Below are 57,671 nucleotides of genomic sequence, written 5' to 3'. Positions count from 1 at the left end.
CCCGACTAACTCTGTTCGCCGAATTGCATGGAGATCTTGACGGTGTGACGCATGCGAACGCTATTCGACCTCTTTCAGTAAATCTCTCAAGTCGATACCGTTCTTGGCCGCGGTCATCAAATCATCCGGTGTCGGGCCCTCGCGCGTGAGATCGACGAGTCCCTGATTGAGATTCACATAGGGCCGCATGCGGTGCTCGTAGGCGGCAAAAGCTTGCGCCTGATTGTCCCGGTTTCGCACCAGCTCGCGAACCAGTACAAAAGCACCGACTAACGCCAGGCTTGTGCCTTGACCCGAGAACGGCGATGCGCAGTGCGCGGCGTCACCGGCAAGTACGACCCGGCCTTTCGACCACAGTGGCATGCGGATCTGCGCGAGCTCGTTGAAGTAAAACTGATCGGCCGTGTTCATTGCATTGATGAACTGAGGAAATGCGCCCTTCAGGTGAGCGCATTTCGCTGCCACCATGCGCTTTTGTGCTTCCGTATTGCTTCGGGAGACCGCGGACGCGGGTGCCGCGAAACCGACTCCAATTCGTAGTTCGCTCTTGTCGTGGCTTGGGTAGATGATGTAGCCGATACCGTCCTGGCGATGCCCGAGTTGCCAATCCTTTAGATCGATCAGGTTGGGGGTTGAAAAAAGAGCGAGAACCGTGCCTAACGGAAAGACAGACGAGGACTCATCGGCGAAACACTTCGTGCGGACGTTGGAGTAGATTCCGTCAGCGCCAATCAACAGATCGAACTCCCTGTTCAGACCCGATCCGAATGTCACCGCCACGCCATCACCGCGATCCTCCATTGCAGCAATGCTGTCGCCGTAGATGAATTCGACCCGATCGCTCATTGCGCCCATCAGAAGCTCGCAAAGATCGTCGCGAAAGAGTTCAATGTCTTCGCTGTCGAGCCGGCCAGCACTGAAGGTGCGTTCTTCGGTGCGATGGACCTCGTTGCCGTCGGCGTCGAGCATAGACATGCCCTTAAGCTGCGTGCGCAATGCGCGGGCGTCGTCGAGCAATCCCATAGCGTTGATGACATCCAGCGCGACACCCCGAATGTCAATGGCTTGCCCGCCCCGGCGAAATGCCGGGGAGAGCTCGACCAGCGTGGTCGTAAATCCCGCGCGATCCAGCCAGTAAGCCGCTGCCAGACCGGCGACTCCCGCACCGGAGATCAATACGTTTCCGTTCATTGTGAGCCTCCTCGATGAGCTATGCTCATGCTTGAAACGCGCGTTCCGCCGCCGCGATACAGGCATTAAATTATATGAGAAATCAAACGCTTAACCGAAGACATCCCCCAAGTGCCGTCTCTACATAAGGTCGAACTGTCTGGCGCTATTTGCGGTTAATAACGCAATCATATGATGAGAATTTTTCCGCGCTGCACACCTCTAAGTTGTAGCAAGCGGAATATGGAAATGGACTACGCATCAATTCAACCTGCATTGACCACCCTGCTGCGCAATCGGCCACCCGGCACTACTGCCGACATTAACAACGAGACGGTTGCGTATTGGGACGGCCATCAGGTCAGGGGCATTCACTTGCGGCATGACAAGAGCGGCCGGCCAGAAGGAGTTTTCGACTTCGACGAGCGCACGTTCAATCGACTGCACGCGGACCTGGTTGCGTGGATGGCTGCGCCTCGTTATACGGAACGCCCTGAACTCGTGGAGTGGCTGAAGGACGCTCCCCCATTCAACGCGGACGCTTGACAGCAACCTGTCCCGGATCGTGCAGTGCGTGCTCGCTTGCCCGCTGATATGCTTGGTTTTGTGCGTCGAGTTTGTTGCGTTGCGAGAATCAGACCTCGTGAGGGCGCGGATGGAACAGCAGGTAGACACGCTGGTGATAGGCGCTGGGCCTGCAGGCCTCGCGGTTGCTGCATGTCTGAAGAAGCGGGGAGCATCGTGCATCATTGTGGACCGCGCAACCGAGGTTGGTTCGAGCTGGCGCCGTCACTATGACCGCCTGCACCTTCATTCCGACCGGGACCGTTCGACCCTGCCTTATCTTTCGTTTCCCGCTGGAACGCCGCGTTATCCGTCGCGCGAACAGGTGATTGAGTATCTCGAACACTATGCGCGGCATTTCGAGCTGGAACCGCGCTTCAACGAGGAGGTCAGAGCCGTTCGACCACACGATCCCGGATGGATTGCGACTACAACAGGCGGCGTCTATCATTCGCGGCAAGTGGTCGTAGCCACCGGCTACAACGCCGTTCCTTACGTGCCACGGTGGCGTGGCCAGGAGCGCTTCCGCGGCCGCATCTTGCATAGCAGCGAGTACCGCAGTGGCGAATCATTCCGCGGCCAGAGCGTTCTTGTCGTCGGCTTGGGCAACAGTGGCGGAGAGATTGCGATCGATCTCCACGAACACGGCGCGCGAGTGGCAATGGCGGTGCGCGGGCCGGTGAACATTGTTCCTCGCGAGATCCTCGGTGTCCCCATACTCGCTATCTCTATCGCGTTGAACCGGCTTCCTGCCCGATTCGCTGACGCGCTGGCTGCACCACTTGTGCGGCTCACTATTGGAGACATTACCAAGCTGGGTTTCCGCAAGCTCGCGATGGGCCCCTTTACGCAAATCAAGGCGACGACACGAATCCCGCTCATCGACATCGGTACAGTCAAACTGGTCCGCGAAGGCCACATTGAGGTGCTTGGGGATATCCGCGAGATGGACGGAACCAACGTGATATTTGATGACGAGCGTTCGCAGCGCTTCGATGCAATCGTTGCCGCGACGGGGTATCGCCCAGGAAGTGATTGTTTTATGAAGCAGCAGAGCGACATCCTCGACGTGGATCAAAGGCCGCCGCCGGGCGGTGGGGAGAAAATCTCCGGGCTGCATTACTGTGGGTTTGTCGTCTCGCCGATCGGTATGTTGCACGAAATCGGAATCGAGGCGCAACGAGTTGCAGACGAAATCACGCGCGTCGTGCACCACGCGGTGGTTTGAGGCTTCGCGTGGCGGGGTTAAGAGGCAAGTTCGCGTGGCTGCGCTTCCTTGTGTTCTCCCGGAAGGCATGCATCCGTCGCCCTTGTTTTAGCCCTTGTTTTAGCCATTTTCTTAGCTGTTGCATGCGCTGGTGGAGGCTTGCGCGCCACAGATATCAAGAGAGCGCTGTGCTGATGTCCGTCAATCGCGCGTAATATCGAGTGCGAAGGGTGGGGGGCGAACTTCGCCATTCGAACCGTCCTGCGAAAAATCGAAGGTCGAACGGGACAACGGAGATGCGATGAGCAACGACAAGTACGAAGAGGGATTGAACAAAACCGCTGCCAACTACGCAGCCCTGACACCGTTGACCTTCATCGAACGTGCGGCGTCGGTATATCCCACGATGCCCGCCATTTCGCACGGCGCGGTGCAGCGTGACTGGGCGCAGACCTATGCACGCACACGGCGTCTAGCCTCCGCGTTGAGCGCCAGAGGCATCGGCATTGGCGATACGGTCGCTGCAATGCTGCCCAATATTCCCGAGATGGTCGAGGCTCATTTCGGTGTCCCGATGATTGGCGCGGTACTCAATACGCTCAATACGCGACTCGATGCAAACACGCTCGCGTTCATGCTGAATCATGGCGAAGCAAAAGCGGTGCTGGTTGATCGGGAATTCTCCGCCGTGATGCGCGAGGCGATCGCGAATGTAGACCAGCCGATTCTCGTCATCGACGTTGACGATTCCGAATATACCGGACCGGGCGAGCGTATCGGTGAACTCGATTATGAAGCGCTGCTGGCGAGCGGCGATCCGGAATTCGAATGGGCGCCTCCATCCGATGAGTGGAATGCGATCTGCCTGAACTACACATCGGGGACAACGGGACGTCCGAAGGGCGTCGTGTATCACCATCGCGGGGCGTACGCCAACGCGGTCAGCAACATCCTTGAATGGGATATGCCAAAACACGCGGTGTACCTGTGGACACTGCCGATGTTCCACTGCAATGGCTGGTGCTTCCCCTGGACCGTGGCCGCGCGGGCGGGCGTCAATGTGTGCTTGCGCAAGGTCGATGCGAAAACGATCTTCGATCTGATTCGCCGCGAGCGAGTGACGCACTATTGCGGCGCGCCGATCGTACAGAACCTGCTGGTCAATGCTCCCGACGAAATGAAAACCGGGATAACGCACCGTGTCCACGCAATGGTGGCCGGCGCGGCGCCGCCTGCGGCAATGATCGAAGGCATGGAGCGGCTCGGGTTCGAGCTGACGCATGTGTACGGTTTGACTGAGGTGTATGGCCCGGCGACCGTGTGTGCGCAGCAAGCTCAATGGAGCACGCTCGAGATAGGTGAACGCGCGGCCCTGAATGCGCGGCAGGGCGTGCGCTATCACTTGCAGGATGCCGTGACGGTACGCGATCCTCTGACCATGCAGGAAGTGCCGGCGGATGGAGAGACAATCGGCGAAATCATGTTTCGCGGCAACATCATGATGAAGGGCTACCTGAAGAACCCGGCCGCAACACAGGAAGCGTTTCGCGGTGGCTGGTTTCACACCGGGGACCTGGCAGTCGCCAATCCGGATGGCTATGTCCGGATCAAGGACCGCAGCAAGGACATCATCATTTCGGGTGGCGAAAATATTTCAAGCATCGAAATTGAAGATGTGCTGTATCGCCATCCAGCGGTACTCGCGGTGGCCGTTGTAGCGAAGCCGGACCTTCGTTGGGGCGAGACGCCTTGCGCTTTCGTCGAATTGAAGGCGGGCGCAACCGTAAGCGCTGCGGAATTGGTCGCGCATTGCAAAGCGCATCTCGCCAGTTTCAAGGTGCCACGCGCGGTGGAGTTCTGCGAGTTGCCGAAGACATCGACCGGCAAGATCCAGAAGTTCGAACTGCGCAAGCGCGCCGGGTCGGTCTCGGCCATCGACGTATGACGGAGGCGAGCATGAACGAAAACGCAAGTTTGGAACCACTGTTGGTTATTGATCAGGATATCTACGGAATTCCTGGCGCAGTGCAAATAACGTTGAACCGACCCGACGCATTTAACGCATTGTCCGAGGCATTGATCGACGCGCTGCAAAGCAACTTGGACGAAGTGGCTGCATCGGATGCGCGCGTCGTTGTGCTTGCAGGCGCGGGCCGGGCGTTTTGCGCGGGCCACGATCTGAAAGAGATGCGCGCCAAACCGTCGCTTGAGTATTACCAGGCACTGTTTGCTCGCTGCTCGCAGATGATGTTGACCATCCAGCGCATGCCGCAGCCTGTGATCGCACGCGTGCACGGGATCGCCACTGCCGCGGGTTGCCAACTGGTCGCAATGTGTGATCTGGCGGTGGCCGCGAGCGATGCTCGCTTCGCCGTGTCCGGGGTTAATCTGGGATTGTTCTGCTCGACACCCAGTGTGCCGCTGTCGCGCAATCTGTCTCGCAAGGCTGCATTTGAAATGCTGGTGACCGGCGACTTTATCGATGCACAAACTGCGTGTGAGCGTGGCCTCGTGAATCGAGTCGCCGCGCCCGAACGGCTGGACGAAGCCATTCGTGCGCTCGTGGCGAGTATCGCCGAGAAGCCGCGTGTAGCGATTGCCGCTGGCAAGAGTCTCTTCTACCGGCAACTGGAGGCGGGCATCGATGCGGCGTACCAACTGGCCGGGGACGCGATGGCGCGCAACATGCTGGACGACGCAGCTCTCGAGGGAACCGAGGCGTTCATTCAGAAGCGCACGCCTCGCTGGCGTGAAACGTGAGGTGGCGGACGCAATTGTTCACGAGTTGGCAGTTACCCGCGGCTTGATATGCCCCACGCGGCGTGTGCAAATCACTCGTTTCACGACAATCTTTTAACAAGGAAATCACACCCGCCACGACGGGAGCAGATGCGCTCCATTGATTGAGAGCGGTACACGCTATCAGGAGTTATGTGCGGTTGCGCACTAACTTCATACAAGAGGTATGGAGCCCTTGCGATTTCTACATGGACTTCTGCGCATTTCCGCCTACGATTTAGAGCGAGATCAGCCCGGTTGTAGGAGGAAAGTCCCATGCGATTAATGCTGGCGATTGTTCTGGCGGTTGCAAGCGTCTCGACAAGCACCGTGGTGTTTGGGCACGGAACAAATAAATCGATGTCTTCCCAACCGCAAACTGATGTGCAAGGTGCCCCGGCCATTCCCGCACCTTTTCAGCAGGCGACGCCTGGCCCGCAGAATGGGTCATCACCGGATCAACAGTCGAGCGGACCATCTGCCGCTTCGGTATGCGCGATTCAGAATGTTGGCGCTTGCCAAGTACCCCCATCCACCATTCCCGTCGGCGTGAAATGCTTCTGTGATACTCCGACTGGCCGCTTTTTTGGGGTATCGCAATAGTATGAGAGCCCTTCAACCTCAAACCGTATCAAATCTTTGGCGACTTTCTCTGCCCATGGCGCTTATCACATGCCTGGTATCAGTGTTCGTTCTGCTAGTGGAACTGAGAGCTCCGGGTGGCGCAACCACGGCCGTCAGTCTTGATGAGTCGAAAAAAATGGAGGACTGCCGCGCATATACGATGCAGCTGCTAAAACCGGATAAGACCGATGTCGCACTCTTGTATCAGGTATCTGATCTTTGCTACACGGAGGTAAGGCGCGAATATCTCCTGGGCAACTTTAATATCCATCGATACGACGTTGTGAAGCAAAACTTCCAGACGCTCGTCGTGATGTGGATGGTCGTAACAATAACAATGTCGGGCGTGTTTCTGGCCGGTATGCAACTGCTCGCGGCCTACCGGTTGGCGTCAGCAGGTCAGGGTCAGCTAGCGGAAAATAGCGACCTTAGTCTTGAGAGGGGGAAGGTTTCGTTAAAGTCATCTGTCACCGGCCTGATGATCCTTACCGTATCGCTGGCTTTTTTCATCGTCTACGTTAAGTGGGTGTACACGCTGACGCCGGATCAATCATTTGGTGACGCTGGAAGCGCCGCTGCGCCGAATCCGCCTGCGTTTGCGCCCTCGACGCTCAAGATGCTACCCGGCATTGGGCATGCGGTAGATGCGGAGACAACGTTGTCTGCGCCGACGGTTCCCGCATCCGGTGCAGCAGGCGTGTCAGGGCCAGTCGTATTGCCATCAGTCGTGCACGGTGTTGCTCACTGACGGCAATTTCCCGACAGCTTCGACCCTCACTTAACCCAACTGCGGAAAGCACACTCGCAAACGAGCGCACCAGCCTGCGGCAAGTGGGCGGAGAATGGCCGTCCCCTCGTCCGTGTTGAGATTAGATTTAGCTGGCGCAACAGCGAACGCGTCTACTCGACTTTAATCCAGACCAATACAGCTGAGGTGTCCTTGCCGGACAACGGGTCCTTCGCAGGCAGCGTTCTTATGTACAAGGCGTTGCCGTCAATTTTGAACTGACGTACTTGAGTCGTCCCTGTCCACGCCTGATTCCACGATGCGTCGATATGGTGGCTAACCTTGTCGCCCTCAATACTGTAAGTGCCCGCGTATGCGATAAACCCACTGTAGAGTTCGACGCGCTCCGCGTCCGTTGGAACGAGTGTGTCGGGCACCTTTCGCCCCTCCTTAACGAGGAGGGCGCACATCCGGCCATCGGGCCCATAGCTGAGATAGCCGCTCGGGTGGGCGCCGAACATGTCAGTCTTCTGGCCGGTCTCCACATCTTCAGTCGTGAAGGACTGTAGCTTCCAGGTTCCGAGTTGCGGGCCGGTGCAGCTCTGCCGCTGTTGTCCGACAGCAGGGAGTTTCATCGAATTCCCCCTTTGACGAAATCTGCGCGTCACAAACGGGACGCCCTATGGCTTGAATACAGTCGAGCTTTTAGACGTCGCTGACTCCGGATTCCTGAATCCGATTCAGCGTTCTTTGATTCATCTGACACTACTGCCAATTATTTACCAGAGCAATCGACTGCGCATGACAGGAAGGTGTGCTCGCGGAAACTCCTGAGCTGGTTGCGCAGACTCCGAGATATTCTAGGCGGCACGATTGCTCGCTGCTAGAAGGCTGACTTGCTGCGTTGCCGGATCGAAAGTTTTCGGTTCAATTGCCACCGGTCTATCAGACTCCGCTATTAGCATGATCAGGAAGGCTGCACCCGTCGCGCAAAGATGCGCCGCGTCAAATCGAACGCCACCAGATTGCCGGCCACCACAAGCACGAGCCCAATCACCGACAATGCGGTCCACCGATAGCCTTCGAACACGGTCGACGCCGCCAGCGCCACGATCGGAAACAGCACGGTGCAGTAAGCGGCCCTCTCCGGCCCGATTCGCCCGACCAGCATCAGATACGCCGTAAAGCCGATCACCGAGCCGAACACGGCCAGATAGGCAAGCGCGCCCAGATAACGCGCGTCCGGCTCGATGGCGAAGGAAAAGCCAGCCAGCGCGCTTCCTATGGTCAATACGCTTGCGCCGATCAGCATGGCCCAGCTATTGGTGGCGAACGGGTGCAGACCCATCGATTGCATCCGGCTCGACAGCAGATTGCCGGCAGAGAAGCACAAGGTGCCAAGAAACGCGATCGCGAGGCCAAACCATACAGCGTGGTCGCCGAGATGTCCGGCCATCTGCTGAACGAACAGGCAGACAATGCCGACAAGTCCCAGCGCCGCGCCGGCAATCGCCGCGGGCTGCAAGGGGCGGCGCATGAACAGGCGTCCGTTGATCGAGTTCAAAAGCGGCGCGGTCGAAAATACCACCGCCACCAGTCCGCTCGGCACGACCTGTTCGGCGTAGTAAAAGCACAGAAAATTGACGCAGAACAGCGCCAGCCCCTGCGCGGCCAGATAGCGCCATGCGGCGCGCGGCGGCCAGATCGGACGGCGCATGAGGCGTAGCAGAGCGAACAGCACCAGCGCGGCGATCCAGAACCGCCACGCAATTGATACCGGCGGCGGCACCGATCCAAGCTGCCATTTGATCGCAATCCAGGTGGTGCCCCAGATCAGAACGGTGACGGCATAGAGCAACATATTCATGGCACGGCCTGCAGCATAAAAACGGGAATTCAACTATGCAGCAACCAGCCCGGGCGCACTTGTCCAGGATTGCGCACTTCTTGGCGGCGCCAAACCGTTGCTCATGGCTCCCCCTATACTGACGGTTAACCAGTCATCAGATGCATCCCGCTCGTCCATGAACGCCAAGCCGCCTGCCCCTGTGAGGGATTCCACCGAAACGCCGTTCGGCCTTCATTCGGTCTGTCACACGCTGCACAACGCCAACGCGAGTCTGGAACGATTTGCGTGGCTTGGCGATCAATTGGCCATCGCGGTGTGGACGCGCGACATCGAGGAAGCCGAGACCGTCTATGACCAGCCGGGCCACCACACACTCTCGTGTTATCTGGACGGCGGCTATCGTACCGAACGTCAGAAAATGCCCGGTCGCTACGGCGCACCGGCGCGTCTTTGCGCGCTGCCCGGCGACCACGAATCGCGCTGGTGGGTTCGCGGACACATGCATTTCATGCATCTGTACTTCCTGCCCGAACACTTCACGCAACGCGCGGTGCAGGAACTCGATCGCGAACCACGCGAATTGACGCTCGCTGATCGCACCTATTTCGAAGACGCCCGTATCGCGAGCCTCTGTCAAACACTCGCCAATGAAAACTGGCAGGACCCGGACGGCCTGCTGCGTACCAATGAAACCGCGCATCAGGTGTTGAGTCTGCTGCTGCGCGCACAAGGCGTGCGCCGGACCGATGCATCGCTGACGGGCGGGTTGTCGGTTGCGACGCGGCGGCGCCTGCGCGAGTACATCGAAAACCATCTCGGGCAGACACTCACACTCGGCGAACTGGCGGGGGTTGCTGCGCTATCGGAATTTCACCTCGCCCGCATGTTTCGTGTGTCGTTCGGATTGCCGCCCGCTGCGTGGATCGCGCAACAGCGGCTCGAACGCGCGCGCACGCTGCTGCGTACCACGGCGCTGCCGCTCGCGCAGGTCGCCGCACAATGCGGCTATGCGAACGCCAGCCATTTCAGCCACCGTTTTCGCGAAAGCGTCGGTGTCGCGCCGACCGCATTCCGACAGGCCGTCGGTGCCTGATAGCTGCTGCCGGTGGGTTGTCTCGCAGGACAGAGGATCCGTGAGGTTCGGAATTGAGAGGGCGCCGTACACAAAAAAGGGCCGCAGCGAACCCTTCGTCATCTACGCTATCCGTCAGAAAGCGCGAAGGAGAGTCCGAGACAATGCGCTAGCTTCTTCGGTGGACCTGACATTGGTGAATCCAGTCAACAGTCCTCGTTGCGATGTTGCTCCGGCATACCAGGTCGACAACGCCTGCACCGCTAATCCAAGGCTTCGCGCGCGCAACGCAATTGCATGATCGTCCGATCCGTTTTCGAGCATCGCAAGAAGATGCATGCCGCCGGCTTGCAGATGAATTTGCGCGCGCGTACCCAATGCGGCACCCAGCGCATCCGCAAGCGTCGCGCGGCGATCCGCGTAGACGCTGCGCATTTTAGTAATATGCCGCGCGAAATAACCCTCTTCGATAAACCCTGCCAGGGTCGCCTGAAGCAAACGCGGACACTGATTCTGCATTCGATCAGCGGTTTCAATGAAGCGGGCTACCTGCTCTTGCGGCACGACCAAATACGATAGACGCAACCCCGGCGCGAGCACCTTGCTGAAGGTTCCCGTGTACAGCACTCTCCCTGACCCGCCTGTATCAAGACTTTTCAACGCGGGAAGCGGCCGCCCTCGATACCGGTATTCACTGTCGTAATCGTCTTCAATGATCCAGTGGTCGCCCGCTCGGGCCCAATCCAGCAACGCGTATCTGCGCGACAGGGATAACGACACGCCCAGCGGACTTTGGTGACTGGGAGTAACCAGCGCAAAACGCGCATTCGCGTCCATTTTGATGCCGGCCTCGACATCCAGACCGTCGTGATCGACTGGAATCGCCAGCAATTTCATTCCCGCACTGCTCAGGAAGCGCCGCGCCATGAGATAGCCGGGATCTTCAAACCAGCATGCGTCGCCACTGCGTAATACCGCGCGACAGATCAGGTCCAGACTGGCGCGATATCCGGCAGAAATAAAAACCTGATCCGGCGAGCAGGCAACGCCGCGCGATATCCCCAAGTACCCGGCAATGGCGGCGCGCAGCGGCGCATGACCCTGGGGATCGGGATAAATCAGATCCTGAAGACCACTCTGGCGCATCTCACGCGCCGCCAGGCGGTTCCAGACCTTGCTTGGGAAAGCATCCAGTGCGGGAAGGCCCATCTGCAAAGGCAGCGGCATCGAGCCGGTATGTGCTGACCACGGCATGGTCTCCGACACGACGCTGGCCTGCCCGGCCGACTCAGGCAACTTGATCTGTGGTGAGACCACGGTACCGGCCGGCCCACGGGCGATCAGATAGCCTTCGCCAATCAAAATCTGATAAGCCGATTCAACGGTACCGCGTGCCAGATTCAGTTCCGACGCCAGTCCCCGCACCGATGGCACGCGGTCTCCCGGTCGCAACACCCCGTCCGCGATGGATTGGCGAATGCGCAGATATATCTGACGATAAATCGGGCCGTCTGTCGCGGCATCGATGGGGCCGAATGGCAAAGTCATGTCGCACTCGTCATGTTCTTATTCGTCATGTCCTACTCAAATTCACGATTCTTGGCTCTGTAGTGTATGACATCCATCGCTTAAAGTACGTCAACGATGACAAACAAAGAAAGAGGTACAGCGATGGCACCGACCATGAAACTTCGGGAGTTGGATAACCCCATGCTGCAGCGGGCAGGCTTCGCGCTGATGCGCGAACTGCGCCCTCATCTGACCGACGAGGCCGCGTTCGGCGAACAGATCGCGCGTCAGTACGCGCACGGATATCGGCTGCTTGGCGCTTACATGGATGAGCGGATCGCGGGCCTGATCGGTTATCGCCCAACGGAAAACCTGCTGTATGGGCGCTTCGTTTATGTCGACGATCTGGTCATAGACACAGGCGAGCGTCAGCAAGGTCTCGGCGCATTCCTGATCACGGCGGTGCGCAACGAAGCAACACGCCTGGGATGTCAGCATCTTGTCCTGGATACCGGCCTTCATATGGCACTGGCACAGCGCTTTTACTTCCGACAAGGCTTGTTGGCGCGCGGCATGCATTTTGTCCAGCCGTTGAACCAAGCGCAACAGGATGCGGCATGAACGACTTTTTATTCTTGAGCGCGAGCCCGAATCAACAAGCCTCGCATGCATACCGTTTCGCCGAAGCGCTGCTTGAAACGCTGCGCGAAAGACATCCGGCAATGAGCGTGAATCGACGCGACCTCGCGGCGAATCCACTGCCGCCGCTGAGTGCCGCATACGGGGCGGCGCTGACAAAACGCACTCCCCGCGATGACGCCGCCTTTCAGCAATCGGAGCAGTTAATCGATGAATTGGAGGGGAGCCGCCACCTGTTGATCGCCACGCCGATGCATAACTTCACCGTGCCGGCAACGCTGAAGTTGTGGATCGATCACGTGCTGCGGATTGGACGCTCTTTTTCGGCAGGTCCCGAAGGTAAGGTCGGCCTCCTGGCCGATCGTCCGACCTACATCATCGTGAGTTCCGGCGGAATTCACCAAGGGCCGCAAGCGCGACAACCTGATTTCCTGTCTGACTATTTGCGACATGCACTGCGGACAATCGGCATCAGTGACAGTCGCTTCATCTATCTGCAGGGGCTGGTCGGAGGTGAAGAGGCGGTGAGCGCCGCATTCTCCAGCGCGCGCCAGCAGTTATTGCAAACGCCACTCTTTGCCGGAAGTGAACCAGAGTCGATCGCGTCTGTGCCATTGGCGTGAATTTTTAGCTTCAAACTGTTTCGCCTTTTTTCCACTGCCTATTTCAGAGTCCTATCATGAGCCAACTTCGCCTTCCTTTTACGACACTATCTCCGGCTGCTTACCACGGTCTTCTGGCGACCAACAAGGCACTTTCCGAAAGCAGCCTTGGTCTGCCAATGATCGAATTGATCTATCTACGCATCTCGCAGATCAATGGTTGCGCGTTCTGTCTCGACAAACATTCATCGACGCTCCGTGATTCCGGTGTCGCGCAACGCAAGCTCGATCAACTCGCGGGTTGGCGTGTCAGCGAGCTGTTCGACGCACGGGAACGCGCTGCGCTCGCATGGGCAGAGACGTTGACGCACGTCGCCGAACAAGGTGCTCCCGACGAACGCTACGCCCCTCTGAAGGCACTCTTCTCCGATGCAGAAATCTCGGATTTGACATTGGCCATCGCGCTGATGAACGCTTTCAATCGTCTCGCTATCGGCATGCTGCTGTAGGGCGTTGCGAATACGAAGATTAGCGGTGTCGCAACCGCGCAGCTTGCTGTCGATTGCTAGGTTGTGTCGGGATAACGCCGGCAAGGAAGAAAGTTGCGTCATCAGTGGATCGGCTCATAAACTCAGCAGTACATACTTTTGGCAACAGGGCTGACGGCCATTCAGGGGAGTGACACGGTTTCGGCGCCGTCCCACGCCGCGGCCCTGCTGTTGACCACTGGAGCAACCGTCGTGTTCTGATCGATGGCTTGCCTTCAAGGCACGATCTCACAGACCGGATGATGCCCGTCGGATTGGCGACAAGCATCAATGCATGCGCGGCGGTTCAGGTTTCGAAGCGCTGTTCCTTGAACAGCATCAGCGCACAGAAGCTCACCGCACACGCCGGCGCCACATACCAGGCTGCGGACATGGGATCGCCGGTCCATTTGATCAATCCCGTCACAATGAATTGAGCGGTACCGCCGAACAAGGCGACGTGCAGCGCATGCGAAACGGCCATGCCGCTGGCGCGCACCCGCGCAGGAAGCGCTTCGAGCACAAGCAGGGCAACAGCGCCGGCGCCGAGCGCCACCATTGCGCTAATGAGGCCGACTCCACACAGGACAGGCAGCGCGCTGGTCGCACGGGTAATCATCAGAAAGACCGGATAGACCAGAAGCGCCGTGCATCCTGAAGCGAGGAGGGCCAGTGGCTTGCGGCGTGGCAGACGGTCCAAAAGACGGCCGGACAGCGGCGGAATGACGACCAGCAGCAGCGCAGACAACGCGGACGCCAGAAATCCAACGATGGCGGGCATGTGCATTACGCGAGTCGCATAGCTCGGCATGTAGTAGACGATAGCGTAGACCGGTATGGTTTGCCCCATCATCATCAGCATCGCCAGCAGGATCGTCGTCCCATGTTCGCGACGCAGTTCAGCGAGCGGTATGCCGGCATGTCTGGCGGTGTTGGCGGGAATCGGATTATCGCGAAGCCGTTGGCGAACATAGAGACCGACTGGCGCGATGAGCAGGCCGATCAGGAATGGGATCCGCCAGCCCCACGAGTTAAGAGAAGCCGGTGACATCGTGCTCGTGAGCAGCACGCCCAGGGTTGCACCCAGCAACGCGGCCGCGCCCTGGCTAGTGAGCTGCCAGCTCACCAGATAGCCGCGACGCGACACGGGGCCTGCCTCCATCACAAAGGTCGCGGCAACGCCGATGTCGCCGCCGACGGCAAAACCCTGCAACGATCGACCGGCGATGACAACGAGTGGCGCGATCACGCCTATGCTCGCAAAGGACGGGCACAGGCCGACCGCAACCGTCCCCAGGGCCATCATCCAGCTAGTCCTCGTCATTGCTGCGCGGCGTCCCACGCGGTCCGCGTAAGCGCCGATGATCATTGCGCCAAGAGGCCGCATGAAGAAGCCCACGCCGAATGTGCCGACGGCCCAGAGTAACGAGGTCATCGGATCTTTTGCCGGGAAGAACCGGTCTCCGATCACCACCGCGAAGAATCCGAACACGGTGAAATCGAACATTTCGAGGCCGGTCACGAGCGAAGCTGCAACAACGGTTTTGAGGAGCTCGCGGCGATTTTCTTGATTGCCGGACGGCTGGTCGCCTGTCGCGACGGGAAGCGTGAACATTCTTGTGTGAGGTCGTCGATCAATAACAGCGCATGAGTTTTACGTTGAAAACGCGTTCTCGCTGCGCGAAGCGTCGCACGATACCATGCTGATCGGCCGCGCGTGCATAGGTCTTGCTCAGGAGTCTGGCCTCTTGACACGCGACATTTGCAGCCTTGCCGGATGAGGATCTTTGCTAACGTTTGCGTCTGGACAAAGCGAATGACCAACGCGAGGGCAACGCCCCAATCCGTACTACATAGCGGTCGACGGGCAATGCCCGCCGCACTCCCGATGCTTGCTGCTAGTGCCCGTTGAAATCCTGTCGCCGAAGCGCGCACGCAGTTCGCGCACGCTCGCGTCGGGCCAGGTCATGATGTCGCCGCCGAACGAGAAGTTTTCGCCTTCGCTGCGCACGAGCACCGCACGCGCGTCGCTGCGCTCGATCGCCGTGACGGCCGCGGCCAGTTCGTCGACCATCTGGTCGTCGATGCGATTCTGCGGAGGGCGGTCAATGACGATTGTCGCGAGGCCGTCGTCGAAGCTGACAGTCAGACCAGTCAGGTGAGACATGGGGAAGTCCTTGGTCGTGAAAGTGATCGTTAGCCGAGGTGCTGCCTGAACCACTCGACTGCGGCTTCACTCGAAAGCCGGAATTGCGACAGATACGGATCGAAGTGGCCGCCTTCGATCGTCACGAGCCGCTTCGGCTGCAGCGCGCGTTCGTAGGCTGCGAGTTCGAGATCGGCCAGCGTGATCGTGTCGCGCATGGCGACCACCATCAGGAGCGGCGTCGGCGATACGCGCGTGATCCAGTGGCCGGGTTCATACATGCGCGCGGCGCGTGTCGAGCGGACCGTCACGTTGTTTTCCCACGCGTCGTCTGGCAGCGGTTGCAAATAGAAGTCGAGCGCGTCCTGCGCACGATACGACGCAGGGGTCGCGGGGTTGGCACTGACGACCGCCTGACGCCGGGGTGGCTCGCCGCGCAATTGTGCGCGATCGTCGTCGGCGAACGCTTCCTCGATCGCGGCAACGTTCTCCGGCGCAATGCGGCGCAGCCCCTGTTCGTAGCCGCTGATCGTTGGCACCTGCGCGACGACGCAGCGCAGGCGCCGGTCGGTTGCGCCTAGCACGATCGCATGGCCGCCAGCATAGCTCGTGCCCCAGAGGCCGATGCGAGCAGGATCGACGACGTCGAGACTTTCGAGAAAGCTGATGGCGCGTCGCCAGTCCGCGATCTGACGCCACGGATCGATGTCGTAGCGCGGCGTGCCTTCGCTCGCGCCGAAGCCCCGATGGTCGTGCAGCAGCACGACGAAGCCAGCTTCGGCGAACGCGCGCGCGAACGGTTCGAGCGCGTGCTCCTTCACGCCGGCGTAGCCGTGCGCCATGGTGATCGCGGGTCGCCGTCCTTCGCCGGGCGGAACGAAGAGCCAGCCGCGCAGCTTGACGCCGCCGTCCGCTTCGAATTCCACGTCGGTACGTTTTATCATTTCAATCTCCTGGATTTTGCATGGGCGCACTTGCATGGGCGCACGAGTCACGCGCCGCGATAGAAGAGGCGTGCGCCGAACTGCTCTTGCAGGACGCAGCGGCAAATGGTTTGGGTGTTCGGTGCTACGCGGGCCGGCGCGCGACGATCAGCTTTGCGCTCAGGTTCTGCACGACTTCGCCATGCTGATTGATCGTTCTGGAGCGCAACACCAGCATTCCGCGATCGGTGCGCGAGCGAGACGGGATCAGCTCCGCGACTTCGCTCTCGACTTGCAGTGCGTCGCCGGGGCGCGTCGGCATCTTCCATTCGATCTCGGCGCCGGCGCCGAGCACGCCATTGGCCAGCTTCGGGCCATCGGAGACGAGCAGACGCATTGTGATCGCCGCGGTATGCCAGCCGCTCGCGGCGAGGCCGCCGAACATTGTGTCGCGCGCGGCTTCATCGTTGAGGTGGAACGGCTGCGGATCGAACTCCGCGGCGAACCTTTTTATATCGGCAGCGCTGACTTCATACGAACCGGTGGTGAAAGTGTCGCCGACCTTGAGGTCGTCGAAATAGAGCGTTTCCTGACTCATGGCCTTGTCCTTTGAAGCTGGAAATGGCGGGCCGGCCGGCTGATTTTGTTCGCTGTCCCGCGGGCATTGCTACTACTTTAGGAAATATCTCTGAGAGGCGGAAGAGAGTGCGGATGGATCCATTATTTCAGGTGGACGAGCACCCCTTTGATCGAGCCATTCGTAACCTCCTTAAGGATTTAATTCTTCGCGCTATAGGGAACATCAATGCGGGGGCGGGCGGCCACGGCGCTTTCCATGGCGTCGATGCGTTCGCTATCGAGCTGCAATGTCCGTGCAGTGAACGCGGTGGTCCAGGTCTGCCCGTCGATACTCCAGGTACCGCTAGGGATCTCCTCGATAATACAAAATACTCGTGGGCCGCTCCCGTCGCCCTTCGTTCCGTCGACTTCAAGGATTGAGTCGGTCAGCTCGCGGGCGAGACCGTCGATCCGCGTTTGATCCATGAACCCAGCCATGACCCGCACATTGACGCGATAAATGTTCTGCCTGGGAGACTTTCCGGCGACGGTGATGTGATGTTGGGGGCGCTCGTCAAGGTAGACCCAGGCGACGGACGCAGATGTCTCGTTAACTTCGATGCCTTCCCAACGAAGCGCGATGGACCACAGCTTCGCCGAGAGCCTGCTTTGGGCCTCTGAGCTCAGTGAACCTTGCGCAAAGGTAACATCCATAAGTGGCATAACCAGTACTCCTGATATTAAAGGACGGATGCGTCAGAGATAGCCTCGCGCCTGGGCAGGTGCCACATCTCACTTCTCCCAGGGAGAGCTTCGGCCCTCCGGGTTGCTAGTAGGGAACCCGCGCGGACCAATGGATTTAAGGTAACAGTCGGGGCGGAGTGCAGTTTGCATTTCCGTGCACGGAGAATTGCCGTATAGCGCACTCGCTGTCTTCGCCAAAGAGCGGGAGAGGGCGGGGCTCGCTGTGGCTAGCACGCATCCCGAAGTTGCGAAATGCCAGTGCGCGTAAGGTCAACTCCTTTTGCGCTATGGAGCAAGGGTGGGATGGCAACGAGAACCATAATGGGGATAGCACAGTCGCTCAGGTATTGCAGTAGTACTGCTGATGCGCCCAGGTCTGGCAGGTGTGCGATGCAGCAAACCTGGGCGGATGGGGGGAGCATCCCTCGCAGGGCCGGGTCGTTGGGTGTACCTTCGAAAAATGGCGTGAGCGTCTCCAATGGAAGAGGCGCCGAGATTGGAGACGGACTTGCAAAACGCTTTCACTGAATGGTCGATCGACGAGATTCCCACGAACGATCGCACAGACGCCTGGCAGGATGTGCTGAGTCACAGCTACAGGGAGTGGCAGGTTCCGCAACGGTTGCCTGCGACGTTCTATGCGAGTGTGAAGCAACACGACTTCGCCGGCGCCGGGATTGTTGAGACGATATGTGACCCTTGCGTCGGACAACGGAAACGCGCTCAGGTACGGCATGACGATGAGCTGTATGTGGGTGTCCAACTGACCACGGGCGGCCGTGAGCGCTTCAGGATTGGCGATTCTGGGGTGGAGGTGACATCGGGCGACCTCGTTGTATGGACGACCGATCAGGAGGTGCAGTTCGAAGTGCTTGAGCGGCTGCACAAGGTGACGCTGATGATCCCCTGGTCCGTGATGCGGGAGCGTTTGCCGGAGCGAAAGCAGCCGCCATCGGGCGGCAAGATAGAAAGCCATACTGGCGTCGGGTCGCTGCTGGCGGTCCACCTGCTGGCATTGTCTAACCAGATCGAGAGCCTTGACCAGACCGTACAGGCTTCTGTGAGCCGGTCCACGCTTGAACTTCTTGGCATTGCCCTCTCGGGCCAGCAGCCTTCGGCGACGTTCGATGCGAGTGCAGCAATGCTGCGGCGCGTGAAGGACTTCATCCTGCGGCACCTTCATGAGGAAGATCTGAATCCGACACGCATCGCAGAGGCGAACAACATCTCGCTGCGTTACCTGCATATGCTGTTCCAGCGCAGCGATATGACCGTCTCAGGATTCATCCTGGACAGTCGTCTGCACGTATGCAAAGAGGCGCTGATTGATCCCGCCTTCCAGCGCCTGCAAATTTCCGAGATCGCATTCCGCTGGGGCTTCAATTCGATAAGCCATTTTTGCCGGACCTTCCGGCAGCGGTATGGCGCCTCGCCCGGCGACGTGCGCCGCGCCGCACCGAGTGGCACTTCGGGCTCGGACGCGGACATTGTCTGACTCTGACAAGCGGTGGTGGCGCGCGTTATTCCGCCACCACCGCATCACACGTAGTGCCCTGAGCGCTCCAGTACCTCGATCTTGTAGCCGTCGGGGTCCTGCATGAAGAAAAAGCGCGCGAGCATCTCGTCGCCACGTTTGAATTCCTTCACCGCGGTCGGATTGATGCCCAGTTCCGCCATCCGCTCGTGCTCAGATTCGAGGTCTGCTACGGCGACCGCGACGTGTCCGTAGCCATCGCCATGCGTGTAGGCGGGCTCGCGCCCTTTGTTCCAGGTGAGCTCGATCTCGAAGTCGTTCTCCTCGTTACGCAGATACACGAGCGAGAAGTCGGGGAAGTCCAGGCGGTGGCTGGTCGAGAGTCCGAGCGCATCCTTGTAGAACTGCAACGACCGGCCAAGGTCGTGAACACGGATCATGGAGTGAATGATCTTGGCCAATTTTTCTTCCGGAATATGCGGATGCCGACATGGACGGATCCACGTCGGCTGTTACCGTTTGCACGGAGAGCCGCTAAAGCGTTTCGCTACCGCCGAACCTGTCCAAACGGTTCCCGCTGGCTGGCGCGAGTGGCGCTTAGCCTGGGAAGGGCGTGAAGGTCTGGACTGCGATCTTTCCATCCTTGACGACCAGCGTATCGGTGGCAAGCGTCACCCAGGGCTTCGCTTCCCATGCCAGATAGGCGACTTCACCCATCGTGCAACTGCTCGTGATCTTGAATGCTGGCCAGAATCCGGGATCAGCCTTTTCGAGGAACGCCTTGAAGAAGGCGCGGATCTCCGTGCTGCCACTATAGGTCTTGTCCGGCGTGATGATCGTCGAGCGGTCGTCGTAGTCTTTCAGAAGCTCGTCCAGACCTTGAGCGAACGCGCCGAGATGATGGTCGAACACCTGCTGGGTGGTGCCATCGATCTGTGCTGAAGCATGGGTCATGTTCAATGTCTCCAAAAGCGGTTGCAGATCCCGCGAACAGGTTGAGGCGGCCATGCGGCTCAGAGCCGCTTAGTGCAGGCTTAGTGCGTGCTTAGGCCGCGTAGGCGCGCTGCGCTTCGTCCCACGTCACGACGACGATCGGCGTGCCGTCTTCCTTGATGAATGACAGCGGGCCGAGGAACGTCATGTAGAACTCGCTGTCGACGGGGAAATACGTCTTGTCGTGCCGCGCGTTCGCGGATTCGTAGCCGTATGCGGGAGCGACGACGGTGTCACCGCCGTGCTCGGCACCACCGCGGACATCCATGCGGCCTTTTGTCAGAAGATATTCGCCGGGGCCGACGTGGAAGTGAGCATTAAAGGAGGAGCCTGCCGGGCAGTCGAAAATCGCCGTCCAGGCGCCCATCTCGGGCGAGGCGTGCAGCATCTTCCAGCGGATGCCGCCATGGGAGAGCGCATCAGGGAACGCCTTCCAGGGGATATCGTTCAGTTGAACAGCTTCTTCACAGACCTTCGGCTTGATTTCCATCATCGTCTCCTTGATATTCCCGCTCCCCAAAGGGGTCGGCAGGTTTGGCGGGGTGAGACAACGATATCGCCGAGAGACCATGCAACGCTTGCCCGATAGCGCAGGTCCGCTTGCCTGCTAGTGCATGAACTCAGGAGCTACGCTGCGACGATTAGAGACTTGGGGATGAACGTTGAGCGCCGCCAGCATAAGGGATTGAACAACCGGGCGGAGAACTCGCATCAGCCAACGCGGGTGCGCGAGAAGGCGATGCGCCGCTTCAAATCACCGCGCCACCTGCAGCGATTCACGTCAGTCCACGATCAGGGAGGAAATCTGTTTTTGCACTGCCACAACGCGAGCACGCAAGAGAAGCGGCGGGCGCGCACGTATGCCTTTGGAGCGTGGGAGGTGGTGACCGGCAATGCAATGCTGGATCGCCTTGTGGCATAAATAAGGAATGCTAACGTTATACATATTCGCTTGTGCGACCTTTAACAACGTGACAGTACGCTCACAGTACTTCGCCATAAAAACACCCCAAAAGGTTGTATCGATATCCAACTTTTCGGGGTGCGGTGCGATCCGCAGCCGCTTTGCCTTGGCTGCGGATGACGTTCTTCGTGGCTCCGCAATCGCGCAGCGACATCCGCCTGCTTTCATCCACGCCTGCAGCTCGCATTGCAGCTTACATTGCTCGACGCCTTCAACGGTGTCCGTTCTGCTCTAAGCTAATCATGAATGTGTAACACGATAAATTAGAACTTGTGACGGATAGCAATGTGCAGCGCCAATTGGCGATCCGTACTCGACGCGGTAGTGCCAATGAGGTATGCGACGGCCTGTTTGCCCGTTGAATCAACCCCGCTTGCCTTTTCATAAACGGCGGTGGCATAGATATCGGTGCGTTTGGAGAGGTAGTAGTCAGCCCCGATCGTGAACATGTTGTACTTTGCCGCGGGTTGGCTGACGCCGCTGAATACATTCGAGCTACCCTGCGTGTAATCGTATGCGGTAGCCAGTTGCAGGGACGGGGTCACCATATACTTGACGCTGACTTCGCCACTGTCGAACTTCGGCGAGGTACTCGAGGTCGTGCTCGCGGTAACCGGGGCAGACGTCGCGTCGCCCACGTCCTTGAAACTCACGTGGCTGTACACCGCGCCGAGCGTAGCCGCGCCTAACGTATAGGCTGCGCCCGCAGCGAAAGTGTTCGTGGAGTGAGCAGATGCGTAACCACCATAGATCGGGTTGCTCGATATATTGTTCACCGTACCGGTCGTGTTGCCGCCGTTGTTGGCGTATAACGCCGTGTTCGGGTTATTGACGTGCGTGAACTCAGCGGCTCCTTGAATCGGGCCATTCGTGTAGCTTGTGTTGAGCGACCAGATCTGGTTGCGCGAGAAGTTGCCTGCAACGCCGCCTAAGCTGTAGATGCCGCCGAACTTGAAGCCACTGTAGGTCAGGCTGTCATACTTGATCGAATTGCTGTAGCCATAGTTGTTGTTCAGGTTGTCAACGTCGCCTGCACGGGAAAAATTGCCGCCGGCCCAATCGGTGTTGGCCGTCAGCGGGCTGACCGGTGTGAAGTTGAATTGGCGCCCGACCGTAACGGTACCGAAGTTGCCGGACAGGCCGACGATCGCCTTACGGCCAAATTCGAGGCCACCATTGCCCAACGCTCCCGTGTTCACGTTGTAGCCGTTTTCCAACGTGAAGATCGCTTTCAGGCCACCACCCAGATCTTCGGCGCCCGTCATGCCCCAGCGGCTAGCATTCAGAAGGCCCGACTGCAGCATCACCTGGCTATGGCCGCCGGCGTTGCTGACGTAGGTCGGACCTTCGTCGATAAGACCATACAAGGTGACACTGCTCTGAGCGTGGGCAGCGCCAGCCAACGTGCTCAGAGCGGCCATAGCGGTAAGCGATTTTTTCATTGAAAGACCTCCGTGTGGGTTATTTACTTTCTGCAACGTAGTGAAACTGTCCGTGCTTAATGCCCATTCGCGAGAAACCGTGCATGTTGTTTCCCGAACAACCCGCTTCCTGACCCAGCCACCCGCCCGCAACCGCCCAGCCGGTGCCGGTTCTAAATCCGCCGGCCAGGAATCCTCAGCCGAACCAGCTGTGCGGCATTTCATTTCGGCTATCGGATGACGTGCTGCCGCCTGCTCCCGCGCACGACGACCGATCCATTGCCTCGCTCCTTAGCCATCCGTTGAATACGGGCCAAAACTTTCATCGACATTCCAGTGCAGACCAGTCCGATTCGAAGCGTATCGAAGGTCTACTTACATAGGACTACAAATTGCCATCGTTGAAAAACGACAACCACGAAGCGTTCAATCACGCAGCTACGCCAGGAGCGACTCCGGTTCCCTTGCGTCGTATTGGGTGCCGCCAACAACAACTCCTATTCGATCGCTCAAGTTCGACTCGAAAGTTGAAGGTCTACCCGCTACCCACTTAAGGAATTCGCTCGCCAAATTTTTTCTGGTAAAAATGGAAATTATTTCCAATTATGGTGATCGAGGCGTAACGCCGTGTCAAGAGTTTCAAAAAGAGGCTGCGTGGAAACCGGGATCTTCTTGCTGCGTGTCTTGTGTGGCGTTCCCCGTCCGAAGCGCACCACGGGCTACGACCAGTTCGAGTTTGGCGGACCGCCGCCCCACGCAACCGTGGGGCGGCACCTCATCAGATGTCAGATAACGGAATTGCTGTGTCGTGGGAAACGCCTGCGCGCCGCGCGATCGAGCATGCAGGCAAGCTTTGGCTCTTGAGCGCATCAATCTGCCTGCGTTATTGCTCAGATGTGTCGTCGACCTTGGCGAAAAAAAAACCCGACCACACGGAAAGGCATCTGTCGTCGCTGACCATATGAACGCGGGGCCGCCCAGTACGCCTCACTCGTCCTCTGGTGTTCGAAGAGTGCCAAAAAAACTGTTGACGTAGCGTTACGCTTGGATGCAATATGTGTGGAAATAATTTCCACTTTAATCGGAGAAAGTGGTTGTCGGGTGGACTTTTAACTTTTTGAGGCGAAGATGAGCTATCGAATAGGAGTTGATGTTGGCGGCACTTTCACGGATTTCGCTTTGTTCAATGACCGGAATCATCAAATTGATTTTCTTAAGCTTCTGACGACACCGGCCGACCCCTCGCTGGCCGTTCTGGATGGCGTCGAGCAATTGGCCTCCACGGCAGGGATCACGGTTTCGGACGTCTCTGACATCCGTCACGCAACGACAATCGCGACTAACACGATCATCCAGCGTAACGGGCCAAAGACAGCACTCCTCACGACGGCTGGATTCCGCGATGTCCAAATCATCGGGCGTCAGCGGCGTGCCGAGATTTACGACACGAACGTCGACAGGCCGACTCCCGTGGTGCGGCGTAAGCACACCTGGGAAGTCGCCGAGCGCATGCTCTTCGACGGCAGCGTGCACAAGCCGCTGGATGAGGAGGCGGTGCGTCGCATTGGCGCCGAGATGCTGAGTGAGGGCATCGAGTCCGTGGGTATTTGCTTTCTTCATAGCTATGCCAACCCTGCCCACGAGCAGCGGACCGCGGAGATTCTGAGGGAGGTCGCACCTTCGCTTGCGCTTACGCTCTCGTCTGAGGTTTCACCGGTTTATCGCGAGTACGAGCGCGGAAGCACCACGTCGCTCAACGCCTATGTCGTCCCGACGGTTCGGCGTTATATCGAAAGGTTGTCCAACGGTCTCCGCGAGCGCGGTTACAAGGGCCAGCTACTCGTTATGCAGTCCAACGGTGGCATCGCAACCCCCGAGATTGTCAGGAAGTTCCCGATCCGCATTGTCGAGTCCGGCCCTGCCGCAGGTGTCCTGACAGCGGCTCGCTACACGAAGGCGGCAGGCAAGAACATCATCTCGTTCGATATGGGTGGAACCACCGCCAAAGTCTGCATGATCGAGGACGGCAAGCCTGCCCTCACTGGGCAGTTCGAAGTCGACATGGTTAACTTGAAGCGCAACAGCGGTCTTCCTATCGACATTCCGGCCATCGATCTCGTTGAGATCGGATCGGGCGGCGGCAGCATCGCGCGCGTTGAGATGGGTTCGATCAAGGTCGGCCCGGAAAGCGCAAGCAGCGTGCCGGGTCCCATTTGCTATGGGCGCGGTGGGAAGCGCCCCACCGTGACGGACGCGGACCTCATACTGGGCTACATCGATCCCGACTATTTTCTCGGCGGAAAGATGTCGCTTGATGTTGCCGCAACTCGCAAGGGCATTCAGGAGCAGATTGGGGACAAGCTCGGCATTGATGCGGACGCGGCGGCGTGGGGAATCTTCGAGGTCGTGACAGCGCAGATGGCTGAGGCGGCTCGCGTCGTCTCGGTTGGCTGCGGCAAGGATCCGCGCCAGTTCTCGTTTATCCCGTTCGGTGGGGCGGGCCCTATTCACGGAGCGCGGATTGCGCGCATGCTCGGTTGCCCGCGCATCGTGTTTCCGACCGGCGCTGGTGTGCAGTCCGCCGTCGGTCTTCTGATGGGTGACCTCCGATTCGATCTGGCCCGCACGCTGATCGTCGAGGCAACTAACAGCAATATGGCGCTGGTCGAGCAGGACTTCGCGTTGCTGGAAGAGGAGGGCCGACGCCAAGCCTTGGCAGGCTCACTCGATGGTGAGATCCACTTCACCCGCAGCGCCGATATGCGCTTCATCGGCCAAGGCTACGAGATTAATGTCGATCTTCCCGCAGGGTCCATGGATCCCGTGGCGATTTGCGAAGCCTTCTTCGCTGCCTACGGACGGACTTACGGTGAGCGCACCTTCTCCCGCACGGAGAGTGTTGAATTCGTCAAGCTGCAGTTGAGCGCGCGCATCGAGCTGCCCAAGCTGACGTTCCTCGATACAGCTTCGTCCGGACAGAACGCAGGGGATGCGCTGAAACCCAGCCGCCGCGTCTACTTTCCAGAGACCAACGGCTTCACCGACTGTCCAGTCTATGACCGTTACCGCTTAAGCGGTGGTGATCGTTTCGAGGGGCCTGCACTGATCGAGGAGCGGGAGTCGACGATCGTCATTCTGCCGAACAGCGTCGCGCAGGTCGACGGATCCGGCAACATCATCGTCGACCTTCAATGACATCGCCACAGAATTTGAGGAAATTCCAATGAGCACAACATCAGACAAAATTGATCCCGTCACCTTCTCCGTGATTTGGGGCGGACTGCTTACGATAGCGGCCGAGATGGGTGTCACGCTGAGCCGAACGGCTTACTCGGTCGCGGTCAGGGAAGGCACGGACTTCTCCACTGCGGTATTCGATCCAGATGGAGATCTCGTCTCGCAGGGTGATTACAGCCCGGGCCATCTCGGATCGATGGCGCTTGCGGTCCGGCGGATGGTCGCGAACTTTCCGGTTGAGTCTCTTCGCGAGGGCGACGCGATCGTCTGTAATGATCCTGCAATCGGGTCGGGACATCTTCCCGACCTCTACATGGTTTCCCCAGCCTTTCTGGATGGCGTCCTTCTTGGGTACGCGGTGAACATCGCGCATCAGATCGACATTGGCGGCGTGGCCAGCGGATCACAGAGTGTTGTCGGTCTTTTCGACAACTATCAGGAAGGCTTGCGCATCATGCCGACACGCCTTTACTCGGGCGGTGAGCCGAACGATGACATGTTCAGGGTGATTGAAGCAAACGTCCGCGTCTCCGACGTGCTTGGTGACATCCGTGCGCAATATGCATCGAATATGGGTGCGGCACGGCGGCTGTGCGAGATCGCGAAGCTCTACGGAGCGCCGACCTTGCGCGCCTGCATGGCCGAGATTCTCAAGCGTAGTAGGGAGGCTATGGTCGGCGCAGTAGGTGAGCTTCGCCCCGGGACCTACGTTCATGAGGATTGGATCGACGATGTCGGGCCGGACACCGAGCCTGTCCTCTTCAAGGTGGCCGTCACGATTTCCAGCACGGGCATCAAGGTCGATTGGGCCGGCAGCGGACCTCAGCGCGACGCTGGCATGAACTGCTATCTCAACTACACGACGGCCTATTCAGTTGCTGCAGTAAAAAGCGTCACGCTCCCGAATGTGCCGCAGAACCAGGGGATCATCAGCGCGATCACGGTAACGGCTCCAGAAGGGTCCTTCCTGAACGCCCGCCGGCCGGCCCCTTGCGGAGGACGGGCCGTGGTCTCGCCGCGCATTTACGAAGTGGTCATGGCGGCCCTTTCGCAGGCGGTGCCGGAGCGTGCTCTTGCAGCCGGAGCGCATATGTTCAACCCGATCCTGGGCGGCCTCGATCCCAAGACGCATCAGCCCTTTGTCTGCTGGGAGTTGACCATGGGTGGGGTCGGTGCACGCTCGAATAAGGACGGCCTTGAGGCCACGTCCTTCCCCGCGAACGCGAGCAACGTTCCGATCGAGGTGCAGGAGAGCCGCAGACCCGTGCTCTTCGAGCATTTCGGTTTGATCCCAGACTCGGCGGGGGCCGGTACGTTCCGCGGTGGATGTGGTGTGCGCCGCGAGTTGAAACTCCTGGTGGACAAGGTGAACCTGTTCAACCTGGGCGATCGCGTGAAATACGCTCCGTTCGGCCTTTTCGGCGGCCACAGTGGGACCAAGGGCGTCACGCTCGTTAATCCCGGAACGCCCGGCGAGCGGCAGCTCAATTCAAAGGGAACCTACCAGATGAAGCTCAACGATGTTCTCAGTTGGAGAACATCCGGGGCGGGCGGCTACGGAGATCCGCGTGCGCGCGATCCTCTGCGCGTCGTCTTCGACGTCGAAGAGGGGCTGGTAAGTCCGGAGGCGGCGCGTGATGTCTACGGCGTTGTCATTGACCCGATCACATTGGCGTACGACCCGACAGCGACGGCCGTTCTTCGTGGAACGGATAGGCACAACGTCGCGTAAGCGTCGCAGCGCGCAGGAATCTGCTTCCTGCGCGCTGCCTGTTTTAGATCCGATAAGCCAGGAACGCCAGTCGTTCCTGGCGCAGTGATGCGATTCAACGTACTAAGCGATGGTTACATTTTTTGGTTAATGAAATTTGTAGTCCTATATGAATGGCCAAGCTGAATGAACCGGCAATACGCTTCGAATAGAAATGCTCTGCAGCTGAGGGCATTGACGAAAGTTAAAGACCGCATTTGGTTTAGGAAAAGGAGCATGGCGGTGCGCGAGAATACTTTGAAATCCATCTTGAACCGTGGCGGCGTGGTCGCCAACGGGTGGCTAACGATTCCGTCGAGCTTTTCCGCGGAGGTGATGGCGCATCAGGGCTTCGATTCTCTCGTCATCGACATGCAGCATGGGGTAATTGATTACCAGATGGCAGTGACGATGCTTCAGGCGATCTCGACGACCAATGTGATCCCGCTAGCCCGCGTGCCCTGGAACGATCCAGCCTCAATCATGAAAATGCTGGATGCCGGCGCGTACGGAATCATCTGCCCGATGATCAATTCGCGCGATGAAGCGCAGCGGCTTGTACGTGCCTGCAGATATGCGCCGCAAGGCAACCGCAGCTTCGGTCCGATCCGGGCTTCTCTTTATGCTGGTTCGGATTACGCCCAGCATGCGAACGACACTGTTGTCGTGATGCCGATGATCGAAACAAAAGAGGCGGTGGAGAATATTGACGACATCCTGAGCACGCCTGGTATTGACGGCGTGTACGTCGGCCCCGCAGATTTGTCGCTCACCCTGGGGTGTACGCCCAAGGTCGACCAGACGGAGGAGCCAGTTCTAAAGGCACTTGAAACTATCCTCGCCGCGTGCAAGCGCCACAAAGTGTTCGCGGGTCTTCACAACGCGAGCAGCAGCTATGCCATGAAAATGGCCAGCCAGGGGTGGCAGTTCGTAACGCTCGGGACCGATAGCCGGTATCTTGCGACACGTGCGGCCGAGGAGGTGGCTGCGATGAAGAAGACTTTGTCCGATGTTCGGCTCCCCGCCTACTGAAACTCCTAAGATATCCTATCGATCGAAATCGAAATGAAAAGGAATTTTGTAATGAATGGAGCTGAAAGCCTGGTCCATACTCTGTTGGATGGCGGAGTAAATGTTTGCTTTACCAATCCGGGTACCTCCGAGATGCATTTCGTCTCTGCGCTCGACCGCGTCGAGGGAGTCCGCTGCGTTCTGGGGCTGTTCGAGGGTGTTGTGACCGGCGCGGCCGATGGTTACGCGCGCATGATGGGAAAGCCCGCTGCGACATTACTCCATCTCGGACCCGGGCTCGCGTATGGCAACCCGAATCTGCACAATGCGGGACGTGCCCGGTCGCCCATCGTGAATATCGTCGGAGATCACACTACCTATCATCGTCAGTATGACTCACCACTCAAGTCGGACGTTGAGGGAACCGCCAGGCCGTTCTCGAAATGGGTGCGCACCTCACCGGATGCGCGCTCGGTGGCGCAGGATGCCGCCGATGCGATCGTTGCGTCTCAAAGCGCGGTTGCCGGCGTGGCGACGCTGATCCTTCCTGCCGATACAGCCTGGGGCGAAGCTGTCGGGCCGGCCAAGGTCTTGCCGCCACCGAAGCGCGCACTCGTCGACGACCGGGCGATCGCGGCCGCGGCCAAAGCGTTGCGCGCGCCCGGGCCGAAGCTGTTGTTTCTCGGCGATGCGGCGCTGCTTGGCGATGGGCTGAAATATGCCGGCCGCATTGCCAAAGCAACCGGCGCACAGCTGCTCGCGGAGACCTTCAATCCACGATTCGAGCGTGGCGCGGGACGCCTCGCGATTGAGCGCCTGCCGTATTCAATCAATCAGGCTGTTGCGGCGCTGAAGGAAGTGAGCACCATGGTGCTGGCGGGGGCAAAGCCGCCCGTCGCGTTTTTCGCCCATCCCGGCAAGCCGAGTGTATTGACTCCGGAAACCTGCTCTGTCACGACGCTTGCGGCTCCAGGCGAAGACATCGTCCAGGCATTAGCGGCACTCGCGGATCTGATCGGGGCTCGCACCGATGCGCAAGTTGAAGCGGCTGCTCCGCCGTTGTTGCCACATGGTCCCATTACCTTGTCGGGTCTGGCTGCCGTGATCGGCGCGCTCATTCCGGAGCAGTGCATTGTTGTCGATGAGGCAGTGACGTCCGGTCGCGGCCTGTTTCCAGTAACGAAGAATTCTCCCCAACATGACTGGCTTCAGAATGTAGGTGGCTCAATCGGCTTCGGCTTGCCAGTTGCAACGGGCGCCGCCATTGCATGTCCCGATCGCAAGGTGCTGTGTCTCCAGGCCGATGGCTCTGCGATGTTTACGCTTCAGTCACTGTGGACGCAGGCACGCGAGGGTCTCGACGTCACCACGTTGATTTTCGCTAACCGTGAATACGCGATCTTAAAGCAGGAGCTAGTGAATGTCGGTGTACAAAATCCGGGACTGAAGACCATGGACTTACTGAACATCGGGCGGCCAAACCTCGATTGGGTTGGCCTCGCTCGCTCCATGGGCGTAGAGGCAAAACGCGCAACGACGCTGGAAGAGGTGGCCGCCGGGCTCAGCCGCGGATTGGCGACGCCAGGGCCGTATCTCATCGAAGTGATGATGTGAGTCCCGGGTGCCTCATACCTTCCGATACGCGAAGATCGGAGGCCTCGGCACATTGCAGGCGATTTCCGCCCGCCGGTTCATAGAAAAAACTACGGATACCATATTTGTTTAGAAGAGATCGCTGGGACAAGCCCTGGCGAATGACAGAAATCGTGAGAGAGGGAGTATCGAATGCACATTCTCATCATCGGCGCGGCCGGAATGATCGGGCGTAAGCTTACCGAGCGGCTCGTGAAGGACGGCGGGTTGAACGGCAAGCCGATCGACAAGCTGACACTCATCGATGTTGTCGTCCCCGCAGAGCCCGCCGGTTTCAGCGGCAAGTTCGAAATCGCCGCTGCGGACATCGCGGCGCTGGGGGAGAGCGACAAGGCGATTCGCGAGCGGCCGGACGTGATCTTCCATCTCGCTGGCATCGTCTCCGGCGAGGCCGAGCGCGATTTTGAGAAGGGCTATCGGATCAATCTCGACGGAACGCGCTATCTGTTTGAATCGATTCGCAAGGTGGGCAGCGACTATCGTCCGAAGGTGATCTTCAGCTCGTCCGGCGCGGTCTTCGGTGCACCGTTCCCGCCATCGATCACGGATGATTTCCATCTCACCCCGCTGACTTCCTACGGGACGCAGAAGGCGATTTGCGAGCTGCTGCTCGCCGACTATACGCGTAGGGGTTTTCTCGACGGCGTTGGCATTCGGTTACCTACGATCTCCGTTCGACCGGGTAAGCCAAATGCTGCGGCTTCCGGTTTCTTTTCCAGCATTATTCGCGAGCCTTTGACAGGGCAAGAGGCGGTCCTTCCGGTGCCGGACACTGTCACGCACACACATGCCTCGCCGCGCTCGGCCGTCGGCTTCCTGGTCCTCGCCGCGAGCCTGACGCGCGAGCAGCTCGGATCGCGCATCAATCTCACCATGCCGGGCATCAACTGCACGGTCGGCGAACAGATTGCAGCACTCAAGCGTATTGCCGGAGAGAAGGTCGCTGCCCGCATCCGCCGCCAGCCCGACGAGCTTATCCAGCGCATGGTCGGCGTTAAACCGCGGGTCGAGGCCACGCGGGCGCGTGAACTGGGTTTCAAGGTCGAGAGCAATTTCGACGAGATCGTGCGCGCGCATATCGAGGACGAGCTCGGCGGCAAATTTGCGGATTGATTTTTTTTCATATCTCGCTTCGCAGCTGCGGGGCGAGGCAAAGATACATGGCTGACTTAGGAGCACAGGATATGAGTAACAAGGACAAGTCTGACGCCGGTGATATTGCCGCGCCTGCCGCCAAGCCGAATAGACTCACCGCAGCGAACCTGCGTTCCAAGCTCTGGTTCGACAATCCCGACAACCCTGCCATGACGGCGCTTTATCTGGAGCGCTATCTGAACTTCGGTCTCACGCGGGAAGAGCTGCAGTCCGGCAAGCCCGTCATCGGCATCGCGCAGACGGGATCGGACCTGTCGCCCTGCAACCGTCACCATCTCGAGCTGGCCAAACGCGTTCGCGATGGCATCACGGCCGCGGGCGGACACTGCTTCGAGTTCCCGGTGCACCCGATCCAGGAGACGGGCAAGCGGCCGACGGCGGCGCTGGACCGAAACCTCGCCTATCTCGGTCTCGTCGAGGTGCTCTATGGCTATCCGCTGGACGGTGTGGTGCTGACCACGGGCTGCGACAAGACGACTCCTGCTTGCATCATGGCAGCGGCCACCGTGAATATACCGGCCATCGTGCTCTCGGGCGGCCCGATGCTGAACGGCTGGTGGAAGGGCGAACGCACCGGCTCCGGCACCATCATCTGGAAGAGCCGCGAGCGGTTCGCCGCTGGCGAGATCGATTATGACGAGTTCATGGACATCGTCGCGTCGTCCGCTCCCTCCGTGGGTCACTGCAACACGATGGGCACGGCATCGACGATGAACTCGCTGGCCGAGGCGCTTGGCATGAGCCTTCCGGGATGCGCCGCTATTCCCGCACCTTATCGCGAGCGCGGGCAGATCGCCTACGAGACGGGAAAGCGGGCGGTCGAGATGGTCTGGGAGGACCTGAAGCCTAGCGACATCCTGACACGCAAGGCGTTCGAGAATGCCATCGTGGTCAACTCCGCGATCGGCGGTTCCACCAACGCACCAATCCACATTAACGCCATCGCCAGCCACATCGGCGTGGAGCTGAACATAGAAGACTGGGCGAAGGTCGGGGGCGACGTGCCGCTGATCGTGAACCTGAAGCCGGCGGGCGAGTATCTCGGCGAGGAATACCATCGAGCGGGTGGCGTGCCAGCAGTGATCAACGAACTGATGAAGAAGAAACTCATCCACGAGGATGCGGTGACCGTCAACGGGCGCACCATAGGCGAGAACTGCGAGCGCACCACCGTCATGGACGAAAGGGTGATCTTCCCGGTGGACAAGCCGTTGCGCAAGGACTCCGGCTTCATCGTGCTCAAGGGCAATCTGTTCGACAACTCAGTGATGAAGACGAGCGGGATCACGGAGGAGTTCCGGGCGCGCTATCTCTCGAACCCGAAGGACCCGGAGGCCTTCGAGGGCCGCGCCATCGTCTTCGACGGTCCGGAGGACTACCACCATCGTATCGACGATCCGCAGCTCGATATTGACGAGAACTGCATGCTGATCATGCGCGGTACCGGCCCGATCGGCTATCCGGGCGCGGCCGAGGTAGTGAACATGCAGCCGCCGGCGGCGCTGATCAAGAAAGGGATCCATTCGCTCCCTTGCATTGGCGATGGTCGCCAATCTGGCACGTCGGGCTCACCTTCCATCCTAAATTGCTCCCCGGAGGCGGCGGCCGGCGGCGGCCTCGCCGTGATCAAGACAGGCGACCGGGTACGCATTGACCTGAAGAAGGGAACGGCGAACGTCCTGATTCCGGATGACGAGTTGGCGCAGCGGCGCGCTGACCTCGCCAAGGAGGGCGGATTCAAGATCCCCGCCAGCCAGACGCCTTGGCAGGAGATCCAGCGCCAGATGGTGGACCAACTCGGCAATGGCATGGTGCTGAAGCCAGCGGTTAAGTACCAGAAGGTGGCCCAGACCAAGGGCGTGCCGCGCGACAACCATTGAGGTTGTTGCTGTTGGTAATGGGCACCGGACGAAGATGCTGGATGCAACTACCGGTGGCGTCCGGCGAGTCTGGTTCGGCAGAGTACGCGCTCATGGAGGCGGTTTAACTCAAGGAGACACCAATGAAATGGGTCACAAAGAATTTCGTGCACTTGGACCGAGTGGCTTGTCCATGGTTGATCAAGCGTTTCGTTGACAACGAGGCGCAGTTTTCCTTTGTTCCCTGGGACAAGCAGGACGAGGTGCCATCAGATGCGATTCCCTTTGCGCTGGATGGCGCTGACCTGGGTCCGCACGATGCCGAGGGCACAACCTTCGCCAAGGTCCTGAAGAAGTATTCGCTCAAGGACCCGGCTTTGGACGATATCGCGAGAATCATCGCTGCAGGTGTTAACTATGCGCTGGACTTGTATCAGCCTTCTTCCGACGACAACCATGGACAAGTGGCCGTCGGCTTGCTGGCAATCTCGGAAGGCATCATGCTCAATTGCACCAGCGACGCGATGATTCTGGAGTCAAGCTATCCGGTCTACGATGCGCTGTACGCCTATTTCCGGGCGAAAGCGCTCATGAAAGCAAAGGGACTCACTCCGCCGCCCCCGGCCGGGCGGGGTCCGGGACCCAAGACGGAATTCCTGCGCGAACTGCTGAAGAACAACGGACGCTAACGGCGAGGCCACGGATCGGTCATCGTGCACGGGAGTGCACGAGCTCAACTGGGTATTCGTTCGGAGCGCTGAATACAACCGGCGCAGTGGAAAGGGGAACGTCGGCCAGCCGCATCAGCGGAAACGAGATTGAAGGAGAAGCCAATGGAAAAGGCTGAAAGATCCTTGCGTTTCATGGTGGAAAAATGGCTTGTGATGGCTCCTGCACTGTCGGTGCGGATAACACGAGGAAGTCGCGCACGCGCGAATCAGAGGCGCTATGTATGCGTCGAGACATCGCTATCAACTGGGGCGTTTGCAATCTATCTCTTCCGCCAAGGTGACGGTACCTGGGATGTGTTCCCGCCTGATACCAAACACCCGGTGATGAGTGTTTCTTAACGTGCGGTGCGATTGGGGTATCTGCGGACGTGACCGAGTGCCGGCTGCGTGTACAACCGAGAAGGGGTTCGCTATTTCGACGAATCAAATCAGTTGCCGCGCGCAAGTACGAGCAAGCTCTGCACGCGCGGACCTGTCCTTGGTACGACGCAGCCGCCGCTAGGAAATTGATCTGATCGAAGTGATCTGATCGAAGTACCACCTCGACGCCGCGACCGCAAACCGTCTTCAAGGCTACTTCCACGCCAGGTTCAATCAGACCCGAGTGATAAACCGCGTTTCCAAATAGGCCGCAATCGCCTCGGACCCGCCCTCCGTACCGTATCCGGAATCCTTGATGCCCCCGAATGGAACCTCTGGTAATGAGAAGCCGAGATGATTAATCGTCATCATCCCGCTCTCAACTTCCATGCTAAGTCGAGTAGCGGTTTTTTCCGAACGGGTAAAAGCATAGGCAGCTAAACCGTAAGGCAGCCGATTGGCTTCTGCGATCGCCTCATCCAGATCTGTAAATCGATTGATGACAACTGCAGGACCGAAGGGCTCGTCATTCATGATCTTTGCCGACACTGGTACGTCTGCCAGGATGGTTGGTTCGAAGAAGTAGCCGTTGTTACCGATCCGGTGTCCCCCGGTCGTCAACCGGGCGCCACACTCAAGGGCGTCGGCGACCATGGCTTCGAGTGCAAGTATGCGGCGCTCATTGGCGAGCGGCCCCATGGACGTGTCTTCATCAAGGCCGTTGCCCACCTTGATCGCCTTGGCAGCCGCAGTGAACCCCTCGAGAAAACGGTCAGCCACCCGTTCATGAACAAGGAAACGGCTAGGCGATATGCACACCTGACCAGCGTTGCGGAACTTGTACGCTGACATGAGCGAAACCGCTTGATCGAGATCGGCATCCTCGGCAATGACGACGGGCGCATGACCGCCAAGCTCCATCGTTGCTCGCTTCATATGCTGACCGGCCAGGGAGGCGAGAAGTTTTCCAACCACGGTTGAGCCGGTGAACGTCACTTTACGAATAACTGGATGACTGATCAGATATTCGGAGATCACGGTCGGTACGCCATACACAAGATTAACAACCCCCGCCGGGATACCCGCGTCTACGAAACAGCGGACGAGTTCTGCAGGTGAGGCGGGCGTTTCCTCGGGTGCCTTGACAATGAGGGAACATCCAGCGGCCAGCGCGGCAGACAGCTTACGAACGAGTTGATTAATCGGGAAGTTCCATGGCGTGAACGCCGCTACCGGCCCAACCGGGAGCTTCACCGTCATCTGAGTAATGTTTGGCGAACGTGCCGGGATTACTTGGCCGTAAGTGCGTCTTCCTTCTTCGGCAAACCATTCGATCGTGTCTGCGGCCCCCAATATCTCAGCTGTCGACTGGGCCAGAGGCTTGCCTTGTTCACGCGTCATCAGCCACGCAATATAAGGGGCTCGTTCGCGCAATAAGTCAGCAGCCTTTCGCATGATCTTGGCGCGTTCGAATGCAGACGTGTGGCGCCAGACATTGAACCCTCTGCTGACCGCGTCCAGCGCCGCATCCAGATCTTCCCGCTCAGCACAAGACACGACTCCAATCTGTTCTTCGGTGGCAGGATCAATTACTGCGATTGTTTTCCCGCCCTGCGCTGGAAGCCAGTTTCCATCAATGAAGAGGAGAACGTCTTTGTATGTATAGTCCACGGCGGTTCATTTACCTCGTTGCGTCATCATATGTGCCAACCTTATTTCGATAAGGATGACTGATCGTAAAAAGGGAGCGGTCCGGGCCGAATATTCGGTCTAGACTTCGGTCAAGCGTCGTCGTTAAGATGGCTGCCGGAGGACCTATGCCGCACCCAGGAAGATCGGTTCCAGCCAGTGCGTCCCTTCGCCCGGTCGAAGTCCTGACCACCGACTAGGACAGTCGGTCAGGGGGAGTCACACCGCGTCGACTATCGAGGCGGTGTTCGTCGATGGCTAACCCAGCGGCCAGGATGCATCTTGGGACCATACGACGACCACACTGCTAGAGGGCAGGGAGTATCAATTCTGCGGATCGTGGGCCGGCCCGTATTTGCCTGATAGCTGACGGACCGCACTTTCGGGAATTTGCTTTTTCTTCCGCTCCAGCCAAGTGTCCCGCTCCCAGGTCCGCTTGAGATCATCACGTACCAGAATACGCAACTTTCCAAGCCCCTCGGTCTCTAGTTCCACTTCATCGCCATCCTGGAAGCTCGACAATCCGTCATGGCTTGTTCCGGTTGCCAGGATATCGCCCGGCTCAAGCGCATGCACCGAGCTCACCCATTCAATGCAGCGCGGAATGCGATGTGCCATTCCGCCCGTGCTGAAGTCCTGTCGCAACACGCCGTTGACCCATAGCCGGATACGAAGGTTGTGCGGATCGGGGATCTCGTCTGCTGTCACGAGGTATGGGCCGATGGGAGCGAAAGTCTGGCGCGCCTTCGTCTGAAACAGCGAGGGAGCGCCTCGCGCCGAGCCATCAATAAAATTCACGTAGCCGAACACGTGATCCATCGCGTCTGTCGCGCTGACGTTACTGGCCCGCTTGCCGATCACGACCGCCATTTCTGCCTCACCCTCGAAGGCCAAGGCAGGAAAATCAGGCAGGATCATCGTCTCGCCGGGACCAATGATGGAACCGGTCGATTTCGTGAACGCATCAATCGGCGCGGGCTCGGGCCCGATCTTGCCGTCGATGTAGTTGAGCGCCATACACACGATATTGCCCGGTCGCGGGAGAGGCGGCCGCAGCCGGACACTTTCGACCGGTATTGCGTCGTTGCTCACGGTTGCGCTTTCCAGCCGCGCACGGAGGCGGTCGAACTGACTGATCAGCCCGGTCATCAGGTCATGAGGGCCGGTATGTGGAATTTCCCCGGCGATAAATGAGACGTCGTAGACGGAATCATTCTTTAGGACACCCAACCTGAAATCATCGAAGTACACCAGCTTCATTCGGCCACTCCTTTCGATATGCGACGGATCGCAAACAAAATGCAGAAAATATTCGTCGCAGTGACACGCGGATCAGCTTCGATAGTCAAGCGACCCGCGTGAGCTTTCCTTCAGCAATCCAATTTGCCAGGACGTTACGTTGTACCTTCCCGGCCGGCGTTGTCGGCAGAGCATCGGCGACATAGACCTGCCTTGGTACCTTGAATTGGGCCAGGCGGCCCCGCATTCCGGCCAATACCTCGTCCCAGGCTACCGGGCCGTTTTGTACGATGACCGCAACGGGAATTTCCTGCAATCTATCGTCGGGCAATCCGATCACGCAGAGGTTCTGTTGTTGGCATGCGCTACGCAGCACTTCCTCCACTTCGGCGGGAGCGAAGTTCTCGCCGCCGACACGGATGATTTCCTTCAGGCGCGCCACATAGCGCAGTTCCCCGTCAGGGGAAACGGAACCCAGGTCGCCGGTACGGAACCATCCGTCCTCCGTGAATGCCTGCCGGTTGGCCTCCGGCTGGGCGAAATAGCCCGGGGTGATGGTCGGTCCTCGAAGTTGGACTTCCCCGAGGCAGTCACTCGACAGCGGTGCGCCGCTTTCCGCGTCCACAATCCGTATCTCGTTTCCCGGCTGCGGCCGGCCGTTTGCGGACACGCGCTTGATTAATGGATCGTCGGGGAACCACATGGTGAACATCCCCGACGTTTCCGTCATTCCATAAAGGTTGGAGATGCCGGAAATTCCAATTTCATCATGAAGCTGCATGATTTGGCTTCCGGCGTGATCGTATCCCAGTTTGAGCGTGGCGAGCTTGGTGCGGACCTTCTCCACTCCTAGCGAGAGCACATCGCGGAAGAAAATTCCGTGCGAAACGTCCGCCCGGTGATGTTCTACCAGGTCGAGCAGGCGTTCGGGGTCCCAGCTCGACATGGAGTGTAGTGTGCAACCCGCAACCAGAGATGTGGTGATCGCATGCATGCTGCCGCTGCAATGAAAGAACGGTGCGGGACTCATGAAACGGGTGGACGGTGTCAGGCGCTGACAGAATGCGGCGTATTGGGCGGTTCTTATATAGCTCTCGGCAGTGAGCATCACGCCTTTTGGTTTCGACGTGGTACCGGACGTGTACATGATGCCGAAAATGCCATCCGGCAATTCCGGGGAGTTCGCGCCCACAGCCTGCTGCCGGATATGCGCCCGCCAGTCTTCCTTCAACTCGTCGGAGGGACCTTCTATGATTACCGATGCGCGTTGTGCATCGATGGAACCTGCTTCGTCTACATAGTTGCGTCCGCGATACTTTGGCAAAACGGCAAGCACGCGGGCGCCACAATCCTCAATGAGCGCGCTCACCTCTACCGCGGTAAGCCGCGTGCTGATGGGAACCGCGATCCCCTGCAATTCCTGGATTGCGAGAAAACTCGCGATCCAGGCGAATGAGTTCGGCATCCATATCGCAACCCGATCCCCTGGCGCGACGTGCGGGCCGAAGCAGTTCCGCGCTTCGACGACCAGGCGTGCCAACGCCTGGAAACTCAACTCATGATCGTCAATAGTGACCGCGCACTTCTCTGCAAAATGGCGAACATTGTGGTGAAGCAGTTGCGGTATTGTCAGGCGCATCGATCTATCCTCATCTTTCATTCGGAAGATTAAGATCAGCATAGGCCGGATCTACCACGAACGGATAGGGAACCGCGCGACCGCCACGCAGGGGCAAAACACCGATCGCCCACCCCGACGTATTAATCGTGTCGTTCTGATCTGTCAGAGCGATACGGCAAGTTACAAAACCAAGTCCGCCAAGAACCTGCTTCTCCACGACCTTGGCTTCTGCGAAGATCGTGTCGCCCGCAACGTTCATCTTGTCGTAACGAAACTTTATCTTCCACAACCAGCCTTCGGGTCCGAGACCATCCTTCATGACTTGCGCGAGAACGTGCTGCTTCCATGATCCATTCACCAGCACGTCGGGCAGCTTGTCGTGGTCGATCGCAAACCGCTGGTCGTAGTGAATCCTATGCCAATTCTCGATTGCAGAGGACCAGCGCATGATATGGGTAGTCGTCATAGGCCCTTTCTTGAGCCGCATCAAGGTCTGACCTACCTCGACATCTTCGAAATAGAGAGATTCACTCATTATCGCCACACCATTGTATGTCTGCTGATCATCAGCAGTTCACCTGCTTCCGTGGTAAAACGCGTTTCGATCGTTACGAGCAGAAAATCACCGCTTGATCCTTTCTTCGGTGTCACCTTGCTGTAGCGAGGGGAGGCAACCGCTTTCTCTCCCTTTCTCAGGCAGCGGTAAGATTCCACTTCAAGGCCTCCGTTCAATATCCTGTTGAACGGTACCTTGATATGTTCTAGTCCGTAGTACGCATCAGCTCCGTCGCCTGCACCGTCAGCGTCGCGGTTTTCTATGATCGCGTCCAGTGGGTCAGCGGTCCCGGAAGCACGACGAAACGCGTGCAGCGGATAGAGCGGCGGAGCGCAAATTGCGCCATATTTCGAAGCACTCGCCACTTCTTCATCGTAATACACTGGATCGTCGTCCATTGTCGCTTGGACGAAACGCCGTAGCGTATCCTGTTCGAGGGGGGCCGCCGCAGTGGTAGGAGGGGCGGTGAGGCCAATATATCTTGAGTAATCCTGATCAGAAGACATCGGGTAATCGTCCTTTCGTTTTCCTGGACTGCTTGACATTCAGGCGCCACATTCACCGGCTCTTCGGCGCCATCTCGTGAGACGACATTCGGACTGGAGCGTGTTTCTCAGCTGTTACTCCCTGGGCATACCGGTGCACATCCGGGCGATGTACCCGAAGCGTCCCCTTTGAATTTCCCGGCGCGGTTTCTCAACTGGGGAGTACGCAAAAAGCCGTGGCCATGACCAAGCAAAACGGCTCTCGTCATCTCGTTGCTGAATATGTGGAAATTATTTTCGCATGCTTTAATTGCTGGCGCAATAGGCAGAATGCAGGACCCTGAAGACTGAGCGTATCGCGAACAAAAAATTCACGCTGCACGACAGAACCTGAGTTGTTCCGCGTCTCCCCGAGTGAGTGCACCTGGTCTGTCGCATTACAAAACCGGGCGCTCGTGTGTCCTTTTTAACGATGGCGTGAAGCTCAGGTTACTCCGTTCACCTTAAACCCCGCTTGCACGCGCTTCCGGCAGAGCCCGACCCGACGGATTCAACCACGTCCCACGTAGGGCATCTTGGTCGCCATCACGGTCATCGTCAGAATGTTCGCCGACAGGGGGAGCGAGGCCATGTAGAGGACGGTGGCGGCGACATGGGCCACGTCCATTGCCGGCTCAGGGATGACGCGGCCGTCGGCCTGACGCGCTCCAGTCGACATTCTGGAAGTCATGTCACTTGCGGCGTTGCCAATATCGATCTGGCCGCAGGCGATATCGTAGGGGCGCCCGTCAAGCGCGGACGCTTTGGTCAGGCCAGTGATCGCATGCTTGGTGGCAGTGTAGGGTGCCGAATTAGGCCGTGGCGTATGCGCCGCGACGGACCCGTTGTTGATGATTCGTCCGCCCATTGGAGACTGTTGCTTCATCACGCGGAAGGCCTGGCGCGTACAGAGGAACGGCCCAGTGAGGTTGGTGTTCACGACGGCTGCCCAGGCCTCAACCGAAAGCTGGTCTATGTCGACAGCGGGAGCCGAGATGCCGGCATTGTTGAAGACGACATCGATCCGACCGAAGCGCTCAACCGCATGGTCGAACAGGGCTTCCACAGCGGCGGGATCGGTCACATCAGCGGGATGGCACAGCGCTCGTGCCCCGGCTGCACCGGCCGCATCTACCGTTTCGGCCAGCCGGTCGGCGCGGCGCGCGGTGATGACGACGTTGTACCCGGCGTGGAGAAAGGCGATTGCGGTCGCCCGGCCGATGCCCGACGATGCGCCCGTAATAAGTGCTACGCGTCCCTCATTCATGACTGCTCCTTCGCGGTTTGCTTTTGCATGATTGTCTGATTTTTAGAAATTCGCTCGTCCTGCAGCGCAGATCGAACCAATGAAGCGCTCAGGGGATTCTGATTTACTGTGAGCACAACGTAGTAGTGGGCTGAAAAGAGGGCGGGAGAGACTTCACCCCGGACCGCCATGTGGACATTGATGGCGCATTCTCGCAGTACTACCTCTCGGTCTGCGATGGTGGTGGCGATTGCGACTCAAGGATTCTTTCGACCTCACGAACAAGGGTGGCAAGCCGGGGCCCCACTTCATTCATGAGGAAGGCCAGATCGAGATAGTCGGCAATTCCGCCGCAATTGAAAGCCACCACACTGCCGCTGGCCGGCATTCGCAAAGGCGCGGCCACCGCTCTAACGTGCTTCATCCGCATCCGGTCAGCGATGCAAAATCCCTTCTTGTTAAACAAGTCGATGTTGTCGTCGATTCGCCCGCGAAAGCTGTCCATATCGGGGACTTTGGACCCTAGCTGGTCCAACATCTCGTGCCGTTTCTCCTCATCCAGGCCGGCCAGATAAGCATGGCCCATGGCTGTGCGCTCGATCGGGACGACTGAACCAACTCCGAACCGCAATGACAATTGATCGTCCGTGCTTTCCCTCGCGATGTACCTCATGCTGAGTTCATGGCGACGGGCAATGCAGACCGGGACACCCGAGAATGCCGCAAGCTCGGTCATAAGTGGTCGCGCTACATGGCTCACCAGATCGGAAGCCATGTAGAGATAGCCTAACGACAGGCAGGCGTCACCCAGACGATATTTGCCGGCTTCGGGCAAATATTCAACGTAGCCCAAATTCGTCAAGGTGTAGCAAAGCCGCGAAACCGACGCGTTCGGAAGCCCCGACAGTCGAGCCAGATCGGTCGTGCCCAGTACTTCCCCTTTTGTGAGGAAGCGAAGCAGTGACAGCCCTTTCGCAAGCCCCGCTACAAACTGGCGATCGCCCGAGTCGTCTCCAAGATCAGCTATCGGCACTACCTGCGCTCCTTTTCTAGCCACGAACATATCCCTGGCTTCGTCATTGTCAGCCGCGCTGATTGCTCTTGAAGTTTGTCAATGTACCGCCTCTCAGGATCTTGCTAGGAAGCGGGTGCTCGACGAGTTGTTCGACTCGCTGCGACGCCTCACGCAGCCGGTCCAGGTCGATGCCGGTGGAGATTCCCATTTCCTCGCACGTGAAGACCAGGTCCTCAGTGCAAATATTGCCAGCGGCGCTAATCTTGCCACCGGCCCCTTTGTGCCCAGCGAATGGACACCCGCCCAGGCCGCCAACTGCGGAATCGAATTCCGACACACCAAGTTCCATTGCCGCTACCGCATTAGCTACGGCGGCGCCGCGCGTATCGTGAAGATGAAGCTTGATGGCAACGTCGGGCCAGCGGTCCCACACCGCGGAAATCGTCCGCTTGATCTGGAGTGGATTGGCCCAACCCATTGTGTCCGCCAGCGTCACGTGTTTCATCTGAGCGCCGTTGTCATCCAGAGTCTGTCTTGCACGGTCGATGAGATCGATAAGCTTGGTCAAGGGTATATAACCCTCGAAGTTGCAACCGAAGGCAGCCATGACGGCAATCATCGTGGTGTCTATGTTCGCATCCCTGAACATCCCGACCCATTGCGGAAATTCATCAAAAGTCTGATCGATAGTACGGTTGGTATTGCGTTTTACGAACGTCTCACTCGCCGTTATCGAAATCTGTCCTTCGACATCCGCGCGCCCCGTTGCCAGCGCTTCCCTTAACCCGCGCGGATTGAGCACGACCACCCGATAGGCAACGCCCGCTCGCGGAGTCAGCTTCTCCAGGACCTTGTCCGTGTTCGCCATTTGCGGAACGGCTTTCGGATTGACGAAGGACCCGACCTGGATTTCACGAAATCCACAAGCGAGCAGGTCCTCGATCATCGACGCCCGCTCGTCGACCGACAATACCTTCGGTTCAATCTGGAGGCCATCCCTCGGGCCGACTTCTATGATTTTCACTGATTTCGGTAGATCAGACATGGGTCCTCTGATAGTAAAGTCCGGTCATCTTTAGAACATATTCAGTTGGTTGGGTAAACTGAGGTGTTCTTGAGAACCGACACGAAAATAGAATAGATCAGATGGCGACGGTGAAGAAGGTTCGGCCGCCAGTTGCTTTTGTCTTGATAAGTGGAAATAATTTCCATTTATTGTGCGTCGAAGTGCAAACTTGCGTCAAGCGCTTTTCGCACTTTTCGAGAACAGGTTGGGGCGTGAGGTCCGTTGATACAGTGTGCAGAGGTCAGGCCGCTCGAAGGTGGCCATAGGTCCCCGCAGAATGTAGCGGAATTGCACCAAGTTCGCGGACGTCGGCGGCAGGAAAGCGCTTGACGAGCGCGGCCGCTTTGGTCTGGAGAATCCGCGTGTTTGGCGGCAGTGCAGGGTGCCGGGTCAGGCCGCGACGCATGAGCAGGGGCAGCCTTTGTTGAGGACCGTCGGGCGCGTTGAAGGGTGATCTGGTCAGCGCCGGTATCGGCGCTGCATCCAGTAGTTGGTGGCGCCTGTCAGCACCAGGGTGGTCGCCATCAGGATGAAAGAGGCGGCCGCGCCAAAGGGCCAGTTGCCGAGCTGGAATTCGTTGTATACGAGCGGCGCCATCATCATGAACTTTGGACCGCCGAGCAGTACCGGGGTCGCATAGGCGTTCACCGCGAGGATAAAGGTCAGGATGGTGCCAGTGATGATGCCGGGCTGGGCCAGCGGCCAAAGCACTCGCCAGAACGTGGTCCACGGACCGGCGCCCAGGCTCAAGGCGGCTTCCTCGGTGAAGCGGCCGATCCCTTCGATCACGCTTTGCAGCGTCAGCACCATGACAGGCAGGTTGACCGCGATGAGGCCGACGATCACCGCGGTCTCGGTAAACATGATCTCGAGCGGATGAGCAATGATGCCAAGCGAGATCAGCGTGGTGTTAAGCATGCCCTTAGTGCCAAAGAGCGTCATCCAGCCTGCTGCCCTGACGGCGTTGCCGACAAACATCGGCAGCACGATCAGCATGATGAGCAGGTTCTTGAAGCGCGACTCGGTGCGCGCCAGCGCATACGCGAGGGGGAAGCCGATCACCAGACAGGCGAGCGTGCAGATGAAAGAGACCCGCACCGTGGTGAAGAGAACGGCCCGGTAGTAAGGGTCGGAGACGAACTTGACGTAATTCTCCGCCGTCACTGCCTCAACCAGCAGGGCGCCGGGGGTGTACCGGTCCAGGCTGTAGCGCAACAGGATGAAGATAGGAATCAGGAGCCCTAGCACGACGATCAACGTCGCCGGCCCGACAAGGGCACTCGCGGACAGGCGACTGACGCTGTGCCCCTCATCTGTCCTGCTTACCGTGATCGTCGCATCTGCAGCCATGCCGTCTCCTCTGTCCGCTTTACCATTTTAGTCTTTGATAGGACTACATATTAATCGGGCATGACCCTTCACGGCGCTAGGCATCGGCGTTCGCGAAGACATTCGTTGAGGCGGCGGTCCAGCCGACGTAGACCTTGTCGCCAACCTGCGGCGCGTTGCCATCTTCCAGATTGGGAATCTGGGCAATGACGCGTTCTTCCGCCGGGAGGCGAACATGGATGTCCAGGAGGCCTCCGAGGTAGGAGACAAACTCCACCTCTCCGTGAAAGCGGTTGTCCATATCGGCGGACACATTCTGCGCCACGGTGATGCGCTCCGGGCGCAGGGCGAGCACAGCGCGACCGGTGATCCCCGGGGCCCCGTTAGCACAGCGGATCTCAAGGCCGCCGCCGGTGCGAAACAGGCCTGGCGCCTCCATTACCCCATTGAGAAAGGAGCTTCGGCCAACGAAGCCGGCAACGAAGCGGTCCGCGGGACGCTCGTAGAGATCGCGCTGCGTGCCGACCTGGCGCACCTGTCCTTCGCTCATCACGACGAGCCGGTCCGCCATCGTCAGCGCCTCCTCCTGGTCGTGCGTGACCATGACGGTGGTGAGGCCGAGCTCGCGCTGCAGCGCGCGGATCTCAACGCGCACCTCGTGCCGCAGCTTGGCGTCAAGATTGGAGAGCGGCTCGTCGAGCAACAACACGTCAGGCCGAAAGACGAGGGCCCGAGCCAGCGCCACGCGCTGTTGCTGTCCGCCCGAGAGCTGCCGGGGCAAGCGCTCCCCGTGCTCGCCGAGGCGCACCAGCCGCAAAGCCTCCTTAACCCTTGGAGCAATCTCGGCCGGGCTAATCTTGCGCATCTCCAGCCCGAAGGCGACGTTCTGCGCCACCGTCAGGTGAGGGAACAACGCGTAGCTCTGGAAGACCAAGCCGGTATCGCGCTTCCACGGTGGCAGCCGGGTGATGTCGCGCCCGCCAAGACGGATGGTCCCCGAGGTCGGCTCGGCGAAGCCGGCGATCATGCGCATCGTTGTCGTCTTGCCGCACCCGGAGGGGCCGAGAAGCGCGACGAACTCGCCGTCGGCGACCGTGAGCGTTACGTCGTTGACGACATGGACCTTGCCGTAGGCTTTGGAAATACCGTTCAATTCGAGCTGTGCCATCACACCACCCGGCTGAGTTTGACGAAACGGTCGGTGATCAGCAATGCCGCGCCGACGACCAGCATCTGCAGAACCGAGACAGCGGCGATTGTCGGATCAATCTTCCATTCGAGGTACTGCAAAATCGCGATCGGCAGCGTCGTGCGACCCGGCCCGACGAGGAACAGGCTTATCTCGAGATTACTGAACGAAGAAACGAAACCGAACATGGCCGCCGCGACGATGCCCGGCAAAATCGAGGGCAGTGTCACGCGGCGAAACGTCGTCCACCTATCCGCGCCGAGATTCTGCGCCGCCTCCTCGAGCGTGCGATCGAAGTTGGCAAGCGTCGCTGTCACCAGGCGCACCGTCCATGGGATGACGAGCAGGATGTGTCCGTTGACAAGACCGGCGAGCGATCCAAGGATCGGCACGTTACCGTTGGTCGCTATCTCGATCTGAACATGGAAAACGTAAAACGCTGTGCCAAGCACCACGCCGGGTACCACCAGCGGAAACAGCAGCAGATTGTTGAGAAACCCGCGACCAGCAAAGCGAAAGTGTGCAATACACAGGGCTGCCGGGATGCCCACCGCAAGGCCGATCGCGGTTGCGATGACGCCGACCTGCAAGCTCAACAGGAAGCCGTCAATGAACTGCTGATTGTTGGCAATCTCCGCATACCACCGCAGTGAATATCCGTGCGGTGGGAACGAAGGGATTTCCTCGCGGCAGAAAGAGAGCCACGTCACAAAGATGAGAGGCGTCAGAATGTACAACAGGGACAGCCCCGCGGCCGCCTTCAGCAGCCAGCGTCCCAGTCGGCGCTGGTCGAAAGCACGGAGGACTACGGCAGTGAACACATGCGGCGTCGTCGGAATGTTGGTCGCTGCCACTTTCATTCGAGACCCACCGTCAAGCGCTTAGAAAGATTGGAAAGCATTGTCTTATCTCCGTCTCTTTATGCCCGGCGGCCCAGGACGGGCCGAACAGATCCTTCGAACAGCCCCGACATTCGTTTGCCAGAGGAAGTGGAAATTATTTTCACATAATTTTTGATCAAGGCGCAAGCCCTTCAATAAAAAATGGAGGCTGTCCACTTTCTCGTCAGGGATGACCCCAATTTCGCCAAATCCGCGGGTAATGCCGGTGCACGGGCGCTATTAAGGAAACGCCGAACAGATCCGATTCCTCGGCAGTGTAGCGAGAATTTTTGTTCACGTTACGCCGAATTTTCGCGGAGACAATCAGCTTCATGGGCGGCTACAACATCTACCCATTCATCATTGGGCGGGGCTCCTGTCAGTTGCGCTCAACCTCCGGTATCGACGTTGCCGATACCATGTGTTACGAGGTAATGCTCGCCAGCAAGCCGGCGCATGAGCGGCGAAGCGTCGCGAACGAATGATTCGTTCGTGCCAGCAGCGGTCGTAGAACAAGAGCGTTGTCGAAGCGGAAGACGTCACCGCGCCGTCTGGCCGGTCCGATGATGACGCCGACACGTTCGACCACCCAAAGATCGGACGATGCGCTCGCTGCATATGTCTCCAGCCGATGCGTCCAGGCAATGAAACAAGCCGAAAGCGGGTGGAAATTCCTGGTGTTGGCCCGACACGGCCACGGCTCCCGTTGCCTCAATTGCGCTGCAAAGTGCTTCCTTGGCGAAGGATGGGGATTACCTCCATTTTTTATTGAAGCGCTTGCGCTTTGCTTAAAACTTATGTGAAAATAATTTCCACTTCTTCGGCGCATGCATATCGAAGCTGTTCGCAGGAGCTGCTCGGTCCGTCTTGGCGCCGGGTAAAAGAGACGGAGGTAAGACAATGTTTTCCAATCTTTCTAAGCGCTCGACGGTGGATCTCGAATGAAAAGCGGGAGCGACCCATGTTCCGACCACGCCGCATGTGTTCACTGCCGTAGTCCTCTGTGCCTTCGATCAGCGCCGACTTGGACGCTGGCTGTTGAAGGTGGCCTCGGGGCTGTTCCTGCCATGCTAATGCGTCTCATCTTCATGGCCCGGCACTCCTTCTGCCGCGTGAAAGTCCCTTCGCTCCTACCGCACAAATATCCGCTGCGCGGTATGCACAGATTGCCAACAATCAGCAGTTCATTGACAGCTTGAGGCATAGATGGCACAGCTCGAATTGAACGGTATTTCCAAAGCCTACGGCAAGGTCCATGTCGTCAACGACGTAACGCTCACGGTCGCCGACGGCGAGTTCGTCGCGCTTCTCGGCCCCTCCGGGTGCGGCAAGACGACAACGATGCGCATGATCGCCGGCTTCGCCGAGCCGACCTCGGGGACCATCCGTCTTGGCGGGCGCGACATCACCCGGCTGCCACCGTGGAAGCGCGATACCGGCTTGGTCTTCCAGAGCTACGCGTTGTTCCCTCACCTGACGGTGGCGCAGAACGTCGCCTTCGGGCTGGAGATGCGCAAGATTAGCCCGGCCGAGATTGCTCCAAGGGTTAAGGAGGCTTTGCGGCTGGTGCGCCTCGGCGAGCACGGGGAGCGCTTGCCCCGGCAGCTCTCGGGCGGACAGCAACAGCGCGTGGCGCTGGCTCGGGCCCTTGTCTTTCGGCCTGACGTGTTGTTGCTCGACGAGCCGCTCTCCAATCTTGACGCCAAGCTGCGGCACGAGGTGCGCGTTGAGATCCGCGCGCTGCAGCGCGAGCTCGGCCTCACCACCGTCATGGTCACGCACGACCAGGAGGAGGCGCTGACGATGGCGGACCGGCTCGTCGTGATGAGCGAAGGACAGGTGCGCCAGGTCGGCACGCAGCGCGATCTCTACGAGCGTCCCGCGGACCGCTTCGTTGCCGGCTTTGTTGGCCGAAGCTCCTTCCTCAATGGGGTAATGGAGGCGCCAGGCCTGTTTCGCACCGGCGGTGGCCTTGAGATCCGCTGTGCTAACGGGGCCTCGGGGATCACCGGTCGCGCTGTACTGGCCCTGCGCCCGGAGCGCATCACCGTGGCGCAGAATGTGTCCGCCGATATGGACAACCGTTTTCACGGAGAGGTGGAGTTTGTCTCCTACCTCGGAGGCCTCCTGGACATCCATGTTCGCCTTCCGGCGGAAGAACGCGTCATTGCCCAGATTCCCAATCTGGAAGATGGCAACGCGCCGCAGGTTGGCGACAAGGTCTACGTCGGCTGGACCGCCGCCTCAACGAATGTCTTCGCGAACGCCGATGCCTAGCGCCGTGAAGGGTCATGCCCGATTAATATGCAGTGCTATCGAGGACTAAAATGGTAAAGAAACTTTCGAGCTTCAGCCCTTCCCGCCGCTTGGTCCTGCAGGGAGCGGCAGCCGCTGGCGTCACTGCGCTGGGCCTGCCCGGCATGGCGATGGCCCAATCCAAGGGTCGAATCGTGGTCGGAACTGCAGGAGGTGACTACGAACACATGGTCACCAAGTACATCGATCAGGCGATCCTTATTCCCGCCGGATGGGAAGTAGTCCATGACGTGGGAGACGACCTGAACCGGCGCAACAAGATGATTGCCGAAGCTCGGCTGCCGCGCGGTACCAGTGACGTGCAGGGCCTCTCGGCGCTCGCCTGGTACCAGATGGGTAAAGCTGGCGTACTCGCCCCGATCGACTATAGCCAGTTGAAGAACGGAAAATATCTTCTGCCGTCGATGAAATACCCCTTTGGCGTCGCCTCAGGTTATACGGGCAAGGTCGCCCTCTACAACCCCAGCCGCATTGCAGCGCCGAAGAGCTACAAGGAAGTACTCGACCCCAAGAATGGCAACAAACTCGGCCTCATCGACATCCAATACCAGTACGTGATGTCGGCGGCGGCGCTGGCGGCGGGCGGCAAGGTTAGTGACCTTGATGGCGGCAAGAAGCTGCTGCTCGAATTGCGCAAGTCTGGCGCGCGCATCTACCCGACGAATGAAGCCTTTGCACAGGGACTGAAGACGGAGGAAGTGACCGTCGGCATCATGTGGAAAGCGCGCGCTGTGCAGTGGAAGGACGCCGGCATCAACGTGCAATCGGCGGTGCCGAGCGAAGGTGCGCTCAAGTTCGTCCTGGGCTGGTCGGTGCCGAAGAATGCCCCCAACAAGGCGGGCGCTTACGCCTTTCTCGACGCGGCGCTCGAAAAATCGGCACAGGAGGGCTTCGCCACCGAATTGGGCTTCCCCCCGACCGTGACGAATGCCACGATCCCCCCCCAACTCGATCAACGCATCGGCTTTACGCAAGAGCAGTTAGCCGCGCTCATCGATCTCGACTACGCCTTCCTGACTGAGCATGACGTCGAACTGCGCGAGTGGTGGGATAAGAGCTTCAAGGGGTAATCAGTGCCACCCTTCCCTTCGAGTACGAAGAGAAGGGCGGCTAGCCACGCAGCGAACAGAGAGGAGACGGCATGGCCGCAGATGCGACGATCACGGTAAGCAGGACAGATGAGGGGCACAGCGTCAGTCGCCTGTCCGCGAGCGCCCTTGTCGGGCCGGCGACGTTGATCGTCGTGCTCGGGCTCCTGATTCCTATCTTCATCCTGTTGCGCTACAGCCTGGACCGGTACACCCCCGGCGCCCTGCTGGTTGAAGCAGTGACGGCGGAGAATTACGTCAAGTTCGTCTCCGACCCCTACTACCGGGCTGTTCTCTTCACCACGGTGCGGGTCTCTTTCATCTGCACGCTCGCCTGCCTGGTGATCGGCTTCCCCCTGGCGTATGCGCTGGCGCGCACCGAGTCGCGCTTCAAGAACCTGCTCATCATGCTGATCGTGCTGCCGATGTTTGTCGGCAACGCCGTCAGGGCAGCAGGCTGGATGACGCTCTTTGGCACTAAGGGCATGCTTAACACCACGCTGATCTCGCTTGGCATCATTGCTCATCCGCTCGAGATCATGTTTACCGAGACCGCGGTGATCGTCGGCCTCATCGCGGTCAACCTGCCTGTCATGGTGCTGACGCTGCAAAGCGTGATCGAAGGGATCGGCCGCTTCACCGAGGAAGCCGCCTTGAGCCTGGGCGCCGGTCCGTGGACCACGTTCTGGCGGGTGCTTTGGCCGCTGGCGCAGCCCGGCATCATCACTGGCACCATCCTGACCTTTATCCTCGCGGTGAATGCCTATGCGACCCCGGTACTGCTCGGCGGTCCAAAGTTCATGATGATGGCGCCGCTCGTATACAACGAATTCCAGCTCGGCAACTGGCCCTTTGGCGCGGCCGCCTCTTTCATCCTGATGGCTACTACCCTGGTGCTGACAGGCGCCACCAACTACTGGATGCAGCGCCGATACCGACGCTGACCAGATCACCCTTCAACACTCCTGACGGCAGCACTCCGTCGAATTCATCCAGCCAACCGAATCTGTTCTAAAATGAATCGCGCATGACTGTCGGAGGACGCGCTTTCCGGCAAGATTCTATGAGGCGGTACATTGACAAATTTAAAGAGCAATTCAGGACGTGCAATGATGATGGCGCCAGAGGGGTATGGTCGTGGGTAGAAAAAGAGCGCAGGTATTGCCGATAGCCGATCTTGGAGAAGATTCAGGCGATCGCCAGTTTGTATCGGGGCTTGCGAAAGGACTGACGCTGCTTCGCTTCCTCACAAAAGGGGAAGTGCTGGGCACGACCGATCTGGCTCGCCTGTCGGGGCTTCCGAACGCGTCGGTTTCGCGGCTTTGCTACACCTTGACGAATTTGGGCTACCTTGAGTATTTGCCCGAAGCAGGTAAATATCGTCTGGGTGACGCTTGCCTGTCGTTGGGCTATCTCTACATGGCTTCGGACCTGGTGAGTCATATAGCACGACCACTTATGACCGAGCTTGCGGCTTTCTCGCGTGTCCCTATCTGCATTGCCCGTCGCCATGAACTCAGCATGAGGTACATCGCGAGGGAAAGCACGGACGATCAACTCTCATTGCGCCTCGAAGTTGGCTCCGTCGTCCCGATCGAGCGAACGGCTATGGGCCATGCCTATCTGGCCGGCCTGGATGATGAGAAACGCCAGGAGATGCTGGACCAGTTGGGGTCCAAAGTCCCCGATATGGACAGCTTTCGCAGGCAAATCGACGACAACATCAACTTGTTTAGCAAGAAGGGATTTTGCATCGCCAACAGAATGTGGATGAAGCACATCCGAGCGGTGGCCGTGCCGTTGCGAATGCGTGACAGCGGCAATGTGGTGGCTTTCAATTGCGGTGGAATTGCCGACTATCTCGAACCGGCCTTCCTCATGAATGAAGTGGGGCCCCGGCTTGTCGCTCTTGTTCGTGAAGTCGAAAAAATCCTTGAGTCGCAATCGCAGCCACCATCGCAGATTGAGACGTTTCAATCTGAACTGCAGGAAGAGTTGATCCCCAAAAGCCAGACAGTCGCGAAAAAACAAACCGTCGCGAGAAAGCAAGTCGCGAAGGACCAGTTATGAATGGGGGACCCGTAGCATTGGTTACGGGACATCGAGCGGCCGATCGCAATTGCCCCTCTTCAGTCGAGTACTGAGTGCCGCCCGGGCGCAGTTCCGTTCCGAACTGTCGTCCGCTTCGAGTTGACTCTTCACACTCGCGGCATGTCGCTTCGCCTTGTCTCAGCCCGCCGGAACGCTCATCTCCGAGACGTCCTGCACCTTCCTTCCGTTGTTGATAGTCAGTGCGTTCACATCCGCCGCAGGTTCCTTGCGCCCGTTCTATAAGCGCGATCGCTGGCGAAGCCCGTCAAGTTGCTTAAGCTATATCCATTGCCGAACTTGAGGTCACCGATGTTGTCGCTCGCATACTTGAACGTTTGGCGAGTTTGCGCGAATGGCGATCGTTCGGACAACCGAGTTGATTGTCGCGAAGCACCGGGGCGACTCGACTGGCAATAGGGTGAGGCTTCTGCCGAGCTAATCGTAGGTGAAAGCGACGTGAGAGGCGCCGTCGCGGCGTTACCGGCAAAACTCCCCTTCTCTGCTCAGACTAATAAGCGGCCGCAATCAGGCACCAACCCAATAAGGAGTTTGGTATGAGGAAAGTGGGGAAACTCGACCTCGGGTCAACCCGAATTGCGGGAGGGCGTCCATTCGCCTATCTTTCTACATCATACGTATGACCTAGAGAGTAAATCGTGGCAACACTACACCGGCAGGTCCTGAATCAAATGGGCGAGCAAATATGCTCGGGCAAGTTTGCGCCGGGGGATATTCTTCCCGCCGAGCCCGAGCTGGCCGAGCAGATGCAGGTGAGCCGCATCACCATCCGGGAGACCATGAAATCGCTTTCCGCCAAGGGCATGCTCGAAGTGCGCCGGCGTTACGGCACGATCGTGTTGCCGCGCTCGCAATGGCAGTTGTTCGATCCGGACGTAATCACCTGGCGCGCGCGGGCGGGCGCAATCGATGAAGACCTGATCCAGGACCTGATGGAGCTGCGGCTGATCATCGAGCCGAATGCGGCCAAGCTCGCGGCCAAGCGAGCGACGGCGGAGGATCGCGTGGCGGTGCGGCGTACCTTCAAGGCGATGGAGCGCGCCGTCGCCGGTCACGGTGAATACGTGCCCGCCGACCTTGCGTTTCATGGCGCGATCCTCACCGCTTGCCACAACCAGTTCATCCAGCAGATGCAGAACGCGCTGTCGGCGATCCTGCGCACGAGCTTCGAACTCAGCTCCGAAATAGCCGGCGGCCCGGCCCGTTCGCTGCCAATGCACGAGGCGCTTTGCGTCGCGATCGAAACAGGCGATCCGGCGGGAGCGGAAGAAGCGGTTCTCACGCTCATCAAGCGCGCGGAGAAGGACTTCGAAGATCGCGCCGCGCTGAATATCGTTGCCAACGACACGCCCGTCTGACGTCTTAACCAGCGGATTTGAGATCAACGTTATCGCGGCCGGCTTTCCGGTCGCGAGGGGCGCACTCGCGTCTCGCGCCTGCAATCGCACTTGCACACCCGAAAAAGGAACAGCGTATGACACAGCTATTCGACTTGAGCGGCCGCACGGCGCTCATAACAGGATCTGCGCGAGGCATTGGCTTCGCGCTCGCCGAGGGGCTCGCCACGGCAGGCGCCGGCGTGATCCTGAACGGCACGCGTGCCGACACGGTCGCCGAAGCGGCCGGCCGGCTAAAAAGCAAGGGATTCGATGCCCAAGGCCGAGCCTTCGACGTAACCGACGAACAGGCCGTCGCCGATGCGTTCGCGCAATGGGACACGGACGGAGTTCAGATCGACATCGTCATCAACAACGCCGGCATTCAGTTTCGCAAGCCCCTTGTCGAACTCGAGTTGAGTGACTGGCAGCGTGTAATTGACACCAACCTGACGAGCGCGTTCATCGTTTCGAAGCAGGCGGCTCGACGCATGATCGCACGCGGTACGGGCGGCAAGATCATCAACATCGGCTCGCTCACGAGCGAAGCCGGGCGCGCGACGGTGGGCGCCTACACGGCGGCCAAGGGCGGCATCAAGATGCTGACCCGCGCGATGAGCGCCGAGTGGGCGTCGGCGAATATTCAGGCAAACGCGATCGGTCCGGGCTACATCCTGACCGACATGAACAAGCCGCTCGTCGAGAACGCGGCCTTCGATGCCTGGGTCAAGAGCAGCAATCCTTCGCAACGCTGGGGCAAGCCGGAGGAACTCGTGGGCACGGCGGTGTACCTGTCGTCCGCGGCATCGAGTTATGTGAACGGCCAGATGATCTACGTCGATGGAGGCTGGCTGGCCGTGCTTTAAATGCAAGTCCACGCGGGGACATCAGAACAAAAAGAATGACCCGCACTAACCGAACAGTGTGTACGCCGTACCGATCTGGAGACGTCATGGAAAGCGTTAAACCCGTTGCACCCCAAAGATGGTGGTATCTCATGCCCATCATCTTCATCACTTACAGTCTTGCGTATCTGGACCGCGCGAACTACGGCTTCGCCGCGGCGGCCGGTATCAACAGGGATCTCGGCATCTCGCAAGGCACCTCGTCGCTGATCGGTTCGTTGTTCTTTCTCGGCTATTGCCTGTTCCAGGTGCCCGGCGCAATCTACGCGCAGCGCAACAGCGTCAAGAAGCTGATTTTCTTCAGCCTCATCCTGTGGGGCTTGTGCGCCGCCGCGACCGGCATGGTCAGCAATATTCCGATGCTGATGGTGCTGCGCTTCGCGCTCGGGGTGGTGGAAGCCGCCGTGATGCCCTCGATGCTCATGTACATCAGCCGGTGGTTCACACGCACTGAACGCTCACGCGCCAATACGTTCCTGATTCTCGGCAATCCAGTGACGGTGCTGTGGATGTCGGTCGTGTCGGGGTATCTGGTCCACAGCTTCGGCTGGCGCGAAATGTTCGTCTTCGAAGGCATCCCGGCGCTCATCTGGGCGGTGGTCTGGTGGTTCACCGTGCAGGATCGCCCGGCGGAAGTGACCTGGATGACCGACGCCGAAAAGATCGAATTCAGCGCCCGCCTGAAGGCAGAGCAGGCCGACATCGCGCCGGTGCGCGACTACAAGGCGGCGTTCCGTTCGTCGATCGTCTGGAAATGCTGCGCGATTCATGCGCTGTGGAGCATCGGCGTGTACGGCTTCATCATGTGGTTGCCTTCGATTCTTAAGGCCGCGTCCACCATCGATATTGTGTCGGTCGGCTGGCTTGCCGCCGTGCCCTATCTCGCGGCGATCATCCTGATGCTGCTCGCGTCGTGGCTCTCGGACAAGACGCGCAACCGCAAGCTGTTCGTGTGGCCGCTGCTGCTCGTGGGGACCATTGCATTCGTGGCTTCGTATCTGGTTGGCGGATCGCACTTCTGGATATCGTTCGCACTACTGGTGGTGGCGGGCGCTTCGATGTACGCGCCGTACGGTCCATTTTTCGCGCTGATACCGGAACTGATTCCGAGCAACGTGCTGGGCGGCGCAATCGGCCTGGTCAACGCGTGCGGAGCGCTGGGTGCGTTCGCCGGCTCGTATATTGTCGGCTACCTGAACGGCGTAACCGGCAGCCCCGCAGCCTCGTATATCTTCATGGCGGCCGGTCTGCTTCTGGCGGTCATCCTGATGATGACCGTACCGGCGCATTCCGGGCAGCGCGCAAAGGGCAAAGAACCGCTCTCGTTGCGCCGCACGTAACGTCGTACTTAAGCAAGCGCGCGGCGCGGCTTCGTCTTATTGATTCGATTCTGGCAGACTGAAAATGGCAACCCTGATTACCGATGTAAAAGTCATCTTGACCGCGCCGGAAGGCATCAACCTGATTGTCGTCAGACTTGAGACCAATCAGGCTGGACTGTACGGGCTCGGCTGCGCGACCTTTGCGTACCGGCATGTCGCGGTCAAGTGTCTGATCGAGGAATATCTCAGGCCGCTCCTGATAGGCAGGGACGCGGAGGCGATCGAAGAGCTTTGGCAGTTGATGCATCAGAACGCTTACTGGCGCAACGGTCCGATCGAGAACAACGCGATCTCCGGCATCGATATGGCCTTGTGGGACATCAAGGGCAAGATGGCGAATATGCCGCTCTTCCAGCTCTTTGGCGGAAAGTGCCGCGAAGGCGTACCGATCTATCGGCATGCCGATGGCCGCGACCTGAATGAGTTGTGCGAGAACATCCAGAAGTACCGGGAGCAGGGCATCACACACATTCGCTGTCAGAGCGGGGGCTACGGGGGAGGCGGCTATGGCCGCGCACCGTCGAGCGCGCCTCAGGGCGCTGAGGACGGCGTCTATCTCGACAGCAGAAAGTACATGCGGGAAACGCTCAAGCTGTTCGACGGCATTCGCAGCAAGGTTGGCTTTGATGTCGAGTTGTGCCACGACGTGCATGGACGGCTTAAACCAGTCGAAGCCATCAGGTTCGCGTGCGAACTGGAACAGTACGACCTGTTCTTTCTCGAAGATGCGATCGCTTTGGAAGAGGGCGAATGGATTCGTCAGTTGCGCTCAAAAACCACGACGCCTCTGGCCCAGGGCGAGCTCTTCAACAATCCTTCCGAGTGGCGATTCCTGATCACCGAGCGATTGATCGATTACATCCGGGTTCACCTGAGTCAGATCGGCGGCATCACGGCAGGACGCAAGCTACAGATCTTTGCTGAACAGTTCGGCGTGAGGACGGCGTGGCACGGTCCCGGCGACATGTCGCCGCTCGCGCATGCGGCGAACATCCATATTGACCTCGCGGCGCGTAACTTCGGCGTGCAGGAATGGTCAGGCACCGAGCCGCCGAACTTCGTGATCCAGGAACTCAAGGGGCCGAGGGCGGCTTTGCTAGATGTTTTTCCCGGTCTTCCCGAGTTCAGGGATGGACACGTTTATGCCAACGACAAGCCGGGCCTTGGGGTGGACATCGACGAGGCCGAGGCCGCGAAATATCCGTGCGAAAACACCGTGACTACCTGGACGCAGACGCGGTTGAAGGACGGGACACTGCAAACCCCATAGGGGATTGTGGCTGGGTTGATTTGCAGAGTGGCGGCGGCCGGCAGCGGGCGGCGTAGGTTGGCGCCGCTCGTTCGCCATGTCCGGCGCGAAAAGCCGCACGGTGGGGCCAATCAGCAAGCCGACGGAAGGTGATCATTCGTTGCAGGTTAACGGAGGCATTGCCGTTGCCGGCCAGCTTCCTCCCCGGCGGTGAACGGGGTCTGTGCTTCGGCTCCGTTCATGAAGCTGGTACAGATTTCACGATAGCGGGTCGTGAGGTCTTTCACGGCACGATCGTCTACAGGTCGATATTCCGAACGTACCTGTATAAACGAAAATACGATCACGGTCCGAATATAAAGTTATGCATAACTAATCAATATGAAAGATACCACGCCGACGTTAGCCATTGCGGACGGCGGCGCAGCGGGGCCGGGCAACTACGCTGGTCAGGTGGCACCAGCACAGCCATGCCACCACCGACCGATGCAATGCATCGCGACACAACGAAAGACGATGAAGGAGCGGAGATGATGAAACGTTACGAACAGGTGAGGGCGGTGGTGGTCGGCACGGCGATGCTCGCGACAGTACCGGCGCTTGCCCAGAACAGCGTGACCCTATACGGGGTGGTCGACAATGGC

At 59.0% G+C, this 57,671-nt stretch carries 53 protein-coding genes (1 of these 53 running past the window's edge); 29 read left to right on the top strand and 24 right to left on the bottom strand.

Features of this window, described 5'->3' with window-relative positions; genetic code table 11:
- Positions 1–60: 60 nt before the first annotated feature.
- A complete protein-coding gene (locus tag SBC1_RS20300) occupies positions 61–1,191 on the bottom strand; it encodes an FAD-dependent monooxygenase (protein WP_165097671.1) in 1,131 nt (376 codons plus the stop codon).
- A 228-nt stretch (positions 1,192–1,419) separates the two neighbouring features.
- Here SBC1_RS20300 and SBC1_RS20295 point away from each other — a divergent pair, with 228 nt between their 5' ends.
- The 5 genes from SBC1_RS20295 to SBC1_RS20275 all read left to right on the top strand — a co-directional run bounded on the left by SBC1_RS20295 (position 1,420) and on the right by SBC1_RS20275 (position 7,091).
- Positions 1,420–1,716: a hypothetical protein gene (locus tag SBC1_RS20295; protein WP_241202142.1), complete on the top strand. Its 297-nt coding sequence runs from the start codon at positions 1,420–1,422 to the stop codon at positions 1,714–1,716.
- A gap of 109 nt (positions 1,717–1,825) precedes the next feature.
- Positions 1,826–2,962: an NAD(P)/FAD-dependent oxidoreductase gene (locus SBC1_RS20290; protein WP_165097677.1), complete on the top strand. Its 1,137-nt coding sequence runs from the start codon at positions 1,826–1,828 to the stop codon at positions 2,960–2,962.
- Between the two features lie 280 nt (positions 2,963–3,242).
- Positions 3,243–4,886, top strand: a complete 1,644-nt coding sequence (locus SBC1_RS20285; RefSeq protein ID WP_165097680.1) for an acyl-CoA synthetase — start codon at positions 3,243–3,245, stop codon at positions 4,884–4,886.
- Between the two features lie 11 nt (positions 4,887–4,897).
- On the top strand, positions 4,898–5,701 hold the full coding sequence (locus tag SBC1_RS20280) for an enoyl-CoA hydratase (RefSeq protein ID WP_165097683.1): 804 nt from the start codon (positions 4,898–4,900) through the stop codon (positions 5,699–5,701).
- Positions 5,702–6,323: 622 nt separating this feature from the next.
- Positions 6,324–7,091, top strand: a complete 768-nt coding sequence (locus SBC1_RS20275) for a hypothetical protein (protein ID WP_165988994.1) — start codon at positions 6,324–6,326, stop codon at positions 7,089–7,091.
- Between the two features lie 152 nt (positions 7,092–7,243).
- On the opposite strand, the gene SBC1_RS20270 is transcribed toward SBC1_RS20275, so the two are convergent.
- Positions 7,244–7,705 carry a lipocalin-like domain-containing protein gene (locus SBC1_RS20270; RefSeq protein WP_165097709.1) on the bottom strand — a complete coding sequence of 154 codons (462 nt, stop codon included), beginning with the start codon at positions 7,703–7,705 and terminating at the stop codon, positions 7,244–7,246.
- A gap of 332 nt (positions 7,706–8,037) precedes the next feature.
- A complete protein-coding gene (locus SBC1_RS20265; protein WP_165097739.1) occupies positions 8,038–8,937 on the bottom strand; it encodes a DMT family transporter in 900 nt (299 codons plus the stop codon).
- Between the two features lie 157 nt (positions 8,938–9,094).
- On the opposite strand from SBC1_RS20265, the gene SBC1_RS20260 reads away from it, so the two are divergent.
- Positions 9,095–10,012, top strand: a complete 918-nt coding sequence (locus tag SBC1_RS20260; RefSeq protein WP_165097743.1) for a helix-turn-helix domain-containing protein — start codon at positions 9,095–9,097, stop codon at positions 10,010–10,012.
- Positions 10,013–10,126: 114 nt separating this feature from the next.
- Here SBC1_RS20260 and SBC1_RS20255 read toward each other — a convergent pair whose 3' ends face one another.
- Positions 10,127–11,539 (bottom strand): PLP-dependent aminotransferase family protein, encoded by a 1,413-nt coding sequence (locus SBC1_RS20255; protein WP_165097746.1) that lies wholly within the window; start codon positions 11,537–11,539, stop codon positions 10,127–10,129.
- Between the two features lie 123 nt (positions 11,540–11,662).
- Between SBC1_RS20255 and SBC1_RS20250 the strand changes: the two genes are divergently transcribed.
- Genes SBC1_RS20250 through SBC1_RS20240 form a run of 3 tightly spaced genes read left to right on the top strand, consistent with a single transcriptional unit; the run spans position 11,663 to position 13,250 of the window.
- On the top strand, positions 11,663–12,121 hold the full coding sequence (locus SBC1_RS20250; RefSeq protein WP_165097749.1) for a GNAT family N-acetyltransferase: 459 nt from the start codon (positions 11,663–11,665) through the stop codon (positions 12,119–12,121).
- Positions 12,118–12,762 (top strand): FMN-dependent NADH-azoreductase, encoded by a 645-nt coding sequence (locus tag SBC1_RS20245; RefSeq protein ID WP_165097754.1) that lies wholly within the window; start codon positions 12,118–12,120, stop codon positions 12,760–12,762. Before SBC1_RS20250 ends, SBC1_RS20245 begins: the two co-directional genes overlap by 4 nt.
- Before the next feature lie 56 nt (positions 12,763–12,818).
- Complete coding sequence (locus SBC1_RS20240) at positions 12,819–13,250, top strand: carboxymuconolactone decarboxylase family protein (protein ID WP_165097757.1); 432 nt, start codon at positions 12,819–12,821, stop codon at positions 13,248–13,250.
- 325 nt (positions 13,251–13,575) lie between these two features.
- Here the strand turns inward: SBC1_RS20240 and SBC1_RS20235 are convergent, their stop codons facing one another.
- From SBC1_RS20235 to SBC1_RS20215, 5 genes are all read right to left on the bottom strand, one after another.
- A complete protein-coding gene (locus SBC1_RS20235) occupies positions 13,576–14,883 on the bottom strand; it encodes an MFS transporter (RefSeq protein ID WP_165097760.1) in 1,308 nt (435 codons plus the stop codon).
- Positions 14,884–15,117: 234 nt separating this feature from the next.
- Positions 15,118–15,435: an enoyl-CoA hydratase/isomerase family protein gene (locus SBC1_RS20230; protein ID WP_241202143.1), complete on the bottom strand. Its 318-nt coding sequence runs from the start codon at positions 15,433–15,435 to the stop codon at positions 15,118–15,120.
- Between the two features lie 29 nt (positions 15,436–15,464).
- A complete protein-coding gene (locus tag SBC1_RS20225; protein WP_165097764.1) occupies positions 15,465–16,358 on the bottom strand; it encodes an alpha/beta hydrolase in 894 nt (297 codons plus the stop codon).
- Between the two features lie 124 nt (positions 16,359–16,482).
- A complete protein-coding gene (locus SBC1_RS20220; protein ID WP_165097808.1) occupies positions 16,483–16,935 on the bottom strand; it encodes a MaoC family dehydratase in 453 nt (150 codons plus the stop codon).
- A gap of 179 nt (positions 16,936–17,114) precedes the next feature.
- A complete protein-coding gene (locus SBC1_RS20215) occupies positions 17,115–17,618 on the bottom strand; it encodes a hypothetical protein (protein WP_165097811.1) in 504 nt (167 codons plus the stop codon).
- A 529-nt stretch (positions 17,619–18,147) separates the two neighbouring features.
- Between SBC1_RS20215 and SBC1_RS20210 the strand changes: the two genes are divergently transcribed.
- Positions 18,148–19,134, top strand: a complete 987-nt coding sequence (locus SBC1_RS20210; RefSeq protein ID WP_241202144.1) for a helix-turn-helix domain-containing protein — start codon at positions 18,148–18,150, stop codon at positions 19,132–19,134.
- 44 nt (positions 19,135–19,178) lie between these two features.
- Here SBC1_RS20210 and SBC1_RS20205 read toward each other — a convergent pair whose 3' ends face one another.
- From SBC1_RS20205 to SBC1_RS20195, 3 genes are all read right to left on the bottom strand, one after another.
- Positions 19,179–19,574: a VOC family protein gene (locus tag SBC1_RS20205; protein ID WP_165097817.1), complete on the bottom strand. Its 396-nt coding sequence runs from the start codon at positions 19,572–19,574 to the stop codon at positions 19,179–19,181.
- Between the two features lie 136 nt (positions 19,575–19,710).
- Positions 19,711–20,067, bottom strand: coding sequence for a nuclear transport factor 2 family protein (locus SBC1_RS20200; protein ID WP_165097820.1), 357 nt, complete (start codon positions 20,065–20,067; stop codon positions 19,711–19,713).
- Positions 20,068–20,158: 91 nt separating this feature from the next.
- Positions 20,159–20,596: a cupin domain-containing protein gene (locus SBC1_RS20195; RefSeq protein ID WP_165101446.1), complete on the bottom strand. Its 438-nt coding sequence runs from the start codon at positions 20,594–20,596 to the stop codon at positions 20,159–20,161.
- Between the two features lie 165 nt (positions 20,597–20,761).
- On the opposite strand from SBC1_RS20195, the gene SBC1_RS20190 reads away from it, so the two are divergent.
- The gene (locus tag SBC1_RS20190) at positions 20,762–21,028 is read left to right on the top strand and encodes an IS6 family transposase (RefSeq protein WP_206366075.1); all 267 of its coding nucleotides are present in this window, start codon (positions 20,762–20,764) and stop codon (positions 21,026–21,028) included.
- A gap of 305 nt (positions 21,029–21,333) precedes the next feature.
- Here the strand turns inward: SBC1_RS20190 and SBC1_RS20185 are convergent, their stop codons facing one another.
- Positions 21,334–22,512 (bottom strand): porin, encoded by a 1,179-nt coding sequence (locus SBC1_RS20185; RefSeq protein WP_165097858.1) that lies wholly within the window; start codon positions 22,510–22,512, stop codon positions 21,334–21,336.
- A gap of 1,158 nt (positions 22,513–23,670) precedes the next feature.
- Here SBC1_RS20185 and SBC1_RS20180 point away from each other — a divergent pair.
- The 8 genes from SBC1_RS20180 to SBC1_RS20145 all read left to right on the top strand — a co-directional run bounded on the left by SBC1_RS20180 (position 23,671) and on the right by SBC1_RS20145 (position 34,226).
- On the top strand, positions 23,671–25,686 hold the full coding sequence (locus SBC1_RS20180) for a hydantoinase/oxoprolinase family protein (protein WP_241202145.1): 2,016 nt from the start codon (positions 23,671–23,673) through the stop codon (positions 25,684–25,686).
- 28 nt (positions 25,687–25,714) lie between these two features.
- A complete protein-coding gene (locus SBC1_RS20175) occupies positions 25,715–27,460 on the top strand; it encodes a hydantoinase B/oxoprolinase family protein (RefSeq protein WP_165097867.1) in 1,746 nt (581 codons plus the stop codon).
- A 255-nt stretch (positions 27,461–27,715) separates the two neighbouring features.
- Positions 27,716–28,510, top strand: coding sequence for an HpcH/HpaI aldolase/citrate lyase family protein (locus SBC1_RS20170; protein ID WP_370469640.1), 795 nt, complete (start codon positions 27,716–27,718; stop codon positions 28,508–28,510).
- Positions 28,511–28,561: 51 nt separating this feature from the next.
- Complete coding sequence (locus SBC1_RS20165; protein ID WP_165097872.1) at positions 28,562–30,103, top strand: acetolactate synthase large subunit; 1,542 nt, start codon at positions 28,562–28,564, stop codon at positions 30,101–30,103.
- 171 nt (positions 30,104–30,274) lie between these two features.
- The gene (denD, locus tag SBC1_RS20160) at positions 30,275–31,255 is read left to right on the top strand and encodes a D-erythronate dehydrogenase (protein ID WP_165097916.1); all 981 of its coding nucleotides are present in this window, start codon (positions 30,275–30,277) and stop codon (positions 31,253–31,255) included.
- Positions 31,256–31,326: 71 nt separating this feature from the next.
- Positions 31,327–33,177 (top strand): IlvD/Edd family dehydratase, encoded by a 1,851-nt coding sequence (locus SBC1_RS20155; RefSeq protein ID WP_165988991.1) that lies wholly within the window; start codon positions 31,327–31,329, stop codon positions 33,175–33,177.
- Between the two features lie 176 nt (positions 33,178–33,353).
- Positions 33,354–33,845: a chromate resistance protein ChrB domain-containing protein gene (locus SBC1_RS20150; RefSeq protein WP_241202146.1), complete on the top strand. Its 492-nt coding sequence runs from the start codon at positions 33,354–33,356 to the stop codon at positions 33,843–33,845.
- 144 nt (positions 33,846–33,989) lie between these two features.
- Positions 33,990–34,226 (top strand): hypothetical protein, encoded by a 237-nt coding sequence (locus SBC1_RS20145; RefSeq protein WP_165097936.1) that lies wholly within the window; start codon positions 33,990–33,992, stop codon positions 34,224–34,226.
- A gap of 255 nt (positions 34,227–34,481) precedes the next feature.
- Here SBC1_RS20145 and SBC1_RS20140 read toward each other — a convergent pair whose 3' ends face one another.
- The 11 genes from SBC1_RS20140 to SBC1_RS20090 form a co-directional block, all read right to left on the bottom strand.
- Complete coding sequence (locus tag SBC1_RS20140) at positions 34,482–35,918, bottom strand: NAD-dependent succinate-semialdehyde dehydrogenase (RefSeq protein ID WP_165097942.1); 1,437 nt, start codon at positions 35,916–35,918, stop codon at positions 34,482–34,484.
- A gap of 342 nt (positions 35,919–36,260) precedes the next feature.
- The gene (locus tag SBC1_RS20135) at positions 36,261–37,196 is read right to left on the bottom strand and encodes a fumarylacetoacetate hydrolase family protein (protein ID WP_165097945.1); all 936 of its coding nucleotides are present in this window, start codon (positions 37,194–37,196) and stop codon (positions 36,261–36,263) included.
- A gap of 85 nt (positions 37,197–37,281) precedes the next feature.
- Entirely contained in the window at positions 37,282–38,814 is a 1,533-nt protein-coding gene (locus tag SBC1_RS20130; RefSeq protein WP_165097948.1) for a class I adenylate-forming enzyme family protein, read from the bottom strand.
- Between the two features lie 10 nt (positions 38,815–38,824).
- Positions 38,825–39,331, bottom strand: a complete 507-nt coding sequence (locus tag SBC1_RS20125) for an acyl dehydratase (protein ID WP_122176948.1) — start codon at positions 39,329–39,331, stop codon at positions 38,825–38,827.
- A complete protein-coding gene (locus tag SBC1_RS20120; protein WP_165097954.1) occupies positions 39,331–39,858 on the bottom strand; it encodes a MaoC family dehydratase N-terminal domain-containing protein in 528 nt (175 codons plus the stop codon). The genes SBC1_RS20125 and SBC1_RS20120 overlap by 1 nt, the downstream gene beginning before the upstream one ends.
- Before the next feature lie 529 nt (positions 39,859–40,387).
- Positions 40,388–41,143: an SDR family oxidoreductase gene (locus tag SBC1_RS20115; protein WP_165097958.1), complete on the bottom strand. Its 756-nt coding sequence runs from the start codon at positions 41,141–41,143 to the stop codon at positions 40,388–40,390.
- Positions 41,144–41,342: 199 nt separating this feature from the next.
- Positions 41,343–42,155, bottom strand: a complete 813-nt coding sequence (locus SBC1_RS20110) for an IclR family transcriptional regulator (protein ID WP_165097962.1) — start codon at positions 42,153–42,155, stop codon at positions 41,343–41,345.
- 49 nt (positions 42,156–42,204) lie between these two features.
- On the bottom strand, positions 42,205–43,182 hold the full coding sequence (locus tag SBC1_RS20105) for a hydroxymethylglutaryl-CoA lyase (protein WP_165097971.1): 978 nt from the start codon (positions 43,180–43,182) through the stop codon (positions 42,205–42,207).
- Between the two features lie 480 nt (positions 43,183–43,662).
- The gene (locus SBC1_RS20100; RefSeq protein ID WP_165097979.1) at positions 43,663–44,553 is read right to left on the bottom strand and encodes an ABC transporter permease; all 891 of its coding nucleotides are present in this window, start codon (positions 44,551–44,553) and stop codon (positions 43,663–43,665) included.
- A 76-nt stretch (positions 44,554–44,629) separates the two neighbouring features.
- On the bottom strand, positions 44,630–45,700 hold the full coding sequence (locus tag SBC1_RS20095) for an ABC transporter ATP-binding protein (protein WP_165097982.1): 1,071 nt from the start codon (positions 45,698–45,700) through the stop codon (positions 44,630–44,632).
- Positions 45,700–46,581, bottom strand: a complete 882-nt coding sequence (locus SBC1_RS20090; RefSeq protein ID WP_208762706.1) for an ABC transporter permease — start codon at positions 46,579–46,581, stop codon at positions 45,700–45,702. The genes SBC1_RS20095 and SBC1_RS20090 overlap by 1 nt, the downstream gene beginning before the upstream one ends.
- A 353-nt stretch (positions 46,582–46,934) precedes the next feature.
- Here SBC1_RS20090 and SBC1_RS20085 point away from each other — a divergent pair, with 353 nt between their 5' ends.
- The 10 genes from SBC1_RS20085 to SBC1_RS20040 all read left to right on the top strand — a co-directional run.
- Positions 46,935–47,087 (top strand): hypothetical protein, encoded by a 153-nt coding sequence (locus SBC1_RS20085; protein ID WP_165988989.1) that lies wholly within the window; start codon positions 46,935–46,937, stop codon positions 47,085–47,087.
- A 721-nt stretch (positions 47,088–47,808) separates the two neighbouring features.
- Positions 47,809–48,879: an ABC transporter ATP-binding protein gene (locus SBC1_RS20080; protein ID WP_165098005.1), complete on the top strand. Its 1,071-nt coding sequence runs from the start codon at positions 47,809–47,811 to the stop codon at positions 48,877–48,879.
- Positions 48,880–48,929: 50 nt separating this feature from the next.
- Positions 48,930–49,988, top strand: coding sequence for a PotD/PotF family extracellular solute-binding protein (locus SBC1_RS20075; RefSeq protein WP_165098008.1), 1,059 nt, complete (start codon positions 48,930–48,932; stop codon positions 49,986–49,988).
- 71 nt (positions 49,989–50,059) lie between these two features.
- Positions 50,060–50,950 (top strand): ABC transporter permease, encoded by an 891-nt coding sequence (locus tag SBC1_RS20070; RefSeq protein WP_165097979.1) that lies wholly within the window; start codon positions 50,060–50,062, stop codon positions 50,948–50,950.
- Positions 50,951–51,167: 217 nt separating this feature from the next.
- On the top strand, positions 51,168–52,076 hold the full coding sequence (locus SBC1_RS20065; RefSeq protein WP_165098021.1) for an IclR family transcriptional regulator: 909 nt from the start codon (positions 51,168–51,170) through the stop codon (positions 52,074–52,076).
- 677 nt (positions 52,077–52,753) lie between these two features.
- Entirely contained in the window at positions 52,754–53,473 is a 720-nt protein-coding gene (locus SBC1_RS20060; protein WP_165098025.1) for a FadR/GntR family transcriptional regulator, read from the top strand.
- A gap of 116 nt (positions 53,474–53,589) precedes the next feature.
- Positions 53,590–54,357: an SDR family oxidoreductase gene (locus SBC1_RS20055; protein WP_165098028.1), complete on the top strand. Its 768-nt coding sequence runs from the start codon at positions 53,590–53,592 to the stop codon at positions 54,355–54,357.
- Positions 54,358–54,443: 86 nt separating this feature from the next.
- Positions 54,444–55,736 carry an MFS transporter gene (locus SBC1_RS20050; protein ID WP_165098031.1) on the top strand — a complete coding sequence of 431 codons (1,293 nt, stop codon included), beginning with the start codon at positions 54,444–54,446 and terminating at the stop codon, positions 55,734–55,736.
- A gap of 64 nt (positions 55,737–55,800) precedes the next feature.
- Positions 55,801–57,048 carry an enolase C-terminal domain-like protein gene (locus SBC1_RS20045; protein WP_165098034.1) on the top strand — a complete coding sequence of 416 codons (1,248 nt, stop codon included), beginning with the start codon at positions 55,801–55,803 and terminating at the stop codon, positions 57,046–57,048.
- Positions 57,049–57,560: 512 nt separating this feature from the next.
- A protein-coding gene (locus SBC1_RS20040; RefSeq protein ID WP_165101451.1) for a porin crosses the window boundary here: on the top strand, positions 57,561–57,671 show its beginning. The gene runs 1,107 nt beyond the window's last position; only the first 111 of its 1,218 coding nucleotides appear in the window; the start codon lies at positions 57,561–57,563; the stop codon falls past the right edge of the window.

This window comes from Caballeronia sp. SBC1 (assembly GCF_011493005.1).
GTDB lineage: Bacteria > Pseudomonadota > Gammaproteobacteria > Burkholderiales > Burkholderiaceae > Caballeronia.
This window is presented reverse-complemented; position numbering and strand designations above follow the sequence as displayed.

What these genes read in the sequence shown, in the direction of transcription:
- SBC1_RS20165 (WP_165097872.1), top strand. Translation starts at nt 28,562, where the DNA reads ATGAATGGAGCTGAAAGCCTGGTCCATACTCTGTTGGATGGCGGAGTA.
- SBC1_RS20095 (WP_165097982.1), bottom strand. Translation starts at nt 45,700, where the DNA reads ATGGCACAGCTCGAATTGAACGGTATTTCCAAAGCCTACGGCAAGGTC.
- SBC1_RS20275 (WP_165988994.1), top strand. Translation starts at nt 6,324, where the DNA reads ATGAGAGCCCTTCAACCTCAAACCGTATCAAATCTTTGGCGACTTTCT.
- SBC1_RS20240 (WP_165097757.1), top strand. Translation starts at nt 12,819, where the DNA reads ATGAGCCAACTTCGCCTTCCTTTTACGACACTATCTCCGGCTGCTTAC.
- SBC1_RS20270 (WP_165097709.1), bottom strand. Translation starts at nt 7,705, where the DNA reads ATGAAACTCCCTGCTGTCGGACAACAGCGGCAGAGCTGCACCGGCCCG.
- SBC1_RS20190 (WP_206366075.1), top strand. Translation starts at nt 20,762, where the DNA reads ATGAACGTTGAGCGCCGCCAGCATAAGGGATTGAACAACCGGGCGGAG.
- SBC1_RS20090 (WP_208762706.1), bottom strand. Translation starts at nt 46,581, where the DNA reads ATGAAAGTGGCAGCGACCAACATTCCGACGACGCCGCATGTGTTCACT.
- SBC1_RS20075 (WP_165098008.1), top strand. Translation starts at nt 48,930, where the DNA reads ATGGTAAAGAAACTTTCGAGCTTCAGCCCTTCCCGCCGCTTGGTCCTG.
- SBC1_RS20215 (WP_165097811.1), bottom strand. Translation starts at nt 17,618, where the DNA reads ATGCCACTTATGGATGTTACCTTTGCGCAAGGTTCACTGAGCTCAGAG.
- SBC1_RS20155 (WP_165988991.1), top strand. Translation starts at nt 31,327, where the DNA reads ATGAGTAACAAGGACAAGTCTGACGCCGGTGATATTGCCGCGCCTGCC.
- SBC1_RS20185 (WP_165097858.1), bottom strand. Translation starts at nt 22,512, where the DNA reads ATGAAAAAATCGCTTACCGCTATGGCCGCTCTGAGCACGTTGGCTGGC.
- SBC1_RS20230 (WP_241202143.1), bottom strand. Translation starts at nt 15,435, where the DNA reads ATGTCTCACCTGACTGGTCTGACTGTCAGCTTCGACGACGGCCTCGCG.
- SBC1_RS20255 (WP_165097746.1), bottom strand. Translation starts at nt 11,539, where the DNA reads ATGACTTTGCCATTCGGCCCCATCGATGCCGCGACAGACGGCCCGATT.
- SBC1_RS20290 (WP_165097677.1), top strand. Translation starts at nt 1,826, where the DNA reads ATGGAACAGCAGGTAGACACGCTGGTGATAGGCGCTGGGCCTGCAGGC.
- SBC1_RS20125 (WP_122176948.1), bottom strand. Translation starts at nt 39,331, where the DNA reads ATGAGTGAATCTCTCTATTTCGAAGATGTCGAGGTAGGTCAGACCTTG.
- SBC1_RS20235 (WP_165097760.1), bottom strand. Translation starts at nt 14,883, where the DNA reads ATGTTCACGCTTCCCGTCGCGACAGGCGACCAGCCGTCCGGCAATCAA.
- SBC1_RS20045 (WP_165098034.1), top strand. Translation starts at nt 55,801, where the DNA reads ATGGCAACCCTGATTACCGATGTAAAAGTCATCTTGACCGCGCCGGAA.
- denD (WP_165097916.1), top strand. Translation starts at nt 30,275, where the DNA reads ATGCACATTCTCATCATCGGCGCGGCCGGAATGATCGGGCGTAAGCTT.
- SBC1_RS20250 (WP_165097749.1), top strand. Translation starts at nt 11,663, where the DNA reads ATGGCACCGACCATGAAACTTCGGGAGTTGGATAACCCCATGCTGCAG.
- SBC1_RS20135 (WP_165097945.1), bottom strand. Translation starts at nt 37,196, where the DNA reads ATGAAGCTGGTGTACTTCGATGATTTCAGGTTGGGTGTCCTAAAGAAT.
- SBC1_RS20300 (WP_165097671.1), bottom strand. Translation starts at nt 1,191, where the DNA reads ATGAACGGAAACGTATTGATCTCCGGTGCGGGAGTCGCCGGTCTGGCA.
- SBC1_RS20085 (WP_165988989.1), top strand. Translation starts at nt 46,935, where the DNA reads ATGGGCGGCTACAACATCTACCCATTCATCATTGGGCGGGGCTCCTGT.
- SBC1_RS20115 (WP_165097958.1), bottom strand. Translation starts at nt 41,143, where the DNA reads ATGAATGAGGGACGCGTAGCACTTATTACGGGCGCATCGTCGGGCATC.
- SBC1_RS20170 (WP_370469640.1), top strand. Translation starts at nt 27,716, where the DNA reads ATGGCGGTGCGCGAGAATACTTTGAAATCCATCTTGAACCGTGGCGGC.
- SBC1_RS20100 (WP_165097979.1), bottom strand. Translation starts at nt 44,553, where the DNA reads ATGGCTGCAGATGCGACGATCACGGTAAGCAGGACAGATGAGGGGCAC.
- SBC1_RS20295 (WP_241202142.1), top strand. Translation starts at nt 1,420, where the DNA reads ATGGACTACGCATCAATTCAACCTGCATTGACCACCCTGCTGCGCAAT.
- SBC1_RS20285 (WP_165097680.1), top strand. Translation starts at nt 3,243, where the DNA reads ATGAGCAACGACAAGTACGAAGAGGGATTGAACAAAACCGCTGCCAAC.
- SBC1_RS20195 (WP_165101446.1), bottom strand. Translation starts at nt 20,596, where the DNA reads ATGGAAATCAAGCCGAAGGTCTGTGAAGAAGCTGTTCAACTGAACGAT.
- SBC1_RS20050 (WP_165098031.1), top strand. Translation starts at nt 54,444, where the DNA reads ATGGAAAGCGTTAAACCCGTTGCACCCCAAAGATGGTGGTATCTCATG.
- SBC1_RS20130 (WP_165097948.1), bottom strand. Translation starts at nt 38,814, where the DNA reads ATGCGCCTGACAATACCGCAACTGCTTCACCACAATGTTCGCCATTTT.
- SBC1_RS20145 (WP_165097936.1), top strand. Translation starts at nt 33,990, where the DNA reads ATGGAAAAGGCTGAAAGATCCTTGCGTTTCATGGTGGAAAAATGGCTT.
- SBC1_RS20260 (WP_165097743.1), top strand. Translation starts at nt 9,095, where the DNA reads ATGAACGCCAAGCCGCCTGCCCCTGTGAGGGATTCCACCGAAACGCCG.
- SBC1_RS20225 (WP_165097764.1), bottom strand. Translation starts at nt 16,358, where the DNA reads ATGATAAAACGTACCGACGTGGAATTCGAAGCGGACGGCGGCGTCAAG.
- SBC1_RS20265 (WP_165097739.1), bottom strand. Translation starts at nt 8,937, where the DNA reads ATGAATATGTTGCTCTATGCCGTCACCGTTCTGATCTGGGGCACCACC.
- SBC1_RS20245 (WP_165097754.1), top strand. Translation starts at nt 12,118, where the DNA reads ATGAACGACTTTTTATTCTTGAGCGCGAGCCCGAATCAACAAGCCTCG.
- SBC1_RS20280 (WP_165097683.1), top strand. Translation starts at nt 4,898, where the DNA reads ATGAACGAAAACGCAAGTTTGGAACCACTGTTGGTTATTGATCAGGAT.
- SBC1_RS20120 (WP_165097954.1), bottom strand. Translation starts at nt 39,858, where the DNA reads ATGTCTTCTGATCAGGATTACTCAAGATATATTGGCCTCACCGCCCCT.
- SBC1_RS20200 (WP_165097820.1), bottom strand. Translation starts at nt 20,067, where the DNA reads ATGACCCATGCTTCAGCACAGATCGATGGCACCACCCAGCAGGTGTTC.
- SBC1_RS20055 (WP_165098028.1), top strand. Translation starts at nt 53,590, where the DNA reads ATGACACAGCTATTCGACTTGAGCGGCCGCACGGCGCTCATAACAGGA.
- SBC1_RS20105 (WP_165097971.1), bottom strand. Translation starts at nt 43,182, where the DNA reads ATGTCTGATCTACCGAAATCAGTGAAAATCATAGAAGTCGGCCCGAGG.
- SBC1_RS20070 (WP_165097979.1), top strand. Translation starts at nt 50,060, where the DNA reads ATGGCCGCAGATGCGACGATCACGGTAAGCAGGACAGATGAGGGGCAC.
- SBC1_RS20080 (WP_165098005.1), top strand. Translation starts at nt 47,809, where the DNA reads ATGGCACAGCTCGAATTGAACGGTATTTCCAAAGCCTACGGCAAGGTC.
- SBC1_RS20175 (WP_165097867.1), top strand. Translation starts at nt 25,715, where the DNA reads ATGAGCACAACATCAGACAAAATTGATCCCGTCACCTTCTCCGTGATT.
- SBC1_RS20220 (WP_165097808.1), bottom strand. Translation starts at nt 16,935, where the DNA reads ATGAGTCAGGAAACGCTCTATTTCGACGACCTCAAGGTCGGCGACACT.